Annotated in this window: 53 protein-coding genes (2 of these 53 cut by a window edge); 36 read left to right on the top strand and 17 right to left on the bottom strand. The window is 71.1% G+C overall.

Annotated features, from left to right (window positions below):
* Positions 1–97 carry the end of a calcium:cation antiporter gene (locus ACZ6AA_RS34745; RefSeq protein WP_468483018.1) on the top strand. 1,004 nt of this gene lie to the left of the window's left edge, so 97 of the gene's 1,101 nt are visible here — the last part of the coding sequence; its start codon lies off the left edge, out of view; its stop codon occupies positions 95–97.
* A gap of 112 nt (positions 98–209) precedes the next feature.
* On the opposite strand, the gene ACZ6AA_RS34740 is transcribed toward ACZ6AA_RS34745, so the two are convergent.
* Together ACZ6AA_RS34740 and ACZ6AA_RS34735 are read right to left on the bottom strand one after the other, a co-directional pair.
* On the bottom strand, positions 210–1,478 hold the full coding sequence (locus ACZ6AA_RS34740; RefSeq protein ID WP_468450100.1) for an MFS transporter: 1,269 nt from the start codon (positions 1,476–1,478) through the stop codon (positions 210–212).
* Between the two features lie 195 nt (positions 1,479–1,673).
* Positions 1,674–2,744 carry a S66 family peptidase gene (locus tag ACZ6AA_RS34735; protein WP_471462415.1) on the bottom strand — a complete coding sequence of 357 codons (1,071 nt, stop codon included), beginning with the start codon at positions 2,742–2,744 and terminating at the stop codon, positions 1,674–1,676.
* A gap of 83 nt (positions 2,745–2,827) precedes the next feature.
* Between ACZ6AA_RS34735 and aroQ the strand changes: the two genes are divergently transcribed.
* Positions 2,828–3,289, top strand: a complete 462-nt coding sequence (gene aroQ / locus ACZ6AA_RS34730) for a type II 3-dehydroquinate dehydratase (RefSeq protein WP_468448760.1) — start codon at positions 2,828–2,830, stop codon at positions 3,287–3,289.
* 16 nt (positions 3,290–3,305) lie between these two features.
* On the opposite strand, the gene ACZ6AA_RS34725 is transcribed toward aroQ, so the two are convergent.
* On the bottom strand, positions 3,306–3,962 hold the full coding sequence (locus tag ACZ6AA_RS34725; protein ID WP_468448758.1) for an MBL fold metallo-hydrolase: 657 nt from the start codon (positions 3,960–3,962) through the stop codon (positions 3,306–3,308).
* A 10-nt stretch (positions 3,963–3,972) separates the two neighbouring features.
* Positions 3,973–4,698, bottom strand: a complete 726-nt coding sequence (locus tag ACZ6AA_RS34720) for a maleylpyruvate isomerase family mycothiol-dependent enzyme (RefSeq protein WP_468448756.1) — start codon at positions 4,696–4,698, stop codon at positions 3,973–3,975.
* Positions 4,699–4,935: 237 nt separating this feature from the next.
* Between ACZ6AA_RS34720 and uvrA the strand changes: the two genes are divergently transcribed.
* Entirely contained in the window at positions 4,936–8,019 is a 3,084-nt protein-coding gene (gene uvrA, locus ACZ6AA_RS34715; protein ID WP_471462413.1) for an excinuclease ABC subunit UvrA, read from the top strand.
* Positions 8,020–8,169: 150 nt separating this feature from the next.
* Positions 8,170–8,961: a crotonase/enoyl-CoA hydratase family protein gene (locus ACZ6AA_RS34710; RefSeq protein ID WP_471462412.1), complete on the top strand. Its 792-nt coding sequence runs from the start codon at positions 8,170–8,172 to the stop codon at positions 8,959–8,961.
* 19 nt (positions 8,962–8,980) lie between these two features.
* On the opposite strand, the gene ACZ6AA_RS34705 is transcribed toward ACZ6AA_RS34710, so the two are convergent.
* Positions 8,981–9,550, bottom strand: coding sequence for a YceI family protein (locus ACZ6AA_RS34705; RefSeq protein ID WP_468448750.1), 570 nt, complete (start codon positions 9,548–9,550; stop codon positions 8,981–8,983).
* Between the two features lie 128 nt (positions 9,551–9,678).
* Between ACZ6AA_RS34705 and ACZ6AA_RS34700 the strand changes: the two genes are divergently transcribed.
* Positions 9,679–10,539, top strand: coding sequence for a helix-turn-helix transcriptional regulator (locus ACZ6AA_RS34700; RefSeq protein ID WP_468448748.1), 861 nt, complete (start codon positions 9,679–9,681; stop codon positions 10,537–10,539).
* Between the two features lie 62 nt (positions 10,540–10,601).
* On the opposite strand, the gene ACZ6AA_RS34695 is transcribed toward ACZ6AA_RS34700, so the two are convergent.
* Positions 10,602–11,654 (bottom strand): carbohydrate kinase family protein, encoded by a 1,053-nt coding sequence (locus ACZ6AA_RS34695; RefSeq protein ID WP_468483023.1) that lies wholly within the window; start codon positions 11,652–11,654, stop codon positions 10,602–10,604.
* Positions 11,655–11,878: 224 nt separating this feature from the next.
* Between ACZ6AA_RS34695 and ACZ6AA_RS34690 the strand changes: the two genes are divergently transcribed.
* Positions 11,879–12,298 carry a Rieske (2Fe-2S) protein gene (locus tag ACZ6AA_RS34690; protein ID WP_468483024.1) on the top strand — a complete coding sequence of 140 codons (420 nt, stop codon included), beginning with the start codon at positions 11,879–11,881 and terminating at the stop codon, positions 12,296–12,298.
* A 4-nt stretch (positions 12,299–12,302) separates the two neighbouring features.
* Here the strand turns inward: ACZ6AA_RS34690 and ACZ6AA_RS34685 are convergent, their stop codons facing one another.
* A complete protein-coding gene (locus ACZ6AA_RS34685; RefSeq protein WP_468448743.1) occupies positions 12,303–13,274 on the bottom strand; it encodes a hypothetical protein in 972 nt (323 codons plus the stop codon).
* A gap of 231 nt (positions 13,275–13,505) precedes the next feature.
* On the opposite strand from ACZ6AA_RS34685, the gene ACZ6AA_RS34680 reads away from it, so the two are divergent.
* From ACZ6AA_RS34680 to ACZ6AA_RS34610, 15 genes are all read left to right on the top strand, one after another.
* Positions 13,506–14,153 carry a papain-like cysteine protease family protein gene (locus ACZ6AA_RS34680; RefSeq protein WP_471462409.1) on the top strand — a complete coding sequence of 216 codons (648 nt, stop codon included), beginning with the start codon at positions 13,506–13,508 and terminating at the stop codon, positions 14,151–14,153.
* A 5-nt stretch (positions 14,154–14,158) separates the two neighbouring features.
* Entirely contained in the window at positions 14,159–15,103 is a 945-nt protein-coding gene (locus tag ACZ6AA_RS34675; RefSeq protein WP_471462407.1) for a hypothetical protein, read from the top strand.
* Between the two features lie 128 nt (positions 15,104–15,231).
* Positions 15,232–17,349: an excinuclease ABC subunit UvrC gene (uvrC, locus tag ACZ6AA_RS34670; RefSeq protein ID WP_471462405.1), complete on the top strand. Its 2,118-nt coding sequence runs from the start codon at positions 15,232–15,234 to the stop codon at positions 17,347–17,349.
* Positions 17,346–18,281, top strand: a complete 936-nt coding sequence (gene rapZ, locus ACZ6AA_RS34665) for an RNase adapter RapZ (protein ID WP_190116670.1) — start codon at positions 17,346–17,348, stop codon at positions 18,279–18,281. The genes uvrC and rapZ overlap by 4 nt, the downstream gene beginning before the upstream one ends.
* On the top strand, positions 18,278–19,294 hold the full coding sequence (locus ACZ6AA_RS34660; RefSeq protein ID WP_380851383.1) for a gluconeogenesis factor YvcK family protein: 1,017 nt from the start codon (positions 18,278–18,280) through the stop codon (positions 19,292–19,294). The genes rapZ and ACZ6AA_RS34660 overlap by 4 nt, the downstream gene beginning before the upstream one ends.
* Positions 19,285–20,274: a DNA-binding protein WhiA gene (whiA, locus tag ACZ6AA_RS34655; RefSeq protein WP_468448733.1), complete on the top strand. Its 990-nt coding sequence runs from the start codon at positions 19,285–19,287 to the stop codon at positions 20,272–20,274. The genes ACZ6AA_RS34660 and whiA overlap by 10 nt, the downstream gene beginning before the upstream one ends.
* Positions 20,275–20,530: 256 nt before the next feature.
* On the top strand, positions 20,531–23,500 hold the full coding sequence (locus tag ACZ6AA_RS34650) for a M14 family metallopeptidase (RefSeq protein ID WP_471462403.1): 2,970 nt from the start codon (positions 20,531–20,533) through the stop codon (positions 23,498–23,500).
* Positions 23,501–23,688: 188 nt separating this feature from the next.
* A complete protein-coding gene (gene gap, locus ACZ6AA_RS34645; protein WP_468448729.1) occupies positions 23,689–24,699 on the top strand; it encodes a type I glyceraldehyde-3-phosphate dehydrogenase in 1,011 nt (336 codons plus the stop codon).
* A gap of 126 nt (positions 24,700–24,825) precedes the next feature.
* A complete protein-coding gene (locus tag ACZ6AA_RS34640; protein ID WP_468448727.1) occupies positions 24,826–26,037 on the top strand; it encodes a phosphoglycerate kinase in 1,212 nt (403 codons plus the stop codon).
* Positions 26,038–26,045: 8 nt separating this feature from the next.
* A complete protein-coding gene (gene tpiA / locus ACZ6AA_RS34635) occupies positions 26,046–26,831 on the top strand; it encodes a triose-phosphate isomerase (protein WP_468448725.1) in 786 nt (261 codons plus the stop codon).
* 141 nt (positions 26,832–26,972) lie between these two features.
* Positions 26,973–27,203 carry a preprotein translocase subunit SecG gene (gene secG, locus ACZ6AA_RS34630; protein ID WP_030358806.1) on the top strand — a complete coding sequence of 77 codons (231 nt, stop codon included), beginning with the start codon at positions 26,973–26,975 and terminating at the stop codon, positions 27,201–27,203.
* A 250-nt stretch (positions 27,204–27,453) separates the two neighbouring features.
* The gene (locus tag ACZ6AA_RS34625) at positions 27,454–27,789 is read left to right on the top strand and encodes an RNA polymerase-binding protein RbpA (RefSeq protein WP_003957010.1); all 336 of its coding nucleotides are present in this window, start codon (positions 27,454–27,456) and stop codon (positions 27,787–27,789) included.
* 245 nt (positions 27,790–28,034) lie between these two features.
* Entirely contained in the window at positions 28,035–29,291 is a 1,257-nt protein-coding gene (locus tag ACZ6AA_RS34620; RefSeq protein ID WP_468448723.1) for an MFS transporter, read from the top strand.
* 72 nt (positions 29,292–29,363) lie between these two features.
* The gene (pgi, locus tag ACZ6AA_RS34615) at positions 29,364–31,016 is read left to right on the top strand and encodes a glucose-6-phosphate isomerase (protein ID WP_468448721.1); all 1,653 of its coding nucleotides are present in this window, start codon (positions 29,364–29,366) and stop codon (positions 31,014–31,016) included.
* A gap of 116 nt (positions 31,017–31,132) precedes the next feature.
* Positions 31,133–31,579 carry an MmpS family transport accessory protein gene (locus ACZ6AA_RS34610; RefSeq protein WP_468448719.1) on the top strand — a complete coding sequence of 149 codons (447 nt, stop codon included), beginning with the start codon at positions 31,133–31,135 and terminating at the stop codon, positions 31,577–31,579.
* Between the two features lie 64 nt (positions 31,580–31,643).
* Here ACZ6AA_RS34610 and pgl read toward each other — a convergent pair whose 3' ends face one another.
* From pgl to tkt, 5 genes are read right to left on the bottom strand one after another with little or no spacing between them, the layout of a single operon-like run.
* Positions 31,644–32,444, bottom strand: coding sequence for a 6-phosphogluconolactonase (gene pgl, locus ACZ6AA_RS34605; RefSeq protein WP_468448717.1), 801 nt, complete (start codon positions 32,442–32,444; stop codon positions 31,644–31,646).
* Complete coding sequence (gene opcA, locus ACZ6AA_RS34600) at positions 32,441–33,517, bottom strand: glucose-6-phosphate dehydrogenase assembly protein OpcA (protein WP_468483030.1); 1,077 nt, start codon at positions 33,515–33,517, stop codon at positions 32,441–32,443. The genes pgl and opcA overlap by 4 nt, the downstream gene beginning before the upstream one ends.
* Positions 33,514–35,037, bottom strand: a complete 1,524-nt coding sequence (zwf, locus tag ACZ6AA_RS34595; RefSeq protein WP_380851358.1) for a glucose-6-phosphate dehydrogenase — start codon at positions 35,035–35,037, stop codon at positions 33,514–33,516. Before zwf ends, opcA begins: the two co-directional genes overlap by 4 nt.
* 4 nt (positions 35,038–35,041) lie before the next feature.
* Complete coding sequence (gene tal, locus ACZ6AA_RS34590) at positions 35,042–36,160, bottom strand: transaldolase (RefSeq protein ID WP_468448713.1); 1,119 nt, start codon at positions 36,158–36,160, stop codon at positions 35,042–35,044.
* 34 nt (positions 36,161–36,194) lie between these two features.
* The gene (gene tkt, locus ACZ6AA_RS34585; RefSeq protein WP_471462399.1) at positions 36,195–38,303 is read right to left on the bottom strand and encodes a transketolase; all 2,109 of its coding nucleotides are present in this window, start codon (positions 38,301–38,303) and stop codon (positions 36,195–36,197) included.
* Positions 38,304–38,694: 391 nt separating this feature from the next.
* Between tkt and ACZ6AA_RS34580 the strand changes: the two genes are divergently transcribed.
* Positions 38,695–39,648 (top strand): heme o synthase, encoded by a 954-nt coding sequence (locus ACZ6AA_RS34580; RefSeq protein WP_468448709.1) that lies wholly within the window; start codon positions 38,695–38,697, stop codon positions 39,646–39,648.
* Positions 39,649–39,754: 106 nt separating this feature from the next.
* Here the strand turns inward: ACZ6AA_RS34580 and ACZ6AA_RS34575 are convergent, their stop codons facing one another.
* Entirely contained in the window at positions 39,755–41,029 is a 1,275-nt protein-coding gene (locus ACZ6AA_RS34575) for an AMP-binding protein (RefSeq protein ID WP_471462397.1), read from the bottom strand.
* A 126-nt stretch (positions 41,030–41,155) separates the two neighbouring features.
* Here ACZ6AA_RS34575 and ACZ6AA_RS34570 point away from each other — a divergent pair, with 126 nt between their 5' ends.
* A complete protein-coding gene (locus ACZ6AA_RS34570) occupies positions 41,156–41,557 on the top strand; it encodes a hypothetical protein (RefSeq protein WP_471462395.1) in 402 nt (133 codons plus the stop codon).
* 101 nt (positions 41,558–41,658) lie between these two features.
* Positions 41,659–42,747 carry an amidohydrolase family protein gene (locus ACZ6AA_RS34565; protein WP_468448703.1) on the top strand — a complete coding sequence of 363 codons (1,089 nt, stop codon included), beginning with the start codon at positions 41,659–41,661 and terminating at the stop codon, positions 42,745–42,747.
* Positions 42,748–42,787: 40 nt separating this feature from the next.
* Here ACZ6AA_RS34565 and ACZ6AA_RS34560 read toward each other — a convergent pair whose 3' ends face one another.
* From ACZ6AA_RS34560 to ACZ6AA_RS34550, 3 genes are all read right to left on the bottom strand, one after another.
* On the bottom strand, positions 42,788–43,810 hold the full coding sequence (locus tag ACZ6AA_RS34560; RefSeq protein ID WP_468448701.1) for a COX15/CtaA family protein: 1,023 nt from the start codon (positions 43,808–43,810) through the stop codon (positions 42,788–42,790).
* Between the two features lie 89 nt (positions 43,811–43,899).
* Positions 43,900–44,616, bottom strand: coding sequence for an ABC transporter permease (locus ACZ6AA_RS34555; protein WP_471462426.1), 717 nt, complete (start codon positions 44,614–44,616; stop codon positions 43,900–43,902).
* 163 nt (positions 44,617–44,779) lie between these two features.
* A complete protein-coding gene (locus ACZ6AA_RS34550; RefSeq protein WP_468448699.1) occupies positions 44,780–45,706 on the bottom strand; it encodes an ABC transporter ATP-binding protein in 927 nt (308 codons plus the stop codon).
* A 424-nt stretch (positions 45,707–46,130) separates the two neighbouring features.
* Here ACZ6AA_RS34550 and ACZ6AA_RS34545 point away from each other — a divergent pair, with 424 nt between their 5' ends.
* From ACZ6AA_RS34545 to ACZ6AA_RS34500, 10 genes are all read left to right on the top strand, one after another.
* On the top strand, positions 46,131–46,883 hold the full coding sequence (locus ACZ6AA_RS34545) for a helix-turn-helix transcriptional regulator (protein WP_468448697.1): 753 nt from the start codon (positions 46,131–46,133) through the stop codon (positions 46,881–46,883).
* Positions 46,880–48,301: a Fe-S cluster assembly protein SufB gene (gene sufB, locus ACZ6AA_RS34540; protein WP_289952409.1), complete on the top strand. Its 1,422-nt coding sequence runs from the start codon at positions 46,880–46,882 to the stop codon at positions 48,299–48,301. Before ACZ6AA_RS34545 ends, sufB begins: the two co-directional genes overlap by 4 nt.
* A gap of 65 nt (positions 48,302–48,366) precedes the next feature.
* Entirely contained in the window at positions 48,367–49,548 is a 1,182-nt protein-coding gene (gene sufD / locus ACZ6AA_RS34535; RefSeq protein ID WP_468448695.1) for a Fe-S cluster assembly protein SufD, read from the top strand.
* Positions 49,548–49,865 (top strand): non-heme iron oxygenase ferredoxin subunit, encoded by a 318-nt coding sequence (locus ACZ6AA_RS34530; protein WP_468448693.1) that lies wholly within the window; start codon positions 49,548–49,550, stop codon positions 49,863–49,865. Before sufD ends, ACZ6AA_RS34530 begins: the two co-directional genes overlap by 1 nt.
* A gap of 6 nt (positions 49,866–49,871) precedes the next feature.
* Complete coding sequence (gene sufC / locus ACZ6AA_RS34525) at positions 49,872–50,636, top strand: Fe-S cluster assembly ATPase SufC (protein WP_468448691.1); 765 nt, start codon at positions 49,872–49,874, stop codon at positions 50,634–50,636.
* Positions 50,633–51,901, top strand: coding sequence for a cysteine desulfurase (locus tag ACZ6AA_RS34520; protein WP_468448689.1), 1,269 nt, complete (start codon positions 50,633–50,635; stop codon positions 51,899–51,901). The genes sufC and ACZ6AA_RS34520 overlap by 4 nt, the downstream gene beginning before the upstream one ends.
* 15 nt (positions 51,902–51,916) lie before the next feature.
* Entirely contained in the window at positions 51,917–52,381 is a 465-nt protein-coding gene (gene sufU / locus ACZ6AA_RS34515) for a Fe-S cluster assembly sulfur transfer protein SufU (protein ID WP_087883608.1), read from the top strand.
* On the top strand, positions 52,378–52,725 hold the full coding sequence (locus ACZ6AA_RS34510) for a metal-sulfur cluster assembly factor (protein WP_468448687.1): 348 nt from the start codon (positions 52,378–52,380) through the stop codon (positions 52,723–52,725). Before sufU ends, ACZ6AA_RS34510 begins: the two co-directional genes overlap by 4 nt.
* A 170-nt stretch (positions 52,726–52,895) precedes the next feature.
* Positions 52,896–53,216, top strand: coding sequence for a DMT family transporter (locus tag ACZ6AA_RS34505; protein WP_030358831.1), 321 nt, complete (start codon positions 52,896–52,898; stop codon positions 53,214–53,216).
* Positions 53,216–53,773, top strand: coding sequence for a TetR/AcrR family transcriptional regulator (locus ACZ6AA_RS34500; RefSeq protein ID WP_468448685.1), 558 nt, complete (start codon positions 53,216–53,218; stop codon positions 53,771–53,773). The genes ACZ6AA_RS34505 and ACZ6AA_RS34500 overlap by 1 nt, the downstream gene beginning before the upstream one ends.
* Here ACZ6AA_RS34500 and ACZ6AA_RS34495 read toward each other — a convergent pair.
* On the bottom strand, positions 53,745–54,635 hold the full coding sequence (locus tag ACZ6AA_RS34495) for a winged helix-turn-helix transcriptional regulator (RefSeq protein WP_471462388.1): 891 nt from the start codon (positions 54,633–54,635) through the stop codon (positions 53,745–53,747). The two genes, ACZ6AA_RS34500 and ACZ6AA_RS34495, sit on opposite strands and share 29 nt — an antisense overlap.
* A 102-nt stretch (positions 54,636–54,737) precedes the next feature.
* On the opposite strand from ACZ6AA_RS34495, the gene ACZ6AA_RS34490 reads away from it, so the two are divergent.
* Both ACZ6AA_RS34490 and dapD read left to right on the top strand, forming a co-directional pair.
* Complete coding sequence (locus tag ACZ6AA_RS34490; protein ID WP_471462386.1) at positions 54,738–55,985, top strand: MFS transporter; 1,248 nt, start codon at positions 54,738–54,740, stop codon at positions 55,983–55,985.
* A gap of 33 nt (positions 55,986–56,018) precedes the next feature.
* Positions 56,019–56,105, top strand: the 5' end (the start) of a protein-coding gene (gene dapD, locus ACZ6AA_RS34485; RefSeq protein ID WP_468448679.1) for a 2,3,4,5-tetrahydropyridine-2,6-dicarboxylate N-succinyltransferase. It continues 912 nt past the right edge of the window; the window shows 87 of its 999 coding nt (coding positions 1–87); its start codon is at positions 56,019–56,021; the stop codon falls past the right edge of the window.

The raw sequence follows: 56,105 nt of genomic DNA, 5'->3' as shown, positions 1-56,105 counted from the left end.
CACCCTCACGGTCGTGCCCGGTCGTGCCACGCCCCTCCAGGGCGGCGTGCACCTGGTGCTGTTCGCGGCGTACCTGGAACTCGCGGTCAATCCGTGAGACGTCGTGTCCGGCCGGGCCGCACCGCGATCCGGCCGGACACGATGCCCCGGCGGCCGTACGCGCTGCCGCACCGGCCGTCGTACGAGGCCCCCCGGGCCCGCCGCCCGCCTCACCCCGTGACCGGCACCACCGCCTTCTCCCGCACGGGCCGCGTCTCCGGAAGCAGCGCGAAGCACCCGAGGCTCAGCACCGCCATGGCCGTCAGATACGCGGCCACACCCCATGGCGTGCCCTCACCCCGCGCCGCCGCGGTCGCCACCATCGGCGTGAGCGCCCCGCCGAGGACCCCCGCCAGGTTGTAGCCCACCGCCGCCCCCGTGCAGCGCACCCGCGGCTCGTACAGCTCCGGCAGATACGCGCCGACCACGGAGAACATCGCGACGAACGCGAGCAGCGCCACCAGGAAGCCCAGGAAGATTAGGAACGGCTCACCCGTGGCCAGGAGGGCGACCATCGGGAACATCCACAGGGCGACCCCCGCACACCCCACCAGGCACATCGGCCGACGCCCGTACCGGTCGCCCAGGAAGGCCGCCACGGGCGTCAGCGCGCCCTTGACGACGACGGCGGCCATGATGCACGCCAGCATGACGGTCCGGCTCACCCCGAGGCGCTCCACGCCGTACGAGAGCGACCACGTCGTGACGGCGTAGAACACCGCGTACCCGACGGCGAGCGCGCCCGCCGTGAGCAGCACGAGCCGCCAGTGCCCGCGCGCCACCTCGACGAGCGGTACGCGCGCGTGCTCGCGCACCTGGAGGAAGTCCGGGCTCTCCGTGAGCGAGGCGCGCAGCGCGATCCCGGCAAGCGCGAGCACCCCCGCTCCCCAGAACGGGATCCGCCACCCCCAGGAGGCGAACTGCGCCTCCGTGAGGGTCGCGGACAGCGCCAGCGTCACGCCGTTGGCCAGCAGGAACCCGATCGCGGGCCCGACCTGCGGGAAGCTCGCCCACAGCGCGCGCCGCTCGGGCGGCGCGTGCTCGGCCGTCAGCAGCACCGCCCCGCCCCACTCGCCGCCGAGCCCCACGCCCTGCACGAAACGAAGCACGAGCAGCAGCACCGGCGCGGCCACACCGATCGTCTCGTACGTCGGTACGCAGCCCACGGCGACGGTGGCAAGGCCCGTCAGGAGCAACGAGATCACCAGAACGGGCCGTCGGCCGCGCCGGTCACCGAGGTGTCCGAAGAGCACGGAACCGAGCGGCCGGGCCACGAAGCCCACTCCGAATGTCGCGAACGCCGCGAGAGTTCCCGCCAACGGGGAGAACGTCGGAAAGAACAGCGGCCCGAGGACCAGGGCCGCCGCGGTGCCGTAGATGAAGAAGTCGTAGAACTCGATGGCCGTACCGGCGAGCGACGCGGCGGCGAGCCGGGGCAGCGAAGGGGCCGCGGGCTGAGCTGTGGACTTAGGTGCGAGCTGGGCTGTGGGCCGGGATCCTGACGGAGAGTCACTGTTGTGCACGGTGCGTCAACTACCCGGTGTGACAGGCGGTTACGGGGGCGCGCAGGGGGCCGAGGGCGCGCCGGAACGGCCAGGGGCGCGCCCCACCCGCGGGTGCCGTACGCACGCGTGTCAGTACGTGACCGTGATCCTCCGCTCGTCCCCGTCCACCCGTACGGTGCCGCCGTAGGGGATCACATACTGCGGATCCGTGTGCCCGAGGTCCACGTCGAAGACGGCCATGGTGGCGGGGGCGTACGCGGAGAGTGCCGCGAGCACGGCTTCGCGCTGCTCGCGGGCGTAACGGGCGCGCTCATCGGGGCTGTTGCGCCGGTCGAGGCTCCAGCGCTTGGCGCGGCCCATGAGCAGCGCGGCGAAGCGCGCGAGCAGTCCGCGCTCGCCCAGGGCGCGCAGGATCCGGAAGACCTCGGTGGGGGAGGGGAGTTCCTCCGTCGTCTCCAGGAACAGCACGTGCCCGTCGTAGTCGGCGGGGTCGGCGACCTCGCGGTCGGCCATCAGGAGCCCGGCCAGGACTTCCAGGCAGCCGCCCCAGGAGCGCCCCTCCACGACCCGCTCGGCGCCCTCCGGCAGATGCCAGCTCCAGCCCTCGCCCGGCTCCGTCGGCGGCTCGGCGTCGAGGGACGCCGGGTCGTCCCAGGGGACGTCGATGTCACGGAAGCGCTCGGCGGGGCGCAGTTCGTAGCGGCCGGAGGTGAACAGGGCGGCGCGCAGCGAGTCGGCGGTCGGGGCGGCCATGGCCCCCGGTCGCCCCAGCTCGCACATCACCGACGCCCCGTGGAAGCTGACGATGCCGGTCCCCCACAGGAAGGCGTGCAGGTTGGTGTTGTCGCTGAACCCGAAGAACGGCTTGGGGTGCGCCCGGATCAACTCCCGGTCCAGGAAAGGCAGCACGGTGATCTGGTCGTCGCCGCCGATGCTCGCCATGATCGCTTTGATCTGCGGATCGGCGAACGCGGTGTGCAGGTCGTCGGCCCGCTCCCGCGCCGATGCGCCCATCCTGCGCGTCGTCGGATACTCCACCGGCTCCAGGAGGAAGTCCGTCCGCAGCCGCCGCAGGCCCAGTTCGTAGGGGAGGGGGAAGAGCTCCGGCAGTCCGGCCGCGGGCGACACGACGGCGATGCGGTCGCCGGGGGCGGGCTTCGGCGGATACAGCGGCGGGTGCGGGCGACCGGGTGGTGTCATGCCCGGCAGCGTACGGCCCGGCTCGTGGCGCCCGCACCGTGATAAACCGGCAGTGAGCAGCAGTCCGACGCACGGAGGTCCCTGTGCCCCACACCCTCGCCACTGCCCCGGTCCTGATCCTGAACGGGCCCAACCTGAACCTCCTGGGCCGTCGTCAGCCGGAGATCTACGGCACCGACACGCTCGCCGACGTCGAGGCGATGTGCGCCGAGGCGGCCGCGGCGCACGGCGGGACGGTCGACCTGCGGCAGTCCAACCACGAGGGCGAGCTGGTCGACTGGATCCACGAGGCGCGCGAGCACCACGCGGGCATCGTCATCAACCCGGCCGCGTACTCGCACACGTCGATCGCCCTCCTGGACGCGCTCAACACGTGCGACGGCATGCCGGTGGTGGAGGTCCACATCTCCAACATCCACCAGCGTGAGTCGTTCCGGCACCACTCGTACGTCTCCCAGCGCGCCGACGGCGTCATCGCGGGCTGCGGCGTGCAGGGGTACGTGTTCGGGGTGGAGCGGGTGGCGGCGCTGCTGGGGCGGGGCTAGGCCCGCCCCAGCGCGGTCACCAGCCGCGGGCGCGCCACTCCGCGAGGTGCGGGCGCTCCGCGCCCAGCGTGGTGTCCTTGCCGTGGCCCGGGTAGACCCACGTCTCGTCGGGAAGCGTGCCGAAGATCTTCGTCTCGACGTCCTGGATGAGGCTCGCGAACCGCTCCGGGTCCTTCCAGGTGTTGCCGACGCCCCCGGGGAAGAGGCAGTCCCCGGTGAAGACGTGCGGGTGGCCGTGCGGGTCGTCGTAGACGAGCGCGATCGAGCCCGGGGTGTGGCCCACCAGGTGCCGGGCGGTGAGCGAGATCCGGCCGAAGGTGATGGTGTCGCCGTCGTCCACGAGGACGTCCGTCGGCGTCGGGATGCCCTCGGCGTCCTCGCGGCCCGCGTACGTGCGTGCGCCGGTCGCCGCGACGACCTCCGCGAGGGCCTGCCAGTGGTCGCCGTGCTGGTGGGTGGTGACGACGGCCTTGATGCCGTCGTCACCGATGAGCCGCAGCACCGTCTGCGGCTCGTTGGCCGCGTCGATCAGCAGCTGCTCGTCGGTGGCCCGGCAGCGCAGCAGGTAGGCGTTGTTGTCCATCGGGCCGACCGCGACCTTCGAGATCATCAGGTCCTGCAGCTCGTGCACGTCCGCGGCCCCGCCGACCTTCACCACTCCGCTGTACGTCATGCGACTCAGCCTATAGCGGGGGGAGGGCGGGCAGGGGGCCGCCGTCGACGGTCAGCGCGGCCCCGTCGCGGCGCCCGGCGAGCCAGCCGAGGAGGTCTGCCTGGCGGCCGCTGACCGTGACGTCGGCCGTGCGCTCGTGGCCCTGCTCGACCTGCTCCGCGGTGACGGCCTCGACGGCGCCCGTGGCGAGCACGCGGCCGTCGTCCTGCCGGATGTCCACGGCGGGCAGGCCCGGGTGGTTCCGGAAGCGCCCGACGAGGAAGTTGATCTCCCGCTGGGTGAACTCCTCGGAGAGGTCCTCCAGCTCGTAGCCGACGCCGAGGTCCACGTGGTGCAGCTCCACCTCGATCCAGCGCCGGAAGGGCACGTTGGCGGCCGCGTCCTTGACGCCGTTGCGCAGCTCCACGGTGCGGGACCAGTCCGCGGGGGCGGCGCCCTCGTCCTGGAAGCGGGCCGCGGACTCCCGCAGGTCGGTGAGCTGAACGTCCAGCGGTCGCGGAGCGTCCCGCTCGATGTCGGCGTCCCGCGCCTCCCCGCTCACGTACATGGGTCGCCCGGCCAGCACATTCACCAGGGCGTCGGCGTTCCGCGCGACGTGCGCGAGGACGTGTCCGCGCGTCCAGCCGGGAAGCCGTGACGGCTCGGCCGTCGAAACGTTGTCCAATGCGGTGGCTGCGGCGAGCAGCCGTTCGGTCGCGTCACGTACAGACGCCAGGTCGCGCACATGATCAATCATGGGCCCGACGATAGCTCCGCCACACGTTCGGGTGAAGGCGGTGGACCAGCCCCGCAAATCGAATGTCCGTGCTATAAGGTCGGTTGCGGCATCGGGCATTCTTGGTAGTCCGGGTTCATCGACCTCCGGATCCCGCGAACCAGGGAATCCGACCCGGCGTTGTCAGTGGGTCGCCCTAGTCTGTGAACGACGGGGGCCCCGCCCCTGTCACTTCTCTCAAGAAAGGTGCGGACCGGCGTGGCCGACCGTCTCATCGTCCGTGGCGCGCGCGAGCACAATCTCAAGAACGTCTCGCTCGACCTCCCGCGTGACTCCCTCATCGTCTTCACCGGTCTGTCCGGGTCCGGCAAGTCCTCGCTCGCGTTCGACACGATCTTCGCCGAGGGCCAGCGGCGCTACGTCGAGTCCCTGTCGTCGTACGCCCGCCAGTTCCTCGGCCAGATGGACAAGCCGGACGTCGACTTCATCGAGGGACTGTCGCCCGCGGTCTCCATCGACCAGAAGTCGACCTCGCGCAACCCGCGCTCCACGGTCGGCACCATCACCGAGGTCTACGACTACCTGCGCCTGCTGTTCGCGCGCATCGGCAAGCCGCACTGCCCCGAGTGCCGCCGCCCGATCTCCCGCCAGTCCCCGCAGGCCATCGTCGACAAGGTCCTCGAACTGCCCGAGGGCAGCCGCTTCCAGGTCCTCTCGCCGCTGGTGCGCGAGCGCAAGGGCGAGTTCGTCGACCTCTTCGCCGACCTCCAGACCAAGGGGTACAGCCGCGCCCGGGTGGACGGCGCGACCATCCAGCTCTCCGAGCCGCCCACGCTGAAGAAGCAGGAGAAGCACACCATCGAGGTGGTCGTCGACCGCCTCACGGTGAAGGACTCCGCCAAGCGCCGCCTGACCGACTCGGTGGAGACCGCCCTCGGCCTCTCCGGCGGCATGGTCGTCCTGGACTTCGTCGACCTCCCCGAGGACGACCCCGAGCGCGAGCGGATGTACTCGGAGCACCTCTACTGCCCGTACGACGACCTGTCCTTCGAGGAGCTCGAGCCCCGCTCCTTCTCCTTCAACTCGCCCTTCGGCGCCTGCCCCGACTGCACCGGCATCGGCACGCGCATGGAGGTCGACCCCGAGCTGATCGTCCCGGACGAGGACAAGTCGCTCGACGAGGGCGCCATCCACCCCTGGTCCCACGGCCACACCAAGGACTACTTCGGCCGCCTGGTCGGCGCCCTCGCCGACGCGCTCGGCTTCTCCACCGACATGCCCTGGGCGGGCCTGCCGCAGCGCGCCAAGAAGGCCCTGCTGCACGGCCACAAGACCCAGATCGAAGTGCGCTACCGCAACAGGTACGGCAGGGAGCGGGTCTACACCACCGCCTTCGAAGGCGCCGTCCCCTTCGTCAAGCGGCGGCACAGCGAGGCCGAGAGCGACGCCAGCCGCGAGCGCTTCGAGGGCTATATGCGCGAGGTGCCCTGCCCCACCTGTGAGGGCACCCGCCTCAAGCCGATCGTCCTCGCCGTCACGGTCATGGGCAGGTCCATCGCCGAGGTCTCCGCGATGTCGATCAGCGACTGCGCGGACTTCCTCGCCGAGCTGCGGCTCGACGCCCGTGACAAGAAGATCGCCGAGCGGGTCCTGAAGGAGGTCAACGAACGACTGCGCTTCCTGGTCGACGTCGGCCTCGACTACCTCTCGCTGAACCGCGCCGCGGGCACGCTCTCCGGCGGCGAGGCCCAGCGCATCCGCCTGGCCACCCAGATCGGCTCCGGCCTGGTCGGCGTGTTGTACGTCCTGGACGAGCCGTCCATCGGCCTGCACCAGCGCGACAACCACCGCCTCATCGAGACGCTGGTCCGGCTGCGCGACATGGGCAACACCCTGATCGTCGTCGAGCACGACGAGGACACCATCAAGGTCGCCGACTGGGTCGTGGACATCGGCCCCGGCGCGGGTGAGCACGGCGGCAAGGTCGTGCACAGCGGCTCCCTGAAGGAGCTGCTCGGCAACGACAAGTCGGTCACCGGTCAGTATCTGTCGGGCAAGAAGGCCATCCCCGTCCCCGACGTCCGCCGCCCCGCCGACCCCACCCGCCGCCTCACGGTGCACGGCGCCCGCGAGAACAACCTCCAGGACATCGACGTCTCCTTCCCGCTGGGCGTCCTCACGGCCGTCACCGGCGTGTCCGGGTCCGGCAAGTCCACGCTGGTCAACGACATCCTCTACACCCACCTGGCCCGCGAGCTGAACGGCGCCAGGTCCGTCCCCGGGCGGCACACGCGGGTGGAGGGCGACGACCTCGTCGACAAGGTCGTGCACGTCGACCAGTCGCCCATCGGCCGCACCCCCCGGTCGAACCCGGCGACGTACACCGGAGTCTTCGACCACGTCCGCAAGCTCTTCGCGGAGACCACGGAGGCGAAGGTCAGGGGCTATCTCCCCGGGCGCTTCTCCTTCAACGTCAAGGGCGGCCGCTGCGAGAACTGCTCCGGCGACGGCACCATCAAGATCGAGATGAACTTCCTCCCGGATGTGTACGTCCCCTGCGAGGTCTGCCACGGCGCGCGGTACAACCGCGAGACCCTGGACGTGCACTACAAGGGCAAGTCCATCGCCGAGGTCCTCGACATGCCCATCGAGGAGGCGCTCGACTTCTTCGAAGCGGTGCCCGGCATCGCCCGGCATCTGAGGACCCTCCACGACGTGGGCCTCGGCTATGTCCGGCTCGGCCAGTCCGCGCCCACGCTCTCCGGCGGCGAGGCCCAGCGCGTGAAGCTGGCCAGCGAGCTCCAGAAGCGCTCCACGGGCCGCACGGTCTACGTCCTCGACGAGCCGACCACCGGTCTGCACTTCGAAGACATCAGCAAGCTGATCACGGTCCTGTCCGGCCTGGTCGACAAGGGCAACACGGTCATCGTCATCGAGCACAACCTCGACGTGATCAAGACCGCGGACTGGGTCGTCGACATGGGTCCGGAGGGCGGCAGCGGCGGCGGCCTCGTCATCGCCGAGGGCACTCCCGAGCAGGTCGCCGGGGTGCCGACCAGCCACACCGGCAAGTTCCTGCGCGACATCATCGCCGCGGACCGCATCAGCGACGCGGCGGTGCCCCCGGCCCGCCGCAGCACGAAGAAGACCGCCGCCAAGAAGACGGTGGCCTCGAAGTCGGCCCCCACGAAGACAGCCGTCACCAAGTCGACGGCCACCAAGTCGGAGCCCAAGAAGCCGTCGGCCACGAAGTCGTCGGCCACGAAGAAGACGGCGACCAAGAAGGCGACAGCCAAGAAGGCCCCCGCGAAGAAGACGGCGACGCGGGCGCGCAAGGCCTGAGGTCAAGCGCCCCTCCGGTCGTCGCCCCAGTCACACAGCGCGCCGCCCCGCACAGGGGTGGCGCGCTGACGTCTCTTCCGCCGCCCAACTGGCGTACCGTCCCCCGCATCCACCGCCCGACGCACCACCGCGACCCAGGAGGCGTACGAGATGTCAGCCGCAGCCGTCCCGTCTGTGCGGAGCGAACGGAAGGGGGCCGTCACCACTGTCGTTCTGGCGCGGCCCGAGGTGCGCAACGCCGTCGACGGGCCCACCGCGCGAGCCCTCGCTGAGGCCTTCCGGACCTTCGAGGCCGACCCGGAGGCGTCGGTCGCCGTGCTGTGGGGCGAAGGAGGCACCTTCTGCGCGGGCGCAGACCTGAAGGCGCTCGGCACCCCGGACGGCAACGAAGTCGCCGAGGTGAACGGGGAGAACGACGGGCCGATGGGGCCCACGCGCCTGAACCTGTCCAAGCCCGTCGTCGCCGCGATCTCCGGGCACGCCGTCGCGGGCGGGCTGGAACTCGCCCTCTGGTGCGACCTCAGGGTCGCCGAGGACGACGCCGTGCTCGGGGTGTTCTGCCGCCGCTGGGGCGTGCCGCTCATCGACGGCGGGACGGTGCGGCTTCCCCGGATCGTCGGGGAGGGGCGCGCCATGGACCTCATCCTGACCGGCCGCCCGGTCGACGCGGCGGAGGCGCTGGGCATGGGCCTGGTCAACCGGGTCGTGGCGAAGGGCTCCGCCCGCGCGGCGGCCGAGCAACTCGCCGCCGAGATCGCCGCGTTCCCCCAGACCTGCCTGCGGCACGACCGGCTCTCCGCCCGCGAACAGCACGGGCTGCCCGAACAACAGGCGCTCGCGGGCGAGTTGGCCCACGGCATGCACGCCCTCGGCGAAGCAGCCGAAGGCGCCGCGCGGTTCGCCGCCGGAGCGGGACGGCACGGCGCCTTCGGGACGAGCTGAAGCTCCCGGGCCCGGGGCCCTACGCCTCGCCCTTGCCCGGCTCCAGGAACTGCATGTCCAGCTGGATCTTCACGGCCTCGCCGAGCATGCCGGGGGCGAACGTCAGGCCGTACTCGCTGCGGCGGATCTCACCCGTCGCCTCGAAACCGGCGTGGCGGGTGTCGCCGAACTCGCCGAGGCCGCCGAACTCCACGGCCAGCGTCACCGGGCGGGTGACATCGCCGATGGTCAGCTCGCCCGCCATCGTCCAGTCCTCGCCGGCACCGGAGATCCCGGCGGAGCGGAACACCATCGTCGGGCGCTTCTCCACGTCGAGCAGGTCGGAGGCGCGGACGTGCGCGTCCCGGTCCGGGTTTCCGGTGTCGATCGACGCGAGGGCGATGGTGGCGTTCACCGCCGTGTCGTCGAGGGTCTCGCCCACCACCAGCTCCGCGTCGAACTCGGTGAAACGGCCGCGCACCTTGGAGATGCCCAGGTGGCGGATGGTGAAGTTCACGGCGGAGTGCAGCGGGTCCAGCGCCCAACGGCCCGCCGGGAGCGGCAGGGCGGTGGTGGCGGCAGCGTCAGTGGTGTTGGTCTCGGTGGTCATGCCGTCCACTCTGGGGCGGCCGCCGGACCCGAGGAAGGCCGGGCGGAGACTGGTAGTGGCAGGGCCACGATCGACAGGGCCACGATCGGAGGCAGCGGCCCCAGGAGCCGCCCTGGTACGTTCGAACGGTGAGCGAGAACGAGCTGGGAGCCTTCCTCCGTGCCCGCCGCGAGGCCATCACCCCCACCGAAGTGGGCCTGCCCGGCGGCCCGCGCCGCCGCACCCCGGGACTGCGCCGCTCCGAAGTCGCCACCCTCGCCGGCATCAGCGTCGAGTACCTCACCCGCCTGGAACAGGGCCGCGACCGCAACCCCTCGCCGTCCGTGCTCGGTTCGCTCGCCGACACCCTGCGCCTGACCGTGGAGGAGCGCGTTCACCTGCGCCGCCTGGAGAAGGCGAGCAACGGCGCCGACAACCCCTGCTGCTCCGCCGCCCCGCCCCCGGCGCTGTCCGTGCGGCCCACCGTGCGTGCCTTGGTCGACCGCCTCGAACCCACCCCGGCTGTGCTGCTCAACCGGCTCAGCGACGTCCTCACGTACACGACGGGATACGAACGGCTCGCCCGCCCCCTCGGCCTGCTCGACGGCGACCGGCCCAACCTGCTGCGATTCGTCTTCACCGACGAGCGGGCCCGTACCGTCTTTCCCGAGTGGGAGCGTGTCGCCGACGAGCAGATCGCGCACCTCAGGAATGAATCACCGATGATCGACCCCCATGCGATGCAGTTCGTCGACGAGTTGACGGTGCTCGCCGGGGCGCCGTTCGCCGAACGCATCGAGGCCGTGCCCGGCCTGCCGCGCCGCAGCGGCGTGGAGCGCCTCGCGCACCCGCAGGTGGGGGCGCTGCGTCTGTCGTACGAGACGCTGGCTCTGCCCGACGTCGATGGCCAGCGCCTTCTCGTCCACCTCCCGGCCGACGACGCCACCTCGGCGGCGCTCGACCAGCTCAACGGCCGCCAGCCGGGCGGTCTGCGCGCGGTCAGCGGCTAGGGCCCGCCCAAGAAGCCCCGAGGTTTGTCAGGGGCGGCCCGGTGCCCCTGAGAGGTCTGCCCCTAGTGGCCCGTTCCCTCGCCCCCGGCCAACTCCCGTGCGTACGGCGGCTCCGCCCCCGCCCGCGAGCAGGTGATCGCCGCCGCGCGAGCCGCGAACCGCAGCACCTCGGCCCAGGCGTCCCCGCCGAGCCCCGCCGCCCGCGCGGACAGGGCGTCCCGTGCGGCCAGGGAGTGCAGCAGCGCCGCGTTCACCGTGTCGCCCGCGCCGATCGTGTCCACGACGTCGACCGGAACGCCGGGCACCGAGACCTCTCCGCCCTCGCGCGTGAAGACGGACAGGCCGTCGCCGCCCCGCGTCACGACCACGGCCGCCGGGCCCGACGCCAGCCACTCCTCGGGCGTGCCGCCCAGCCAGCGGGCGTCCTCCTCGGACAGCTTCAGGAGCGCCACCGACGGCAGCCAGCTCTTGAACCGGGCGCGGTAGGCGTCCGCGTCGGCGATGAGGCCGGGGCGGATGTTGGGGTCGAGCGCCGTGAAGACGCCGCGGGCCGCCTCGCGCCGCATCAGCTCCTCGTACGCGCTCGCACCCGGCTCCAGGACGAGCGAGCAGGTCCCGAAGGACATCGCCCGCACGCCGTCCGGGACCCGGCGCGGCACGGCGAAGAGACGGTCGGCGGTGCCGTCCACGTAGAAGGAGTACTCGGCCGAGCCGTCGGCGTCGATCGAGGTGACGGCCAGGGTCGTCGGCTCGGCGCCGCGCTGGACGTACGACACGTCGACGTCCGCCGCCCGCAGGCCCGCGAGCAGCGCCTCGCCGAACACGTCGAGCGAGACCCGGGAGCAGAAGGCGGTGGGGGAGCCGAGGCGGCCGAGCGCGACCGCCGTGTTGTACGGCCCGCCGCCGAGGCGCGGCGCGAGGGCGGGGAGCGCGGGGGCAGGGGCGGCGGGGGAGATCTCGGAGGCGCTGCTCACGGCGGTCCCGCCGCCGTGCGGCGCGTCCCGGTGCGTGCGCTCCCGCGCGTCCCGCGTGCCTTCCCGCGAGTCCTCCCGCGCGTCCCGCAGCGCCTCCTGCGGCACCAGGTCGATGAGGGCCTCACCTGCGACGACTATCACTGACGGTTCCTTCCGGCGTACGGCTCCGGCGGTCGGGCGGCTGGGCGTTCCGGTGTCCCGACGCCCTGGAGCCCCGGCCTCCGCCTGCGGACAGGCTAAAGCCAGAACCGGCGGACGCGACCGATGCGGGCGGCACTCGGGCACCCCGGTGCCCCACCCGGTCACGCGACCTCCCACCGGTAAGGTCGATCCGTCGCCGAACCAGCCTGACCTGTGGAGACTTCATGCCCGGCACGTCCCCCGCCCGCCGCACGGTGCTGCGCGCGGCCGCCCTCGCCCCGGCCGTCGGGCTCGGGCTCACCGCCTGCTCCTCCGGCGGCAACGGCAACCGCTCCGCGCCGACCGAGCCGGTGGACCTGGGCGCGGCCGACGAGGTGCCGGTGGGCGGATCGAAGCTCTACACGGACAAGAACGTGGTGGTCAGCCGGATAGCCGACGACGAGTACAAGGCGTTCAGCAGTATCTGCACGCACGCCCGGTGCCCGATCAAGAACCTTCAGGGTGCCGAGCTGACCTGCCAGTGCCACGGCAGCCAGTTCGACGCGAGGAACGGCAAGGTGCTGCGCGAGCCCGCCGTGGCACCCCTGGAGGAACTGCCGGTGAAGGTCGCGAGCGGCAAGATCGTGGCGGGCCCGGGGGCCTGAGAGGTCACTCCCAGTCCCACCCGATCCCGATGATCCCGGCCCGCACCTGCGGCTCCACGAGGTGCACCGACCGATGGCTGCCGCTCAGCGTCAGCTCCCGCAGGCCGAGGCGCGGCGCGGCCGCCGACCGCTGCGTGAAACGGTGGCAGCGCACGGGCAGGGTGCCCTCGGCGAAGCGGACCTGGAGGGCGTACTGGCCGCCGGTGAAGCTGAAGCCGCGTACGTACTCGGCACTCGCCCCGGCCGTGCCGTCCTCGAAGCCGTAACAGAACAGATGGGTGTCGCCCGCGCGCAGCCGGGCGTCGAACAGCAGCTCCGCGACCAGGACACCGGTGTCGTGGTGCCAGCGCACCCGCCCGGTGCGGCAGTTCTCCAGGGCCCGCACCTCCATCCGCTCCGGGGCGCAGCCGGGGTCCCCGTGGTGGATGGCCAGATAGCGGTCGATCCCGTCCGTGTGGGCGCGTACGACATGCTGGGAATCGCGGCCAAGGAGCTCACGGTCCGCGCCGATGCGTATGCGCTCATGGTGGCCGACGGTGTGCAGACCGCCGTCGAGCGGGGACTCCAGGTCGGCGAGGAGCGACTGCAGGACGTCGGACGCCTCCACCAGGGAACGGTAGGAACGCGCGGCGGGGCGTTCGGCGTTGATACGCTCCTCGGCCTGGGCGAGCAGCCGGATGAGTGATTCCTCCGGCAGCCGCAGGATCTCCTCCAGGGCGCGCACGGCCCGTAGCGACTCGGCGCGCTGGGGGCGGCGCGCACCCTGCTGCCAGTAGCTCAGACTGGTCACGCCGACGTGGACGCCCGCGCGTGCGAGATGGTGGCGCACCCGTTGCAGGGGCAGGCGCCGGGCGGCGATGGCGGCGCGCAGGGCGACGTGGAACGGGCCGGTGCGCAGGGCGGTGGCGAGGTCCACCGGGGTGTCGTCCGCGAGGGGCGTCGCGTGGGGCGGTGTGTGGGGGGTGACGTTCCGCACCGCAGGTCCTTTCTGTGAACGTTCACTCCGGCCGCGCGGGTGTACGCCCCGGTCGAAGCGGGTGGCCAGGTGAGCGTGCGACCGGCGTTCACAGATGTACGCCGTTGTTCACGCTTCAAACCATGCCGCATTGAAGCGTGTTGACCTGCACCGGACAACACCTGATGCTCAATCGCAGCGTCCGGACGCGCTCCTCCACATCCCACCCCCACTCCGCTCGGGAGGAACGCGATGCACCACTCCACCCGCGGGCTGAGCCGTCGCAGACGGCTGTCCGCACTGGCCGTCGCCGCGGCGGCCTTCCTCGCCGTACCGGCGGCCACCGCCGCCGCGGCACCGCACGACACGTCGTCGACCGTCGCTCCGGCCGCCTCGGGAGCGGCCGACCCGTCGGTCCTCGCCACCAAGCGCCTGAACATCACCATGCAGGCGCAGCAGAAGACCAACTGGTGCTGGGCCGCGGCGGGCAACACCATCGCCACGTACCTCGGCAAGAACTACAGCCAGAACCAGTTCTGCAACGCCGCCTTCGGCCGCAACCAGAACACCGAGTGCCCCAACAACCAGGCCACCCTGGGCAACGTCCAGACCGGCCTCAGGTGGGCGGGCATCAACTCCGGCTCGTACGTCACCGGCTGGCTGCGCTACCCCACCGTGCAGTCGGAGATCAACGCGAACCGGCCGATCGAGACCCGCATCCAGTGGTCCAACGGCGGCGGCCACATGCACGTCATCTACGGCTACGACACCGCCAACAGCTGGGTGTACTGGGGCGACCCATGGCCCTCCAGCGACCGCTACAACTGGGCGTCCCACGACTGGTACGTCAACAACAACACCTTCTCCTGGACCCACTCGCTGTACCGGATAGGGGCGTGAGAGCGATGACCCGTCACGTTTCCTCCGAATCCGCCGCATCCGGTACGTCCGCATCCGGTACGTCCGGCTCCTTCGGTACGTCCGGTCGCGCGCTGAAAGCCGTGCTCGCGGGCTCGGCCGCCGCGCTGCTCCTTGGCCTCGCGGCCCCGCACGCCTCCGCCGACTCCGGTCCGGCCGCGCGACCCGCGCCGCCCGCGCCGTCGGCACCCTCGGACGCCTCTCGCGGTGCCGCCCACGACGCGGCCGAGGCCCCGAAGACCCTCGACACGCTCTCCCGCTTCTTCGCCCGCGAGGGAGCCGTCACCAAGGCGGCGGCCGAGCCGCGCGTGGCGGGCGACAAGGCCGTACCCGTCTACTACTTGTCGCCCGACTTCGTCGCCGGCAAGAAGGACGCGCCCGTCGCCCGCATGGAGTTCCTGGCCAGCAAGGCGGTCTCCTCCGACGGCCAGGAGGCATCGCTCTGGTCCGTCCGGCAGGAGGGCTCCTGGAGGATCGTGAACATCGCCACCGGGGACGACGAGACCCACTACGCGCGCGTGGGTGCCGACAAGCTCCCCGGAGGCACCGTTTTCCACGAGCCGCAGATCAACGGCTGGTACGTCACCAAGGGCGCGCGCGTGCTGCCCCTCGACAAGGACGCGGTGCGCGCGGTCGGCGCGGAGGGGACCTCGACCGACGCCTACCGCAAGCGCGTCCAGAAGGCGTACGGGGACAAGCTGCCGGGGTCGGCGTACGCCAAGTCCGGCAAGGCGGGCGGGTACGCCGAGGAGCCCTCGCAGGGGGCGCCCGGGGCCATGTCGGCCAAGGCGGACGGGACCGCCGAGTCCGCGTCGTCCTCCTCCGACGGGCCGGTGACCGTCGCCTCCACCGTGGCCGGAGCCGGGGCGCTGGTCGCCCTCGGCCTGTCCGGCGCGGCCCTGCTCCGGCGCCGCTCCCGCCGCCTGAGCTGACCTGGCCCCGGCCTCCGGCCGGGACACTCCCCACCCGCCCGCCCTGCACAGGGCGGGCGGGTCCGACCGCGTCGACGCCGCCCGGCCGCCGCGACTGACTGTCACTGCTCGCCAGTAGGCTGTCCGACATGGCCGACCCTTCCAGCTACCGCCCCAAGCCGGGACAGATCCCCGACTCGCCGGGGGTCTACAAATTCCGCGACGAGCACCGCCGGGTGATCTACGTCGGGAAGGCCAAGAGCCTGCGCCAGCGCCTGGCGAGCTACTTCCAGGACCTGGCGAACCTGCACCCGCGCACGGCCACGATGGTGACGACGGCGGCGTCCGTGGAGTGGACCGTCGTCGCCACGGAGACCGCGGCGCTCCAGCTGGAGTACACCTGGATCAAGGAGTTCGACCCGCGCTTCAACGTCAAGTACCGCGACGACAAGAGCTACCCGTACCTCGCGGTGACGATGAACGAGCAGTTCCCGCGCGTGCAGGTGATGCGCGGTCAGAAGAAGAAGGGCGTGCGCTACTTCGGTCCGTACGGCCACGCGTGGGCGATCCGCGACACCGTGGACCTGCTCCTGCGCGTGTTCCCCGTCCGCACCTGCTCCGCCGGGGTCTTCAAGAACGCCGCCCGCACCGGCCGCCCCTGCCTGCTCGGCTACATCGGCAAGTGCTCGGCGCCCTGCGTGGACCGCGTCTCCGCCGAGGAGCACCGTGAACTGGCCGAGGACTTCTGCGAGTTCATGACCGGCCGCACGGGGACGTACATCCGGCGCCTGGAGCGGCAGATGACGGACGCCGCCGAGGACATGGAGTACGAGCGTGCGGCCCGGCTGCGCGACGACATAGACGCCCTCAGGAAGGCGATGGAGAAGAGCGCCGTCGTCCTCGCCGACGCCACCGACGCCGACCTGATCGCCGTCGCCGAGGACGAGCTGGAGGCCGCCGTCCAGATCTTCCACGTGCGCGGCGGACGCGTGCGCGGCCAGCGCGGCTGGGTCACCGACAAGGTCGAGGCGGTCACCACGGCCGACCTCGTGGAACACGCCCTCCAGCAGCTCTACGGAGAGGAGACGGGCGACGCCGTCCCCAAGGAGGTGCTCGTCCCCGCCCTGCCCGACCCCACCGAGCCGGTCCAGGAGTGGCTCACCCAGCGCCGCGGGTCGAACGTGTCGCTGCGCATCCCCCAGCGCGGCGACAAGAAGGCCCTCATGGAGACCGTCGCCCGCAACGCCCAGCAGTCCCTCATGCTGCACAAGACCAAGCGCGCCTCCGACCTCACGACCCGCTCCCGCGCCCTGGAGGAGATCGCCACCGCCCTGGAGCTGGACAGCGCGCCCCTGCGCATCGAGTGCTACGACATCTCGCACCTCCAGGGCGACGACGTCGTCGCCTCCATGGTCGTCTTCGAGGACGGCCTCGCCCGCAAGAGCGAGTACCGCCGCTTCCAGATCAAGGGCTTCGAGGGCCAGGACGACGTCCGCTCCATGCACGAAGTGCTCACCCGGCGCTTCCGGCGGTATCTGGCCGAGAAGGAAAGGACGGGGGAGTGGTCCCCCGAGGAGGCTCAGGAGAGCCTCGTGGAGGAGGACGGGCGGCCCAAGAAGTTCGCGTACCCGCCGCAGCTCGTCGTCGTCGACGGCGGCCAGCCGCAGGTCGCCGCCGCCCAGCGGGCCCTGGACGACCTCGGCATCGACGACATCGCCGTCTGCGGCCTCGCCAAGCGCCTCGAAGAGGTCTGGGTGCCCGGCGAGGACGACCCGGTGATCCTGCCGCGCACCAGCGAGGGGTTGTACCTGCTCCAGCGCGTGCGCGACGAGGCGCACCGGTTCGCGATCACCTACCAGCGGTCGAAGCGGACCAAGCGCTTCAAGGCGAGCCCGTTGGACGCCGTGCCCGGCCTGGGCGAGGCTCGCAAGCAGACATTGATCAAACACTTCGGTTCGGTGAAGAAACTCCGGTCCGCGACCATCGACCAGATCTGCGAGGTCCCCGGGATAGGCCGCAAGACCGCGGAGGCCGTCCTCGCGGCGTTCGCGCAGGCCGCCCCGGCGGCGCCCGCGGTGAACACCGCGACTGGAGAGATCATGGAGGAGGAGGAACCCGCGACGGCGGGTGACTCCGGCCACGGCGAGCAGCCCGCGCACGCGGGAGACTCGCACGGCGACGGGCCCGACACGACCGGGGCCCCGAGCGACAGCGAGGCGCCCACGCGCGTGGGCGCCGCACGGACACGACGGGGGATGGAGACATGAGCGAGCACGACGAAGGCGGAGAACAAGTGAGTACGGGCACGACCATCGAACCGGGCGAAGCCGCGGAGGCGGCCATCCCCGAGCTGGTGATCATCTCCGGGATGTCCGGCGCGGGACGCTCCACGGCCGCGAAGTGCCTGGAGGACCTCGGCTGGTTCGTCGTCGACAACCTGCCGCCCGCGCTGATCCCCACCATGGTGGAGCTCGGCGCCCGCTCCCAGGGCAACGTCGCGCGCATCGCGGTCGTCGTCGACGTCCGCGGCCGCCGCTTCTTCGACAACCTGCGCCAGTCCCTCGCGGACCTGGAGTCCAAGCACGTCACCCGGCGCATCGTCTTCCTGGAGTCCTCCGACGACGCCCTGGTGCGCCGCTTCGAGTCGGTGCGCCGCCCGCACCCGCTGCAGGGCGACGGCCGCATCGTCGACGGCATCGCGGCCGAGCGCGAGCTCCTGCGCGAGCTGCGCGGCGACGCCGACCTGGTCATCGACACCTCCAGCCTGAACGTGCACGAGCTGCGCGCCAAGATGGACGCCCAGTTCGCGGGCGACGAGGAGCCCGAGCTGCGGGCCACGGTGATGTCCTTCGGGTTCAAGTACGGCCTGCCGGTCGACGCCGACCTCGTCGTCGACATGCGCTTCCTGCCCAACCCGCACTGGGTCCCGGAGCTGCGCCCCTACACCGGGCTCAACGAGGAGGTGTCGGCGTACGTCTTCAACCAGCCCGGCGCCAAGGAGTTCCTCGACCGCTACACCGAGCTGCTCCAGCTCATCGCCGCGGGCTACCGCCGCGAGGGCAAGCGGTACGTGACCATCGCCGTCGGCTGCACCGGCGGCAAGCACCGCTCCGTCGCCACCTCGGAGAAGCTGGCCGCCCGTCTCACCGCCGCCGGGATCGAGACCGTCCTCGTCCACCGGGACATGGGGCGCGAATGAAGCCCAACCGCCGGGTGCTCCGCCTGAACCGCCTGGGCCGCAAGCGGGGCACCCAGCCCAAGGTCGTCGCCCTCGGCGGCGGCATGGGCCTGTCCGCGTCGCTCGCCGCGCTGCGCCGCATCACCGGCGACCTCACCGCCGTGGTGACGGTCGCCGACGACGGCGGCTCCAGCGGGCGCCTGCGCGCCGAGCTGGGCGTGCTGCCGCCCGGCGACCTGCGCAAGGCCCTCGCCGCGCTGTGCGGCGACGACGACTGGGGCCAGACCTGGTCCCGCGTGATCCAGCACCGCTTCCAGTCCCGCGGCGACCTGCACGAGCACGCGGTGGGCAATCTGCTGATCGTCGCCCTGTGGGAACAGCTCGGCGACCACGTCCAGGCCCTGGACCTGGTCGGCAGGCTGCTCGGCGCGCACGGCCGCGTGCTGCCCATGTCCGCCGTGCCGCTGGAGCTCCAGGCCCTGGTCAAGGGCCACGACCCGGACCGCCCCGACGACGTGGACACCGTCCGCGGCCAGGCCACCGTCGCGCTCACCCCGGGCGAGGTGCAGTCCGTGCACGTCGTCCCGCAGGACCCGCCGGCCGTGCCGGAGGCCGTCGCCGCCGTCCTTGACGCCGACTGGGTGGTTCTCGGCCCCGGATCCTGGTTCTCCTCGGTGATCCCGCACCTGCTGGTGCCCGAGCTGCTCGACGCGCTCACCGAGACCAAGGCCCGCCGGGTCCTTTCGCTCAACCTCGCGCCGCAACCCGGAGAAACCGAAGGGTTCTCTCCGCAGCGTCATTTGGAGGTTTTGGCCCGACACGCCCCTAAACTCGCCCTGGACGTGGTGCTGGCCGACGAGGCCGCCGTGCCCGACCGTGGATCCCTGACCGATGCCGCCAAGCGGTTCGGCGCCACGGTGGAGCTGGCGCCGGTGGCCCGCCAGGACGGCAGCCCCAAGCACGACCCGGAGCTGCTGGCCGCCGCGTACGACCGTATTTTTCGGATGCATGGAAGGATCGGCCCATGGCGATGACGGCAGCGGTGAAGGACGAGATCTCCCGGCTCCCCGTCACCCGGACCTGCTGCAGAAAAGCAGAGGTCTCGTCGATCCTGCGGTTCGCGGGCGGTCTGCACCTGGTGAGCGGCCGCATCGTGATCGAGGCGGAGCTGGACACCGCGATGGCGGCGCGCCGCCTCAAGCGGGACATCCTGGAGATCTTCGGGCACAGCTCGGAGCTGATCGTGATGGCCCCCGGCGGCCTGCGGCGCGGCTCGCGCTACGTCGTTCGGGTGGTCGCGGGCGGCGATCAGCTGGCTCGCCAGACCGGCCTGGTGGACGGCCGCGGGCGGCCCATCCGCGGCCTGCCCCCGCAGGTGGTCTCGGGGGCCACCTGCGACGCCGAGGCGGCCTGGCGCGGCGCCTTCCTCGCGCACGGCTCGCTGACCGAGCCCGGCCGCTCCTCCTCCCTGGAGGTGACCTGCCCGGGCCCGGAGGCGGCGCTCGCGCTGGTCGGCGCGGCCCGGCGGCTGCAGATCGCCGCGAAGGCCCGGGAGGTGCGCGGTGTGGACCGCGTCGTCGTCCGGGACGGGGACGCGATCGGCGCCCTGCTGACCCGGCTCGGCGCCCATGAGTCGGTGCTCGCCTGGGAGGAGCGGCGGATGCGCCGCGAGGTCCGCGCCACCGCCAACCGCCTGGCCAACTTCGACGACGCCAACCTGCGCCGCTCGGCCCGTGCCGCCGTCGCCGCGGGTGCCCGGGTGCAGCGCGCCCTGGAGATCCTCGGCGAGGAGGTGCCCGAGCACCTCGCGGCCGCGGGCCGGCTGCGGATGGAGCACAAGCAGGCCTCCCTGGAGGAGCTGGGCGCGCTCGCCGACCCGCCGCTGACCAAGGACGCCGTCGCGGGCCGCATCCGCCGCCTGCTCGCCATGGCCGACAAGCGGGCGCAGGACCTCGGCATCCCCGGCACGGAGTCCAACCTGAGCGAGGAGCTCGCCGACAACATGGTCGGCTGAGGCGTGGTGCTCTGACACCGCAGCACACCCACGCACACCCCGGAAGCCGTCGGTGCCCGCAAGGGCCCCGGCGGCTTCTTCGTGCGCCCGTGCGCCGCGCACCCCGGGAGCCCGGGCCGTCCGCGCGAGCCCCGGCCGCCTCCGGAAGCCCGGCGGTCCGCCCCAGGACCGCTCACCCGTCGTATTGACATGATCATGAAGCGTGACGAGCCTGGCGTTCGCGCACAAACGTGCCGGACAACTGCAAGGGGGGCTCATGAGACGAAGAGCGAGCGCGAGATCGATTCTCGCCGCGAGCGCACTGCTCGTCGGCGGACTCGTCGCCGCACCGCACGCCCAGGCGAGCGGACCGGCCAAGTCTCCGGCCGACGACGACCCGGCGGCCGTCAAGGTCTACCAGGCCGACGTCACCAAGAAGCAGATACCGATCCTGGTCGAGGCGGGGCAGGACGCCCATGAACTCGCCGGACAGGCGCCCGAGCGCGGCACCGGCCGCGTCGAGCTGTACCTGACCGAGGGCCAGGCCAAGGCGATCGAGCGCAAGGGCATCGACCTCACCGAGCACCGAGTGTCCGCGGCGACCGCGAAGAAGCTGAAGGCCGCGGGGGACGGCGTCTTCAGGCCGTACAGCGGAAAGGGCGGCCTCCAGGAGGAGATCGTCAAGACCGGGCAGGCCCACCCCGGCCTCACCAAGGTCGTCTCCATCGGCAAGACGGTCCAGGGCAAGGACATCCTCGCGCTCAAGCTCTCCAAGAACGCCAAGAAGTCCAAGGACGGCTCCAAGCCCGCCACGCTGTACATGTCCAACCAGCACGCGCGCGAGTGGATCACCCCCGAGATGACCCGCCGCCTGATGCACCACTACCTCGACAACTACGGCAAGGACAAGCGGATCACCAAGCTCGTGAACTCCACCGAGCTGTGGTTCGTGCTCTCCGCCAACCCCGACGGCTACGACTTCACCCACGCCGCCGGCGGCGACCGCCAGTGGCGCAAGAACCTTCGCGACGTCGACGGCGACGGGAGGATCGCACCGGGCGACGGCGTCGACCTCAACCGCAACTTCGCCTACAAGTGGGGCTACGACAACGAGGGTTCCTCGCCCGAGGCGTCCTCGGAGACCTACCGCGGCACCGGACCGATGTCCGAGCCCGAGACCAAGGTGATCGACCGCTTCCAGAAGCGCATCGGCTTCCAGTACGGCATCAACTACCACTCCGCCGCCGAACTGATCCTCTACGGAGTGGGCTGGCAGGTCGCCACCCCCACCCCGGACGACGTGCTCTACAAGGCGCTCGCCGGCACCCCCGAGAAGCCCGCCGTCCCCGGCTACCACCCGCAGGTGTCCTCCGAGCTGTACACCACCAACGGCGAGGCCGACGGCCACGCGGGCAACGTCAACGGCATCCCCATGTTCACGCCGGAGATGTCCACCTGCCAGACCGCGTCGAACGTGGACCCCAATGACGCCTGGCGGCCCCAGGACTGCGCGTCCATCTTCACCTTCCCCGACGACGAGAAGCTGATCCAGCAGGAGTTCGCGAAGAACGTCCCGTTCGCGCTCGCCGTCGCCGAGACCGCGCTCCACCCCGACCAGCCGGTGTCCGTCACCGGCATCAAGGCCCCCGACTTCACGCCGGACGCCTTCAACACGTCGTACGCGCGCGGAGCGGACCAGGAAGTCGCCGTCACCGCCCGCAAGTCCGTGCGGGACAAGGAACTCAACTACCGGATCAACGGCGGCCGTACCCAGGACGAGAAGCTCAGGGCCTGGAAGGGCGGCGAGACCTACGGCGGCGAGGACAACCTGCACTTCGACCAGTACCGCGCCGACGTCGAGGGCGCCCGCGCGGGTGACAAGGTCGAGGTGTGGTTCACCGGGCACAACAAGAAGGGGAAGAAGGGCCGCACGCAGAGCGAGCACTTCACGTACACCGTCGCCGAACGCCCCAGGGCGAGCACCCTCGTCGTCGCCGAGGAAGGCGCCCCCGCCACCCAGACCCAGAAGTACGTCGACGCCCTGAAGGCGGGCGGCCGCTCGGCCGCCGTGTGGGACGTCGCCAAGCAGGGCGCCCCGCACCCGCTCGGCGTCCTCTCGCACTTCTCCGCCGTCGTCCACCACACCGGCGACCCCGTGCCCGGCGCCCCCACCCAGCTCGCCCTGCGCGCCTACCTCAACGAGGGCGGCAAGCTGATCGAGTCCGGCGAGCGGACCGGCAGCGACGTCGACCTCGGCGAGGCCCTCACCGACGACTTCGCGCAGTACTACCTGGGCGCCTACGAACGCCTCTCCGCGCCCGACGCCAAGAGCTTCAGCGGCACCGGCGCACTCGCCGGCGCGGACGGCGCACTCGGCGCGGCCGACACCAACCCGCTCGACAAGGCGGGCCGCTTCACCGTCACCTCCGACACCCTGCCCGCCAAGGAGTTCCCGCAGTTCAAGAGCGCGGCGGGAGGCTCCTACCCCGGTCTCAGCAACCCCTACGCGCCCTTCGAGGGCCAGGGCATGGCCTCGGCGGCGCACGCCGACCGGGACTACAAGCGGCTCACCCGCACCTTCGACCTGACCGGCGTCGCGGCCGCCGACAAGCCGGAGCTGCGGCTCGCCCTGAACTGGAACCTGGAGCCCGGCTTCGACCACGGCCTGCTCGAAGCGCACACCACGGGCGCCGACGACTGGACCACGCTGCCCGACACCAACGGCGCCTCCTCGGCCACCGTGCCCGCCCAGTGCGCGGCCGGGTTCTTCATCAACGGCCACCCCTTCCTGAAGCACTATCTGACGCAGGGCGCGACCGGCTGCGCGGCGAGCGGCAGCAGCGGCTCCTGGAACAGCTTCACCGGCTCCTCCGGCGGCTGGAAGCAGGTCGCGTTCGACCTCAGTGCCTACGCGGGCAAGAAGGTGGAGGTGTCGCTCAGCGCCGTCACCGACCCCGGCAGCGGCGGCCGCGGTCTGTTCGCCGACAACGCGCGTCTCGTCGTCGGCGGCAGCACCACCGAGACCGAGGGATTCGAGACCTCGCTCGGCTCCTGGGCCGTCGCCCCGGCCCCGGCCGGAAGCCCCAATATCACGGGCGACTGGGCGCGCACCGGCGAGCTCTACAAGTCCCACGCGGCGGTCACAGCGCGTGACAGCGTGCTGCTCGGCTTCGGCCTCGAACACCTCCCCGCGGCGGCCGACCGGGCCCGGCTGCTGGGCAAGGCACTGGACCACCTGCGCCGCTGACGCTGCGTAGTCAGGACCAAGGTCCCGGTGGCCCGTGTCCCTACTGGGGGGTACGGGCCACCGGGCCGCGCAGGGCCCCTGTCGATGTCACCCCGGAGCCGCCGGAGAGGTAGGGTCGGAGGCGGTCGGGGACATCCCATACAACTCGCCGGCGTCTCAGACCGGCGTACCAACGAGGAGATCGGTTCGTGACGATCCGCGTAGGCATCAACGGCTTTGGCCGCATCGGGCGCAACTACTTCCGCGCGCTCCTCGAGCAGGGTGCGGACATCGAGATCGTGGCTGTCAACGACCTGGGTGACACCGCCACGACGGCTCACCTGCTCAAGTACGACACCATCCTGGGCCGCCTCAAGGCCGAGGTGTCGCACACCGAGGACACCATCACTGTCGACGGCCACACCATCAAGGTGCTGTCCGAGCGCAACCCCGCCGACATCCCGTGGGGCCAGCTCGGTGTCGACATCGTGATCGAGTCCACCGGCATCTTCACCAAGAAGGCGGACGCCGAGAAGCACATCGCCGGTGGCGCGAAGAAGGTCCTCATCTCGGCTCCGGCCAAGGACGAGGACATCACCATCGTGATGGGCGTCAACCAGGACAAGTACGACCCGGCGAACCACCACGTCATCTCCAACGCCTCCTGCACCACGAACTGTGTGGCGCCGATGGCCAAGGTTCTCGACGAGAACTTCGGCATCGTCAAGGGCCTGATGACGACGGTGCACGCCTACACCAACGACCAGCGCATCCTGGACTTCCCGCACTCGGACCTGCGCCGCGCCCGCGCCGCCGCCGAGAACATCATCCCGACCACGACCGGTGCCGCGAAGGCCACCGCTCTGGTCCTGCCGCAGCTCAAGGGCAAGCTCGACGGCATCGCCATGCGCGTGCCGGTCCCGACGGGCTCCGCCACCGACCTGGTCGTCGAGCTGCAGCGCGAGGTCACCAAGGACGAGGTCAACGCCGCGTTCAAGAAGGCCGCCGACGACGGCGACCTCAAGGGCATCCTCTACTACACCGAGGACCCGATCGTGTCGTCCGACATCGTCAGCGACCCGGCCTCCTGCACCTTCGACTCCTCCCTGACGATGGTCCAGGAGGGCAAGTCGGTGAAGATCCTCGGCTGGTACGACAACGAGTGGGGCTACTCCAACCGCCTCGTCGACCTCACGGTCTTCGTCGGCGGCCAGCTCTAAGCGGTCCACGTCTCAGAGCCAGGCATCTCGATGTGAGCACAGGGTCCGGACAGCGCAGCGCCGCGCCGTTCGGACCCTTTGCGCGTGAGCACCCCTCAAGAAGTCCCAGTCACGGAGTCCTATTACATGAAGACGATCGACGAACTTCTCGCCGACGGTGTCGCAGGCAAGCGGGTCTTCGTCCGCGCCGACCTCAACGTGCCGCTCGACGGCACGACCATCACCGACGACGGCCGCATCCGCGCGGTCCTGCCCACCGTGAAGGCGCTCGCCGAGGCCGGTGCCCGCGTGGTCGTCGCCTCGCACCTGGGCCGCCCCAAGGGCGCCCCGGACCCGGCGTTCTCGCTGGCCCCTGCCGCCGCGCGGATCGGTGAACTCCTGGGCGCCGACGTCCGGTTCGCCACCGACACCGTCGGTGACTCGGCCAAGGCCACCGTCGCCGAACTCGCCGACGGCCAGGTCGCCGTCATCGAGAACCTGCGCTTCAACGCCGGCGAGACCTCCAAGGACGACGCCGAGCGCGGGGCCTTCGCCGACCAGCTCGCGGCCCTGGCCGATGTCTACGTAGGCGACGGTTTCGGCGCCGTGCACCGCAAGCACGCCTCCGTGTTCGACCTGCCGGGCCGCCTGCCGCACTACGCCGGTTACCTCATCGCCACCGAGGTCGGCGTCCTGAAGAAGCTCACCGACGACGTCAAGCGGCCCTACGCCGTCGTCCTCGGCGGCGCCAAGGTCTCCGACAAGCTCGGTGTGATCGACCACCTCCTGGAGAAGGCCGACCGCATCCTCATCGGCGGCGGCATGGCGTACACCTTCCTCAAGGCGCAGGGCCACGAGGTCGGCATCTCCCTCCTGCAGGAGGACCAGATCCCGGCGGTGCTCGGCTACCTCAAGCGCGCCGAGGAGAAGGGCGTCGAGTTCGTGCTCCCCGTCGACGTGCTGGTCTCGACGGACTTCCCGGACCTGAAGACCAAGGCTCCGGCCCACCCCACCACGGTCGCCGCGAACGCCATCCCGGCCGACCAGGAGGGCCTCGACATCGGCCCCGAGACCCGCAAGCTGTACGCCGCGAAGCTCGCCGACGCCGCCACCGTCTTCTGGAACGGCCCCATGGGCGTCTTCGAGCACCCCGACTACGCCGAGGGCACCAAGGCGGTCGCCCAGGCCCTTCTCGACTCGTCGGCCTTCACGGTCGTCGGCGGCGGCGACTCCGCCGCGGCCGTGCGCATCCTGGGCTTCGACGAGAACGCATTCGGTCACATCTCGACCGGCGGCGGCGCCTCCCTCGAATACCTCGAGGGCAAGACGCTCCCCGGTCTCGCCGCACTGGAGAACTGACACCCCTCATGACGAATCAGACCACCCGCACGCCGATCATGGCGGGCAACTGGAAGATGAACCTCAACCACCTCGAGGCCATCGCGCACACCCAGAAGCTCGCGTTCGCGCTGGCCGACAAGGACTACGAGGCCGTCGAGGTCGCCGTCCTGCCGCCCTTCACCGATCTGCGCTCCGTGCAGACGCTCGTCGACGGCGACAAGCTCAAGATCAAGTACGGCGCCCAGGACATCTCGGCGCACGACTCCGGTGCCTACACCGGCGAGATCTCAGGGCCGATGCTCGCCAAGCTGAAGTGCACGTACGTGGCCGTGGGCCACTCCGAGCGCCGTCAGTACCACAACGAGACCGACGACCTCTGCAACGCCAAGGTCAAGGCCGCCTTCAAGCACGGCATCACGCCGATCCTGTGCATCGGCGAGGGCCTGGACATCCGCAAGGCGGGACAGCAGGTCCAGTACACGCTGAACCAGCTCGACGGCGGCCTCAAGGACGTCCCGGCCGAGCAGGCCGAGTCCATCGTGATCGCCTACGAGCCGGTGTGGGCCATCGGCACCGGCGAGGTCGCCACCCCCGAGGACGCCCAGGAGGTGTGCGGCGCGATCCGCGGCCGCCTCGCCGAGCTGTACTCGCAGGAGCTCGCCGACAAGGTCCGCATCCAGTACGGCGGCTCCGTGAAGGCGAAGAACGTCGCCGACATCATGGCGCAGCCCGATGTCGACGGTGCCCTGGTGGGCGGCGCGGCGCTCGACGCCGACGAGTTCGTCAAGATCGTTCGCTTCGGCGACCAGTGACGAGACCAGTGAGTATGCGCTAGCGGCGATACGTCGTACCCTTGCGGGGTCCGAGGCTTGTTCTCTGAGCCACTGTGCTCACCGAAGAGCTTCGGGCCCCGTCGTCGATTCAGATCCGAGGAAGTTGGTCCAGCCGTGGTTATGGGGTTCTCGATCGCCCTGATCGTCTTCAGCCTGCTGCTGATGCTGCTGGTGCTGATGCACAAGGGCAAGGGCGGCGGCCTTTCCGACATGTTCGGTGGCGGAATGCAGTCGTCCGTCGGCGGCTCCTCGGTCGCCGAGCGCAACCTCGACCGCATCACGGTCGTGGTCGGTCTGCTGTGGTTCGCGAGCATTGTCGTGCTCGGCATCCTGATGAAGGTCAACAACTGACAGCAGCCGGGTGCCGCCCGCCCTTTCGGCGCGGTCCTGTTCGCTGTCCCGCTCATAGCCCCATGTTCAGTACGCGCCCCCGTGCGCGGCTTATCATGGGGCTTGCGTGTCGGGGTGGGGTGTAACTCCCAACACTGGACGCGCGTTGGGCCTTACGTAGACTGAGGCACCCGCAGCGGAGCCGGCAGTCGACCCCGCGGCGCAGCCGCCGTTCGACACAGGCAGCACCATCACGCAGGGAGTTACGACCGTGGCAAGTGGCAACGCGATCCGGGGAAGCCGGGTCGGGGCGGGGCCGATGGGCGAGGCCGAGCGCGGCGAGTCCGCGCCGCGGCTGCGCATCTCCTTCTGGTGCTCCAACGGGCACGAGACGCAGCCGAGCTTCGCCAGCGACGCGCAGGTCCCCGACACCTGGGACTGCCCCCGCTGCGGCTTTCCGGCGGGCCAGGACCGGGACAACCCCCCGGACCCGCCGCGCACCGAGCCGTACAAAACACACCTCGCGTACGTCCGCGAGCGGCGCAGCGACGCGGACGGCGAGGCCATCCTCGCGGAAGCGCTCGCCAAACTGCGGGGCGAGATCTAGGACTTGAGAACCGGCCGGACACCCACGGGTGCCCGGCCGGAGCTGTCTGCCCTCCTGCGCCGAAGCGACGGGACAGCCATGTGCGCCGAAGCCGCCGGTCGGCCTGCGCCGAAGTCGCTGGTCAGCGATGCGCCCGACCCGATGTCAGTGGTGGCGTCTACGGTTTGATCGTGGCTCGGTGAACCCTGGGAGACCTCGGGAATCCGCCGTGCCGCGGGGGAACCACGGGGTGGGGAGGGGGAGTTGTGACGGCTGCGGTCCAAGTGAGCGGGACGGGCGAGCGAAGTGTCGCCTGGCGCGGTGGGTTCGGGCGGCTGTGGGGTGCCGCCGTGCTCTCCAGCTTCGGGGACTCGCTGCGCAAGGCCGCGCTGCCGCTGCTCGCCGCGTCACTCACCGACGACCCGCTGCTCATAGCGTCGGTGACCGCCTGCGGCTATCTGCCGTGGCTGGTGTTCGGCCTGGTCGGCGGGGCCGTCGCCGACCGCGTGGACCAGCGGCGCGCCATGTGGACGGTGGATGTGGCGCGCGGCCTGCTGGTCGCGGCCTTCGCCCTCGCCGTGGCGCTCGGCCACGCCTCGATCGGCCTGCTCATCGCGCTCGCCGTGGTGCTCACGACGCTCCAGACGCTGTTCGACAACGCCGCCACGGCCCTGCTCCCCGCCCTCGTGGACCACGCGACGCTGGGCAGTGCGAACGCGCGGCTGCTCACCGGTCAGCAGTTCGCGGGCGGCCTCCTCGCCGCGCCCGTGGTGCCCTTCCTGATAGCCGCGGGCACGGGCGTTCCGTACGCGGTGGACGCGGCGACCTACCTCCTTGCGGCCGCCCTCGTGGCATCCCTGCGGGTGCCCGCACCCGCGCACCCGCCCAGACCCGCCGGGGCCACCCTGCGGTCCGACATCGCGCACGGACTGCGCACGCTGTGGCGGGACCGGGTGCTGCGGCGCCTGTGCGCGGCGACCGCGCTGGGCAACGTCGGCATAGGCGCGCTCCTCGCCACCCTCGTCGTCCTCGTCACCCGCTGGCTGGACGCGGGCAGCGGGGGGTACGCGGCGGCGATAACGGCGTACGCGGCCGGGAGTCTCGTGGGCGGGGCGCTCGCCGGGCGGCTCGCGCGCACGCTCGGCCGCGTGCGCAGCGTGCTCGCCGCCGGAACGGCCCAGATCGCCGCGCTGGTGGCGATGGGCACGATCCGTGACCTCGCGGCGCTGGTCGTGAGCATGGCGGTCTTCGGGGCCATGGGGATGGTGTGGAACGTCAGCACCCACACACTCATGCAGCAGCGCCCGCCCGCCGCCGCGCTGGGGCGCGTCAGCTCGGCGTTCCGGACCCTTGCGGTCGCCGGGGCGCCGCTCGGGGCGGTCCTCGGCGGGGCCGTGGCCGCCCTGTGGGGTCCCAACACCCCGATGCTGCTCGCCGCCGCCCTGTTCACGCTCTCGGTCACCGCGCTCACACCCGCGCTTAAGTCGGCCGACAGCGGACAGACAACTCAAACCGCTCGCTGATCAATTAGGTTGGGAGGGCAGCGGGGCGCACGCACGGTATTCAGGTTGTACGAGAGAGAGCTGAAGTCCGAGATGAACGCAGAAGTCCGCACCAAGCTGAATCAGATGCCGGAATGGGCGGCGCTGGCCAAGCACAAGGAGCAGCTGGGGGAGGTGCGGCTGCGGGAGCTGTTCGACGCTGATCCGGCGCGCGGCACCGGCTACACCCTCCGGGTGGGCGACCTGCACATCGACTACTCCAAGCACCTGGTGACCGACGAGACCCTGGCGCTGCTGCGGGACCTCGCGGCGGCGACGGACGTCTTCGGGCTGCGCGACGCCATGTTCCGCGGCGAGAGGATCAACACCACCGAGGACCGCGCGGTCCTGCACACCGCGCTGCGCGCCGACCGGGACGCCGTCGTCGAGGTCGACGGCGAGAACGTGGTGCCGGGCGTGCACGCCGTGCTCGACAAGATGTCCGCGTTCGCCGACCGGATCCGCTCCGGCGAGTGGACCGGCCACACCGGCAAGCGCATCAAGAACGTCGTCAACGTCGGCATCGGCGGCTCCGACCTCGGCCCCGCCATGGCGTACGAGGCGCTGCGGTCCTTCACCGACCGCGACCTGACCGTCCGCTTCGTGTCGAACGTGGACGGCGCCGACCTGCACGAGGCGATCCGGGACCTGGACGCCGCCGAGACGCTGTTCGTCATCGCCTCCAAGACGTTCACCACGATCGAGACGATCACGAACGCGACCTCCGCGCGGAACTGGCTGCTCACCCAGCTCCAGGCCGACGAGAGCGCCGTCGCCAAGCACTTCGTGGCCCTGTCGACGAACACAGAGAAGGTCGCCGACTTCGGCATCGACACGGCCAACATGTTCGAGTTCTGGGACTGGGTCGGCGGTCGGTACTCGTACGACTCGGCGATCGGCCTCGCCCTGATGATCGCCATCGGCCCGGACCGCTTCCGCGAGATGCTCGACGGATTCCGGCTCGTCGACGAGCACTTCCGCACGGCGCCCGCCGAGGAGAACGCGCCGCTGCTGCTCGGCCTGCTCGGCATCTGGTACGGCAACTTCCACGACGCGCAGTCGCACGCCGTCCTGCCGTACTCCCACTATCTGTCCAAGTTCACGGCGTACCTCCAGCAGCTCGACATGGAGTCCAACGGCAAGTCCGTGGACCGCGACGGCGAGCGTGTGCAGTGGCAGACCGGTCCGGTGGTGTGGGGCACGCCGGGCACGAACGGGCAGCACGCCTACTACCAGCTCATCCACCAGGGCACGAAGCTCATCCCGGCCGACTTCATCGGCTTCGCCAAGCCGGTCGACGACCTGCGTCCCGGCCTGGTCGCCCAGCACGACCTGCTGATGGCCAACTTCTTCGCCCAGACGCAGGCGCTGGCCTTCGGCAAGACGCCCGCCGAGGTCCGCGCGGAGGGCGTGCCGGACGAACTCGTGCCCCACAAGACGTTCCAGGGCAACCACCCGACGACGACGATCCTCGCGACCGAGCTGACCCCGTCGGTCCTCGGCCAGCTCATCGCCCTGTACGAACACAAGGTCTTCGTCCAGGGCGCCGTCTGGAACATCGACTCCTTCGACCAGTGGGGCGTCGAACTGGGCAAGGTCCTCGCCAAGCGCGTGGAACCCGCCCTGACGGAGGGCGCGGACGTCCCGGGCCTGGACGCGTCGACCAAGGCCCTGGTCGCCAAGTACCGGGAGCTGCGCGGGCGTTGATCCCACGCCCCCCAAGCGGCTCGTCCGGGTGAGCGCGGACCCCGCGTTCACCCGGACGGCCGGACGGACGGCGCACCAGGTGGTGGGGTCCGGCGCGGTCCTGAAGCATGGCAGGCATGTCGCAACCTCCGTACCAAGGGTGGTCCGCGCCCGTCCCGCCCCCGCCGCCCAAGAAGCGCAGGGTCTGGCCCTGGGTGCTCCTGGGCGTGGTGCTGCTGCTCGCGGGCGGCTGTGCGGCGCTCATCGTGGGTGTCGTGAACGAGGTCGACAAGGAGACCAAGCGGGAGGTCACGGTCACGTATGAGGTGACCGGTGACGCCAAGGGCGTTACGGTCACCTACTCGACCTACAGCGACGGGCATCTTTCGCAGAACCAGGTGACCGACGTGGATCCGCCGTGGCGCGAGGAAGAGAAGACGACGGGGTTCGTCAAGGGCGGGTCGCTCATCGTCAGCACGGGAGCCTCCGGCGGCACGGTGCACTGCAAGGTCACCGTCGACGGGACCACCCGCACCGCCACGGCCAGCGGTACCGTCGCCACCGCTACCTGCGACGGCTTCTGACGGCAGGACGCCGACGGGCCCCGGTCCACAGAGGACCGGGGCCCGTCGGCGTGCGTGGCCGGGGTCAGGGTGACGCCGGTGGGTACAGGTCCCGCGGCAGTTGTGAGGCCGCCGCCGCGTCCAGGAGCCACAGCGTGCGTGCGCGGCCGTGGGCGCCCGCTGCCGGGGCCTGGACCTCGCCCGCCCCGGACAGGGCGATCGCCGCGGCCTTCGCCTTGTCCTCGCCCGCCGCGAGCAGCCAGACCTCGCGGGCCGAGCGGATCGCCGGGAGGGTCAGCGAGACGCGGGTGGGCGGCGGCTTGGGTGCGCCGTGCACGCCGACCACCATGCGCTCCGTCTCCCGTACCGCGGGCGACTCCGGGAAGAGCGACGCCACATGCGTGTCCGGGCCCACGCCCAGCATCAGGACGTCGAACGCCGGGACCGGGCCGTGGTCTTCGGGGGAGGCGGCCGCCGCGAGCTCCGCCGCGTACGCCTCCGCCGCCGCGTCCGCGCCGTCCCCGTCGGCCCCCTTCGCGTAGGGGCCGTCCGACGCGGGCATCGGGTGCACCCGCGCCGGGTCGAGCGGCACCGAGTCCAGCAGGGCCTCGCGGGCCTGCGTGTAGTTGCGCTCGGGGTCGCCGTCCGGCAGGAACCGCTCGTCGCCCCACCACAGGTCGAGGCGGGACCAGTCCACGGCGTCGCGGGCGGGCGCCGAACTGAGCGCCGCCAGCAGGCCGTTGCCGTTGCGGCCGCCCGTGAGGACCACGGACGCGGAGCCGCGGGCCGCCTGGGCGTCGACGATCTTCGTGATCAGCCGGGCCGCGGCGGCCTGTGCCATCAGCTCCTTGTCGCGGTGCACGACGAGCTGCGGAGCCACCGTCACTTCGAAGCCGCCTTCTTGGCCGGAGCCTTCGCCGAGGCCTTCTTCGCAGCCCCGGCCCCGGAACCGGCACCGGCCCCGGACTCCGCCTTGGCACCGGCGCCGTCCTTGGCACCGTCCCCGGCCGACTCCCCGGCCGCAGCAGCAGCCGCCTCGCCGAGCCGGTCCACGCCGAAGCGCAGCGCCGCCGCGTAGGTGTCGTCCGGGTCCAGGCGCCGCAGCTCCTCCGCGATCAGCTCGGACGTCTCACGGCGCTTGAGCGCGACCGCGCGGTCCGGCTGGCCCTGGATGGAGAGCGTGGCGAGGGAGCCGTCGGCCCGGTCGAGCACGATCGGGCCGCAGTTGGTCTCCATGCGCACGCCGGTCAGGCCGGGGCCCGGCGACACCGTGCGCTTGACCGGCACGGAGAGCCGCTCCGCCAGCCACATCGCGAGGAGTTCGACGCTCGGGTTGAACTCCTCGCCCTCCACCGCGGCCGCGGTGACCTCGCACGAGACCTGGTCCAGGGCCGCGGCCAGCATCGAGCGCCACGGCGTGATGCGGGTCCAGGACAGGTCCGTGTCGCCGGGGTGGTAGGCGTCGGCACGGGCCGTCAGCTCGTGGATGGGCTGCTCGGCGGCGTACGTGTCCGTGACGCGGCGCTGGGCGAGCGCGCCGAGGGGGTCCTGCGCCGGGTCCAGCGGCGCGTTCACCGGCCACCAGGCGACGACAGGGGCGTCGGGGAGCAGCAGCGGCAGGACCACCGACTGGGCGTGGTTGAGCACCTCGCCGTAGAGACGCAGAATGACCGTTTCTCCGGTGCCCGCGTCCGCGCCGACCCGGACCTCGGCGTCCAGGCGCGAGGTCGTACGGTCGCGTGGCGAGCGCGAGACCCGCTTGATGACGACCAGCGTGCGCGAGGGGTGCTCGCGCGAGGCCTCGCTCGCGGCCTTCAGCGCGTCGTAGGCGTTCTCCTCGTCGGTGACGATGACGAGGGTGAGCACCATGCCGACGGCCGGCGTGCCGATCGCGCGGCGGCCCTGCACAAGGGCCTTGTTGATCTTGCTGGCCGTGGTGTCCGTCAGGTCGATCTTCATGGCCGACGCCAGCTCCGTCCGTCTTGTGCGAGCATTTCGTCCGCCTCGACCGGGCCCCAGGTACCGGCCGGGTACTGCGCGGGCTTGCCGTGCCGGTCCCAGTACTCCTCGATCGGGTCGAGGATGTTCCAGGACAGCTCGACCTCCTCCGTGCGCGGGAAGAGGTTGGCGTCGCCCAGCAGCACGTCCAGGATGAGGCGCTCGTACGCCTCCGGGCTGGACTCGGTGAAGGACTCGCCGTAGGCGAAGTCCATCGACACGTCCCGGATCTCCATGGACGTGCCCGGCACCTTCGAGCCGAAGCGGACCGTGATGCCCTCGTCCGGCTGGACGCGGATGACGATCGCGTTCTGCCCGAGCTCCTCGGTCGCCGTGTGGTCGAAGGGGGAGTGCGGCGCGCGCTGGAAGACGACCGCGATCTCCGTGACGCGACGTCCGAGGCGCTTGCCGGTGCGCAGGTAGAACGGGACGCCCGCCCAACGGCGGTTGTCCACCTGGAGCTTGATGGCGGCGTAGGTGTCGGTCTTCGACTTGGGGTCGATGCCGTCTTCCTGGAGATAGCCGACGGCCTTCTCGCCGCCCTGCCAGCCCGCGGAGTACTGCCCGCGCACGGTGTCCTTGCCGAGGTCCTTGGGCAGCTTCACCGCGCCGAGGACCTTCGCCTTCTCCGCGACCAGGGCGTCCGCGTCGAAGGAGGCGGGCTCCTCCATCGCGGTCAGCGCCATCAGCTGGAGCAGGTGGTTCTGGATGACGTCACGGGCGGCGCCGATGCCGTCGTAGTACCCGGCGCGGCCGCCGATGCCGATGTCCTCGGCCATCGTGATCTGGACGTGGTCGACGTACGACCGGTTCCAGATCGGCTCGAACATCTGGTTGGCGAAGCGCAGCGCCAGGATGTTCTGGACGGTCTCCTTGCCGAGGTAGTGGTCGATCCGGAACACCTGGTCCGGGGCGAACACCTCGTGCACGATCGCGTTCAGTTCCTTGGCGGACTTCAGGTCGTGCCCGAAGGGCTTCTCGATGACCGCGCGCCGCCAGGACCCCTCCGGGGCGTCCGCCAGCTCGTGCTTCTTGAGCTGCTGGACGACCTGGGGGAAGAACTTCGGGGGCACGGAGAGGTAGAAGGCGAAGTTGCCGCCCGTGCCCTGCTTCTTGTCCAGGTCCTCGATGGTCGCCTTGAGCTGCTCGAAGGCGTCGTCGTCGTCGAAGTTGCCCTGGACGAAGCGCATGCCCTGGATGAGCTGCTGCCAGACCTCCTCGCGGAAGGGCGTGCGCGCGTGCTGCTTGACCGCGTCGTGCACCTCCTGCGCGAAGTCCTCGTCCTGCCACTCGCGACGGGCGAAACCGATGAGCGAGAAGCCCGGCGGCAGCAGCCCGCGGTTGGCCAGGTCGTACACGGCGGGCATCAGCTTTTTACGGGACAAATCGCCCGTGACGCCAAAAATGACCAGGCCCGACGGCCCCGCGATACGCGGGAGCCGTCGGTCCGCGGCGTCACGCAGCGGATTGCTGCTTGACAAGGTCTTAGCCCTCCGAAGGTGCGAGGCGCTTGAGCTCCGCCTCGGTCGACTTGAGCAGGTCGTTCCAGGACGCCTCGAACTTCTCGACGCCCTCGTCCTCAAGGAGCTGGACGACCTCGTCGTAGGAGATCCCGAGCTTCTCGACGGCCTCGATCTCGGCGCGCGACTGGTCGTACGTCCCGGCGATGGTGTTGCCGGTGATCTGGCCGTGGTCGGCGGTGGCCTGGAGGGTGGCCTCCGGCATGGTGTTCACCGTGCCCGGGGCGACCAGCTCGTCGACGTACAGGGTGTCCTTGTACGCCTTGTCCTTCACGCCCGTCGACGCCCACAGCGGGCGCTGCTTGTTGGCGTGCGCCTTGTCGAGCGCGGCCCAGCGGTCGGACGAGAAGACCTCTTCGTACGCCTCGTACGCCAGGCGGGCGTTGGCCAGACCGGCCTTGCCGCGCGCGGACTTGGCCTCGTCGGTGCCCAGGGCGTCGATGCGCTTGTCGATCTCGGTGTCCACGCGGGACACGAAGAACGACGCCACCGAGTGGATCTTCGCCAGGTCCAGGCCCGCGGCCTTCGCCTTCTCCAGGCCCGCGAGGTAGGCGTCCATGACCTCGCGGTAGCGCTCCAGCGAGAAGATCAGCGTCACGTTCACGCTGATGCCCTTGCCGATGACCTCGGTGATCGCGGGCAGGCCCGCCTTCGTCGCCGGGATCTTGATGAGCGTGTTCGGCCGGTCCACCAGCCACGCCAGCTGCTTGGCCTCGGCGACCGTGGCCTGCGTGTTGTGCGCGAGCCGCGGGTCGACCTCGATCGACACCCGGCCGTCCTGGCCCTCGGTCGCGTCGAACACCGGCCGCAGGATGTCGGCGGCGTCGCGGACGTCCGCCGTCGTGATCATGCGGATCGCCTCGTCGACGGTGACCTTGCGGGCGGCGAGGTCGGCGAGCTGCTGCTCGTAACCGTCGCCCGACGAGATCGCCTTCTGGAAGATCGACGGGTTCGTCGTGACGCCCACGACGTGCTGCTCGTCGAGGAGTTCGGCGAGGTTGCCGGACGTGATCCGCTTGCGCGACAGGTCGTCCAGCCAGATCGCGACGCCTTCGTCGGAGAGGCGCTTGAGTGCGTCTGTCATGGAATTACATCTCCTACTTGGTCGTATATGGGCGTCAGCGCTGAGCGGCCGCGATCGATTCCCGCGCCGCGGCGGCCACGGCTTCGGCAGTGAACCCGAACTCGCGGAAGAGGACCTTGCCGTCCGCCGAAGCCCCGAAGTGCTCCAGCGAAACGATGCGCCCCGCGTCTCCGACGAACCGGTGCCAGGTCAGACCGATGCCCGCCTCGACCGCGACGCGCGCCTTGACCGACGGCGGAAGCACCGAGTCCCGGTACCCCTGGTCCTGCTCCTCGAACCACTCGACCGACGGCATCGAGACCACCCGCGTCGGCACGCCGGTCGCCTGCAGCTGCTCGCGCGCCTCGACGGCCAGGTGCACCTCGGAGCCGGTGCCGATGAGGACGACCTCGGGCTCCGCCTTCTGCCCGTCGGCGCCCTCGGCGTCGAACAGGACGTAACCGCCCTTGACCGCGCCCTCGGTGACCTCGCGGTCGTACGTCGGCACGCCCTGACGGGTCAGCGCCAGACCGTGCGGGGCGCCCTTGCCGAACACCTTGGTGTAGCGCTTGAGGATCTCGCGCCAGGCGACGGCCGTCTCGTTCGCGTCGGCCGGACGGACGACGTTCAGACCCGGGATGGCGCGCAGCGTGGCCAGGTGCTCCACCGGCTGGTGCGTCGGGCCGTCCTCGCCGAGACCGATGGAGTCGTGCGTCCACACGTACGTCACCGGCAGGTGCATCAGCGCGGACAGGCGCACGGCGTTGCGCATGTAGTCGGAGAACACCAGGAAGGTGCCGCCGAAGATACGGGTGTTGCCGTGCAGCGCGATGCCGTTCATCTCCGCGGCCATGGAGTGCTCACGGATGCCGAAGTGGATCGTGCGGCCGTACGGGTTCGCCTCCGGCAGCGGGTTGCCCGCCGGGAGGAACGACGACGTCTTGTCGATCGTGGTGTTGTTCGAGCCCGCGAGGTCGGCGGAGCCGCCCCACAGCTCGGGGATCACTCCGCCGAGCGCCTGCAGGACCTTGCCGGAGGCGGCACGCGTCGCGACGCCCTTGCCCGCCTCGAAGACCGGGAGCTTCTCCTCCCAGCCCGCGGGCAGCTCGCCCGCGGCGATCCGGTCGAACTCCGCGGCGCGCTCGGGCTGCTGCGTGCGCCAGGCCGCGAAGCCCTTCTCCCACGTCGCCTTGGCCTCCTGGCCGCGGTCGAGCGCCTGGCGGGTGTGCGCCAGGACCTCGTCGGCGACCTCGAAGGACTGCTCCGGGTCGAAGCCGAGGACGCGCTTGGTGGCCGCGACCTCCTCGTCGCCGAGCGCCGAGCCGTGCGCGGCCTCGGTGTTCTGCGCGTTCGGGGCGGGCCAGGCGATGATCGAGCGCATCGCGATGAACGACGGCTTGTCGGTGACCGCCTTGGCCTCCTGGATCGCCGCGTACAGCGCGGCCGGGTCCAGGTCGCCGTTCTCCTTCGGCTCCACGCGCTGCACGTGCCAGCCGTAGGCCTCGTACCGCTTCTCGGTGTCCTCGGAGATCGCGGTCTCGGTGTCGCCCTCGATCGAGATGTGGTTGTCGTCCCACAGCAGGATCAGATTGCCGAGCTTCTGGTGCCCGGCCATCGAGGACGCCTCGCCGGAGATGCCCTCCTGGAGGCAGCCGTCACCGGCGATCGCGTAGATGAAGTGGTCGAAGGGAGACTCGCCCGTCGCGGTGTCCGGGTCGAAGAGTCCACGCTCGTACCGCGCGGCCATCGCCATGCCCACGGCGTTGGCGACGCCCTGGCCGAGCGGGCCCGTCGTCGTCTCCACGCCCACCGTGTGGCCGTACTCCGGGTGGCCCGGGGTCTTCGAGCCCCAGGTGCGGAAGGCCTTCAGGTCATCGAGCTCCAGGCCGAAACCGGCCAGGTACAGCTGGATGTAGAGCGTGAGGGACGAGTGGCCCGCGGACAGCACGAAACGGTCGCGCCCGGTCCAGTCGGCGTCCGCCGGATCGTGCCGCATCACCTTCTGGAAAAGGGTGTACGCGGCGGGCGCGAGGCTCATGGCCGTACCCGGATGGCCGTTGCCGACCTTCTGTACGGAATCCATGGCCAGGACGCGGACGGTGTCGACAGCCCGCTGGTCCAGTTCGGTCCACTCGAGGTCTGTGGTGGTCGGCTTGGTGCTCACCCTGAGTCAGGGCTCCTCTCCACATGTCGAATGCCGGCGGCGTATGAATCGCACCGGCCGCTGTCGAGCCTACCGCTGCGAGAACGTGCATTTTTTCGAGTCATTCCAGACTGCCGGGACACGTCCGGATCCGCCTCCCGAAAGGGCTCCGCCGCATTCACCATGTGAATGCGGGACTGCTCATCTGGTCGACTCATCCGCTTGCCGCACCGGCGTCCACACCGGGGCGAACCCGCCCACGAACTCCGCTCGTCTGGCCCCTCAACACGAACCCACCCCCGCGAAGGGCGAGGTATGGGCAACGTCTACAGTGGCGTGGTACGCGCGAGCCTTTACCGGATCTTCATGTCCGAACGTCCGACGCAGGGCTTGCTGGGAGTCTCTGTCAGGGGTGTGCGTGACGGCCGTTGAATCCCGTCCAGCGGGGGTACTCGGGACGAGCCAGAACCCGAGCAACCGGCCGTTCGGGGCCCGAGTCAAGGCATTCGTGGCGCTGACCAAGCCGCGGATCATCGAGCTGCTGCTGATCACCACCGTTCCGGTGATGTTCCTCGCGGAGCAGGGGGTGCCCGACCTGACGCTGGTGTTCGTCACCTGCCTCGGCGGCTACCTGTCCGCGGGCGGCGCCAACGCGTTGAACATGTGGTACGACCGCGACATCGACGCGCTGATGGAGCGCACGTCGCAGCGGCCGCTCGTCACCGGCATGGTCAGTCCCCGCGAGTGCCTGGCCTTCGGCATCACACTCGCCGTCGTCTCGACACTGCTCTTCGGGCTCGCCGTCAACTGGCTGTCCGCCTGGCTGTCGCTCGGGGCGCTGCTCTTCTACGTGGTCGTCTACACGATGATCCTCAAGCGCCGCACCTCCCAGAACATCGTCTGGGGCGGCATCGCGGGCTGCCTGCCCGTCCTCATCGGCTGGTCGTCCGTCACCAACTCGATGTCGTGGGCGCCGATCGTCCTCTTCCTCGTCATGTTCTTCTGGACGCCGCCGCACTACTGGCCGCTGTCCATGCGGGTCAAGGAGGACTACGCGCGCGTGGGCGTCCCCATGCTCCCGGTGATCGCCTCCAACAAGGTCGTCGCGCGCCAGATCGTCGTCTACAGCTGGGTCATGGTCGCCGTCTCCCTGCTGCTCCAGCCGCTCGGCTACACCGGCTGGTTCTACACCGCGGTCGCCCTCGCCACCGGCGGCTGGTGGCTGTGGGAGGCCCACGGGCTGCAGAACCGCGCGAAGGCCGAGGCCACCGGCGGCAAGCTCAAGGAGATGCGTCTCTTCCACTGGTCCATCACCTACGTCTCGCTGCTGTTCGTGGCGGTCGCGGTGGACCCCTTCCTGCGGTAGTCCGCGGCGGTTTCTCCGGTACGAGGGTGTGGCCCCCGTCGTCCTCAGGGCGGCGGGGGCCACACCTTTGTCGGCCCTCCTGGAGATATCAGCCCTCCCGGAGATGTCAGCCCTCCCGGAGATACAGGTAGCCGTCCCCGTCCAGCGCGGCCGCCCGGCCGGTGCGGAACCAGCCGTCCCGCAGCACCGCGTCCGTCGCCCGCTTGTCGCCGAAGTAGCCGCCGAACAGCAGCGGCCCCCGTACGTACAGCTCGCCGCCCGCCACCCGCACCTCGCTGCCGGGAGCGGGCAGCCCGCAGCTCCCGGGCCTGCCCCGGCCGTCGGCGTGCTCCAGGACGGCGAGGTCACCCGTCTCGGGGGAACCGAGGACGGCGCGGGCGCGGGCCACCGGGGTCGCGGTGCGCACGGCCTCCAGGAGGCACGGCTCCACGGCGGCCGGCCGCTCCGACTCCACATCGGCGTACCGCAGGCGGGCCAGGTGGTGGGGCGCCGTGTCCAGGACGCCCTCCCACGTGGAGGGCGCGCAGACCAGGCCTTCGGCGCGGTGCGCCCGGACGGCCGCGCAGATCGCCGCCGGTTCCGGGACGCCGTCGCCCGCGGGCAGGACGACGGTGCCGCGCGCCTGCCACTGCCGCAGCACGGCGGCCCAGGCGGCCCAGCGGTCCAGGGGGAAGCCGCAGACCAGGGCGCCGCGCGGTGGCGGACGACAGCCGGGGTGGGAGCGCAGCGTGCTCACACGGTGCGAGAGGACGACGCCGTGGGGGTGGTCGGGACCAGGGGGCATGGTGGATCCGGGGGCCCCGGGGGAATCGGGGGGCCCGGTGCCGGGTGACCCGGCGGTTCCGGTGGACGCGGTGGACGCGGTGGACCCTGTGGTCCCGATGGGCTCGGTGAAGAGGATCACCTGCGCGTCGGACTCCTCCGGCCCCGCCCCGAGCGGCCCCTCGGCCCCGTCCTCCGGTGCCCCGCCCTCCCGTACGTCCGCGAGTACGACATGACGCACCCCCGACCCCGCGGCCAGCCGTGCCCCCGACCCCGCCCGCGCCGCGTCCGTCACGAGCAGGCGCGGCCGGGCCGCCCGCACGATCCGCGCGACCCGCACGGCCCAGGTGTCACCGGCGCCCGCGGCGACCGGCACGAACACCGCCCCGGCCCGCGCGGCCCCGGCGAAGGCGGCGAGGGTCTCCGGCGAGGCCCCGGCCGGGCAGACCACGCGGTCGCCGCGCCGTACGCCGTGCGCGGCCAGGTACCGGGCGGTCCGGTCGGCCGCCGCGTCCAGCTCCGCGAAGGTGAGCGCGCGGTCGCCGGTCAGCGCGGCCACGCGGTGCGGGACGGAGCGGGCGGCGGACCGGAAGACCTCACCGATCAGCAGTCCGGTCATGGCCCCTGGTCCTACCACGGGGCGGCACCGGGCGGAACGGGCGCGCACGCCCCCGGCGCGAGGGTGGCCGAGACCACGCCACCCAGGCGTCGCCGAATGATCTACCCGTCGGTAGCATCCTGTGCCATGGCAGACACGGAGCAGGAGACGGAGCAGGGCACCCCGGACCCGGGCAGCGGCGACGGCGCCGGCGTGGCGGCGAAGGCCGCCAAGGAGGCCGCCCGTGCCGAGCGCAGGGCCGCCAAGCTGGCCAAGGAGATCGGCGCGTTCGCGCGGGCGCACGGGGGCGCGGAGGGTCAGGTCGCGTACATCGGCGAGCGGGGCGCGCGCATCGTCCTCGTCGGCGCGGACGGCGGCTGGGGCGACCTCGTCGCGCCGAGCCACGCCATCGCGACGAGAGCCGTGGAGAAGGCCGGGATCACCGTCCACGAGGACTTCGACGGCGACTTCGCGGCCAAGGTGACGACCGGGCCGTACGAGTGGAAGCGCATGGCGGGCATCCAGATCGGCGGCCCGACGGGCGGCTGACGACACGCGCGGGGCGGGCACGGAGTGACACGGTGAGCAACACCTGACACCGGGGTCACCCGTTAGGACCGTAGGAACACGGTCCACGTCTGGGAGCCAGGATGATCGAAACCCCGTCCCTGGTGGACCAGCACTGCCACGGCGTCCTGCGCACGGAGCTGGGGCTCGGCACCTTCGAGGCCCACCTCGGCCGGGGCGAGGGCCCGCCCGCCCCCGGCACCACCTTCTTCGACACCCAGACCGGCTTCGCCGTGCGCCGCTGGTGTCCGCCGCTGCTCGGCCTCGAACCGCACTGCCCGCCCGCCCGCTATCTGGCGCGCCGCCGTGAACTCGGCGTCCTGGAGGCCGGGCGGCGGCTGCTGCGCGGCAGCGGGATCACCACGTACCTCGTCGACACCGGCCTGCCCGGCGACCTGACCGGGCCGGGCGAACTCGCGTCGACCGGCGCCGCCGAGGCCCACGAGATCGTCCGCCTGGAATTACTGGCCGAGCAGGTCGCCGACACCTCGGGGACCGTCGACTCCTTCCTCGCCAACCTCGCCGAGTCCGTGCACGGCGCCGCGCACGGAGCCGTCGCGTTCACCTCCGTCGCCGGGGTGCGCGCGGGCGAGGCCCTCGCCTGCGCGCCGCCGGGTCCCGGCGAGGTGCGCGGCGCTGCCGGACGCTGGCTGGCCGGGCGGCAGGTGGGCGGCGAACTCGCCGACCCGGTGCTCCTTCGGCACCTGCTGTGGATCGCGGTCGCCTCCGGCCTGCCCCTGCAACTGCACACCGGCGCCGCCGACCCGCAGTGCTCCTTCGGCGACTTCGCCCGCGCCACCGCGGGGCTCGGCACCGACCTGGTGCTCCTGCACGGCTATCCGCACCACCGCGCGGCGGCCCACCTCGCGGGTGTCTTCCCGCATGTGTACGCCGACCTGGGCTCCGCGCTCGTCCGGACCGGGGCGCGCGCGACCGCCGTACTCGCCGAGATCCTGGAGCTCGCGCCCTTCGGCAAGCTGCTGTTCTCCAGCGGCGCGCAGGGGTTGCCCGAGCTGCACGTGGTGGGGGCCCAGCTGTTCCGTGAGGCGCTGGGGCGGGTGCTCGGGACGTGGGTCGCGGAGGGCGCGTGGTCGCTGACGGACGCGCAGCGGGTGGCGGGACTGATCGCGGCGGGGAACGCGCGGCGGGTCTACGGGCTGGTGGACGGCTGACGCCCCACGGCAGCCCTGGTCGACCCGGCGAAAGCCGCGATCAGACCGACGACAGCTGGGAGTCGTCCACCTGCGTCGGTACGTCCGCCTTGGGCCACGGCCGCTCCCGCAGGGACAGCAGCACCCGCAGCGTCGCGATCCACACCAGGCACGAGCCGAGCATGTGCGCGGCCACCAGGGCCTCGGGCAGGTCGGTGAAGTACTGGACGTACCCGATCGCACCCTGGGCCAGCAGGATCAGGAACAGGTCCCGGGTGCGCGCCAGCGGTCCCGGCGGGGCGTCCACCGCCTTCAGGACGAACCACAGCGCGAACGTCAGCGTCACCACGATCCACGCCAGGACGGCGTGCAGCTTCGTGACGCCCTCCCAGTCCAGGCCCACGGCGCCGACGTTCATGCGGGGCACGTCGCTGGAGTCGCCCGCGTGCGGACCCGCGCCGGTCACGACCGTGCCGACGGCGATGAGCAGCACGGTGACGCCGGTGAGGACCCACACCAACTGGGCGACGGCCCTGCCGACGAGCGGACGCGGCTCGCAGTCGCCCTCGCGGGTGCGCTGCCAGGTCGACGTGGCGACCGCGATCAGGGCGGTGGAGAGCAGGAAGTGCGCCGCGACGGTGTACGGGTTGAGGCCGACGAGCACGACGATGCCGCCGAGCACCGCGTTGCCCATGACGAGCCAGAACTGGGCCCAGCCGTACCGGGTCAGGCTCCGTCGCCACGGCTTCTGCGCGCGCATGGTGATGATGGCCCAGCCGACGGCGGCACAGAGCACGTACGTCAGCATGCGGTTGCCGAACTCGACGACCCCGTGGAAGCCCATCTCGCTGGTCGCGGTGAGGGACTCGTCGGTGCACTTGGGCCAGGTCGGGCAGCCGAGGCCGGAGCCCGTCAGGCGGACGGCGCCGCCGGTGACCACGATGACGCACGTCATCACGAGCGAGATCAGCGCCGCCTGCTGCACGGTCCGCTGCGTCGGGGTCCAGCGCTCGGCGATGAAGGCGAGCGGATTGCGCACGAATTGAGCGGCGTCGGCTCGGGTCACGTTTGGCACGGGCCCCATCGTAGAAGGCCGCTTGTGCACGCCTTCACGAGGGGGACGTATCCGCTCCATTTGTGGCGTGGGTTACGCCAGAGGCTGACGCCGGCTGCCTACTCCCAGCGGAAGAACCGTGCCGCCGCGCCGAGTCCGAGCACCGACCACACCGCCAGGATCCCGAGGTCCGCCCACGGCATCGCCGCCCCGTCCTGGAGCACGTCCCGAAGACCGTCCGAGAGCGCCGAGATCGGCAGCAGGCCGAGCGCCGACTCGACGGCGCCGGGGAACTTGTCGAGCGGCACGATGACGCCGCCGCCGACGAGCAGGAGCAGGAAGACCAGGTTGGCGGCGGCGAGCGTCGCCTCCGCCTTGAGCGTTCCGGCCATGAGCAGGCCGAGCCCGGAGAAGGCGGCCGTGCCGAGGACCAGGAGCAGCAGCACCGCGAACGGGTTGCCGTGCGGCGACCAGCCGAGCGCGAAGGCGATCGCCGTGAGCAGCGCGATCTGGAGGACCTCGGTGACCAGGACCGACAGGGTCTTGGCCGTCATCAGGCCCCAGCGCGGCAGCGGCGAGGCGGCCAGGCGCTTGAGCACGCCGTAGCGCCGCTCGAAGCCCGTGGCGATGGCCTGCCCGGTGAAGGCCGTCGACATCACCGCGAGGGCGAGGACGCCGGGGGTCAGGAAGTCGACCGCCTTGCCCTCGCCGGTGTCGACGATGTCGACCGCGCTGAACAGGACGAGCAGGAGCGTCGGGATGACGATGGTGAGCAGCAGCTGTTCGCCGTTGCGCAGCAGCATCTTCGTCTCGAGCGCGGCCTGCGCGGCGATCATGCGGGGGAGCGGGGCGGCGCCCGGCTTCGGCGCGTACGTACCGGGCGTGCCCGTGGTGCCGGTGGTGCTGGTCACGACCGCAACTCCTTGCCGGTGAGCTCCAGGCTGTGCCTTCCCGGGGGACGCCCCCCGGACCCCCGGCCGAAAGACGAGTGGGCCTGCGTCATGAGCGCAACTCCTTGCCGGTGAGCTCCAAGAACACGTCTTCGAGGGTGTGGCGTTCGACCGAGATCCGGTCCGGCATGACGCCGTGCTGGGCGCACCAGGAGGTGACGGTGGCGAGCAGCTGGGGGTCGACCGTGCCGCTGACGCGGTAGGCGCCGGGGGTGAGTTCGGCGGCGGCGGAGTCCGGGGGCAGTGCCTTGAGGAGGGAGCCGACGTCGAGTCCGGGGCGGCCGGTGAAGCGCAGGGTGTTCTCGGCGCCGCCCCGGCACAGCTCGTCGGGGCTGCCCTGGGCGATGACCTTGCCCGCGTCGATGATGGCGACGTCGTCGGCGAGTTCCTCGGCCTCGTCCATGTGGTGGGTGGTGAGGATCACCGACACGCCGTCGGAGCGCAGGTCGCGCACCAGGCTCCAGGTGGCCCGGCGCGCCTGGGGGTCGAGGCCCGCGGTCGGCTCGTCGAGGAAGACGAGCTCGGGCCGTCCGACCACGGCCATGGCGAGCGCGAGGCGCTGCTGCTGGCCGCCGGAGAGACGGCGGTAGGTGGTGCGGCCGCAGGAGTCGAGGCCGAGGCGTTCGATGAGGGCGGCCACGTCGAGGGGGTGCGCGTGCAGTTTCGCGACGTGGTGCAGCATCTCGTCGGCGCGGGCGCCGGAGTAGACGCCGCCGGACTGGAGCATCACGCCGATGCGGGGCCGCAGCGCGGCGGCCTCGCGGACCGGGTCGAGCCCGAGGACGCGGACCTCGCCGGCGTCCGGCCTGCGGTAGCCCTCGCAGGTCTCGATGGTGGTGGTCTTGCCGGCCCCGTTCGGGCCGAGGACGGCGGTGACGGCGCCCGCGCGGACGTCGAGGTCGAGGCCGTCCACCGCGGTCTTCTTTCCGTACCGCTTGACCAGACCCACGGCCTGGACGACGGACTCAGTTCCCATGCCGGGAAGTCTAGAGAGGGCCACGGCGTGCGCGGCCAGGGGGGCCGCGGGGGGTCAGAACAGGCCAAGAGGGGACTTCGCCCTGGTCGGACCGGGCCCTGGGGCTGTCGGAAGGGGACTTGTTCGGTCGGATCCGGGCGCGGCCGAGGCGGGGCCGGGCCTCGTCGGTTCTCGTGCTCGTCGTGGCTCACTCCGGGTGTGCGCGGTTCGGTCCGGGATCGCGTCGCGGGTGGACAAAGGGCCGGTGGGAGGGGGTGCGGGTGGGTCCGGGGGGCTTCCCGGAGGGTTGGGAACGGGCCGTCGATTTGATCGATCAATGATCGTTTCCGCAGGTCAGCTTAGGTATACCTAAGTGACGTAGCGCACCGAACAGTGATCCGGGCGCGGGTTGTCAGGCTCTGAGGAATTACGCAACAATGGCGTTGTGAAAAACGTTGGCGAGGCTCGGGAGACCCCCACGGGGGCCCCTCAGGAAGAGCTCGCGACCGGGGAGCGGTCGACCCGCAACCGAGTCGCGCGCTCCATCCTGGACCACGGCCCGTCCACCGTGGCCGACCTCGCGGGCCGCCTCGGCCTGACCCAGGCCGCCGTCCGCCGCCACCTCGACTCCCTCGTCCAGGAGAACGTGGTCGAGGGCCGCGAGAAGCGGGTCTACGGCGCCCGGACCCGAGGCCGCCCGGCCAAGGTCTTCGCCCTGACCGACTGCGGCCGCGACGCCTTCGACCAGTCCTACGACAAGCTGGCCGCCGACGCCCTGCGCTGGATCTCCGAGACGCACGGCGAGACGGCCGTCGTGGAATTCGCCCGCGCCCGCATCGCCGAGCAGGCCAAGGTCTACCGCGCGGCGATGGACGCGGCACCCCCCGACCGCAGGACCGACGCGCTGGCGAAGGCATTGACCGCCGACGGGTACGCTGCTACGGCGCGCAGCGCGCCGGTGGGGGAGCAGCTCTGCCAGCACCACTGCCCGGTCGCCCATGTCGCCGAGCAGTACCCGCAGCTGTGCGAGGCGGAGACGGAGATCTTCTCCGCGCTGCTCGGGACCCACGTCCAGCGCCTGGCCACCATCGCCCATGGGGACGGCGTCTGCACGACGTACATCCCGGGCGCGGCCCCGCACAGCACACAAGCCACCGAAGAAGCATCCACAAGCACGGCCGGGAGGAACCCCGCATGACTCTCCCCACGGAGACCGCCCACCCTGAGCTGGAGGGCCTGGGCAATTACGAGTACGGCTGGGCCGACTCCGACGCGGCCGGTGCCGCCGCCAAGCGCGGCCTGAGCGAGGACGTCGTCCGGGACATCTCGGCGAAGAAGTCCGAGCCGGAGTGGATGACCAAGCTGCGCCTGAAGGGCCTTCGGCTCTTCGACAAGAAGCCCATGCCGAACTGGGGCTCGGACCTCTCCGGCATCGACTTCGACAACATCAAGTACTTCGTGCGCTCCACGGAGAAGCAGGCGGAGTCCTGGGAGGACCTGCCCGAGGACATCAAGAACACGTACGACAAGCTCGGCATCCCCGAGGCGGAGAAGCAGCGCCTCGTCGCCGGTGTCGCCGCGCAGTACGAGTCCGAGGTCGTCTACCACCAGATCCGTGAGGACCTGGAGGAGCAGGGCGTCATCTTCCTGGACACCGACACGGCCCTGAAGGAGCACCCGGAGCTCTTCAAGGAGTACTTCGGCACGGTCATCCCCGTCGGTGACAACAAGTTCGCGTCCCTGAACACCGCCGTCTGGTCCGGCGGATCGTTCATCTACGTCCCCAAGGGCGTGCACGTCGAGATCCCGCTCCAGGCCTACTTCCGCATCAACACGGAGAACATGGGCCAGTTCGAGCGGACGCTGATCATCGTCGACGAGGACGCCTACGTCCACTACGTCGAGGGCTGCACGGCGCCGATCTACAAGTCGGACTCCCTGCACTCCGCGGTCGTGGAGATCATCGTCAAGAAGGGCGCCCGCTGCCGTTACACGACCATCCAGAACTGGTCGAACAACGTCTACAACCTGGTCACCAAGCGCGCCGTGGCGTACGAGGGCGCGACCATGGAGTGGATCGACGGCAACATCGGCTCCAAGGTGACGATGAAGTACCCCGCCGTCTACCTGATGGGCGAGCACGCCAAGGGCGAGACCCTGTCCATCGCCTTCGCGGGCGAGGGCCAGCACCAGGACGCCGGCTCCAAGATGGTCCACATGGCGCCCAACACGTCCTCCAACATCGTGTCGAAGTCCGTGGCGCGCGGCGGTGGCCGCACGTCCTACCGCGGCCTGGTCGAGATCGGCGAGGGCGCGGCCGGATCGAAGTCCAACGTGCTGTGCGACGCGCTGCTCGTGGACACCATCTCCCGCTCCGACACGTATCCCTACGTGGACGTCCGTGAGGACGACGTGTCCATGGGCCACGAGGCGACCGTCTCCAAGGTCTCCGAGGACCAGCTCTTCTACCTGATGAGCCGCGGCCTCACCGAGTTCGAGGCGATGGCGATGATCGTGCGCGGCTTCGTCGAGCCCATCGCGAAGGAGCTGCCCATGGAGTACGCCCTTGAGCTGAACCGGCTGATCGAGCTGCAGATGGAAGGCGCGGTCGGTTAAGACCCGCCCCCTTGAGCAGTCGCCAGATTTCTTGACGTACGTAGGAAGAGAGCAGACCGACAGCCATGGCTGAGGCTCAGAACATCCCGGTGGGCTCGACCACCGCAGGCCAGATCGCGGTGGCCGCCGAGTCGACCGTCGCCACGCGCATGAGCGCGCCGCCGTCCTTCGACGTGGCGGACTTCCCGGTCCCGCACGGTCGTGAGGAGGAGTGGCGGTTCACGCCGCTGGAGCGCCTTCGCGGGCTGCACGACGGCACCGCGGCCGCCACCGGCGACGGCGTGCGGATCGACGTCGAGGCCCCCGAGGGCGTCGTCGTCGAGACCGTCGGCCGTGACGACGCGCGGCTCGGCAAGGCGGGCGTCCCTGTGGACCGCGTGGCCGCCCAGGCCTACTCCGCCTTCGAGAAGGCCGGTGTCGTCACCGTCCCCAAGGAGACGGTGCTCACCGAACCGATCCGCATCGCCGTGCACGGCGAGGGCGGCGTCGCCTACGGCCACCAGGTCATCGAGCTCGGGGCCTTCGCCGAGGCCGTCGTGGTCATCGACCACACCGGCGACGCGGTCCTCGCGGCCAACGTCGACTACGTGCTGGGCGACGGTGCCAAGCTCACCGTCGTCTCCGTCCAGGACTGGGACGACAAGGCCGTCCACGTCGGCCAGCACAACGCGCTGATCGGCCGCGACGCCACCTTCAAGTCGTTCGTGGTCACCTTCGGCGGCGACGTCGTGCGCCTGCACCCGCGCGTGACCTACGCGGGCACCGGCGGCGAGGCCGAGCTGTTCGGCCTGTACTTCACGGACGCCGGCCAGCACCAGGAGCACCGCCTCCTCGTCGACCACAACGTCCCGCACTGCAAGTCCAACGTCGTCTACAAGGGCGCGCTCCAGGGCGAGCAGGCACACGCCGTCTGGATCGGCGACGTCCTCATCGAGGCCAAGGCCGAGGGCACGGACACCTACGAGATGAACCGCAACCTCGTCCTCACGGACGGCGCCCGCGTGGACTCCGTACCGAACCTGGAGATCGAGACCGGCGAGATCGTCGGCGCCGGTCACGCCTCCGCCACCGGCCGCTTCGACGACGAGCAGCTCTTCTACCTGATGGCCCGCGGCATCCCGGCCGACGAGGCCCGCCGTCTGGTGGTCCGCGGCTTCTTCGCCGAGCTGGTCCAGCAGATCGCCGTCGCCGACATCGAAGAGCGCCTCCTCGTGAAGATCGACGAGGAGCTGGAGGCGTCCGTCTGATGGCATTCGTACGCGCCTGTGGCCTGAGCGAGCTGGAGGAGGACACCCCGAAGCGGGTGGAACTCGACGGCACGCCGGTCTCGGTCGTCCACACCGAGGGTGAGGTGTTCGCGATCCACGACATCTGCTCGCACGCGAACGTCTCCCTCTCCGAGGGCGAGGTGGAGGACTGCCAGATCGAGTGCTGGCTGCACGGCTCCGCCTTCGACCTGCGCACCGGCAAGCCGTCCGGCCTGCCCGCGACGCGCCCCGTCCCCGTATACCCCGTAAAGATCGAAGGGGACGATGTGCTCGTCTCCGTCACCCAGGAGTCCTGAGGCACCATGGCTACGCTTGAAATCCGCGACCTGCACGTCACCGTCGAGGCCGACAACGCCACGAAGGAGATCCTCAAGGGCGTCGACCTCACCGTGAAGCAGGGCGAGACGCACGCCATCATGGGCCCCAACGGCTCCGGCAAGTCGACGCTCGCCTACTCCATCGCGGGCCACCCCAAGTACACGATCACGCAGGGCACCGTCACCCTCGACGGCGAGGACGTCCTCGAGATGGAGGTCGACGAGCGTGCCCGCGCGGGCATGTTCCTCGCCATGCAGTACCCGGTCGAGGTCCCCGGTGTCTCCGTCTCCAACTTCCTGCGCACGTCGGCGACGGCGATCCGCGGCGAGGCCCCCAAGCTGCGCACCTGGGTGAAGGAGGTCAAGGAGTCGATGGCCGCGCTCCAGATGGACCCGTCCTTCGCCGAGCGCAACGTCAACGAGGGCTTCTCCGGCGGTGAGAAGAAGCGCCACGAGATCCTCCAGATGGAGCTCCTCAAGCCGAAGATCGCGATCCTCGACGAGACCGACTCCGGCCTGGACGTCGACGCCCTGCGCGTGGTCTCCGAGGGCGTCAACCGCATCCGTGAGACGGGTGAGGTCGGCACGCTCCTGATCACGCACTACACGCGCATCCTGCGCTACATCAAGCCCGACTTCGTGCACGTCTTCGCGAACGGCAAGATCGCCGAGTCCGGCGGCGCCGAGCTCGCCGACAAGCTGGAGAACGAGGGCTACGAGGCTTACGTGAAGGGTGGCGCATCCGCGTGACTGTGGCCCGCCAGGGGCTCCCCGGCCTCCTCGACACCGAGGCGCTCCGCAAGGACTTCCCGATCCTGGAGCGCACGCTCCACGACGGCAAGAAGCTCGTGTATCTGGACAACGCGGCGACCTCGCAGACGCCGCGCCAGGTCATCGACGTACTCAGCGAGTACTACGAGCAGCACAACGCCAACGTCCACCGCGGCGTGCACGTCCTCGCCGAGGAGGCCACCGCGCTGTACGAGGGCGCGCGCGACAAGGTCGCCGCGTTCATCAACGCGCCCAGCCGCGACGAGGTGATCTTCACCAAGAACGCCTCGGAGTCGCTGAACCTCGTGGCCAACATGCTCGGCTGGGCCGACGAGCCCTACCGCGTGGACCACGAGACCGAGATCGTCATCACGGAGATGGAGCACCACTCCAACATCGTGCCGTGGCAGCTGCTCTCGCAGCGCACGGGCGCGAAGCTGAAGTGGTTCGGCCTCACCGACGACGGCCGGCTCGACCTGTCGAACATCGACGAGATCATCACGGAGAAGACGAAGATCGTCTCCTTCGTGCTCGTGTCCAACATCCTGGGCACGGTCAACCCGGTCGAGGCGATCGTGCGCCGCGCCCAGGAGGTCGGGGCCCTGGTCCTGATCGACGCCTCCCAGGCCGCGCCGCACATGCCGCTCGACGTGCAGGCCCTGCAGGCCGACTTCGTGGCCTTCACCGGCCACAAGATGTGCGGCCCGACGGGCATCGGCGTGCTGTGGGGCCGCCAGGAGCTCCTGGAGGACCTGCCGCCGTTCCTGGGCGGCGGCGAGATGATCGAGACGGTCTCGATGCACTCGTCGACGTACGCGCCCGCGCCGCACAAGTTCGAGGCGGGCACCCCGCCGGTCGCGCAGGCCGTGGGCCTCGGCGCGGCGGTGGACTACCTCACCTCGATCGGCATGGACAAGATCGCTCAGCACGAGCACGCGATCACCGAGTACGCGGTCAAGCGGTTCCTCGAGGTCCCCGACCTCAAGATCATCGGCCCGTCCACGGCCGAGGAGCGCGGCGCCGCGATCTCCTTCACGCTCGGTGACATCCACCCGCACGACGTGGGCCAGGTCCTCGACGAGCAGGGCATCGCGGTCCGGGTCGGCCACCACTGCGCCCGCCCCGTCTGCCTGCGGTACGGAATTCCCGCGACCACGCGAGCGTCGTTCTATCTGTACTCCACGCCCGGCGAGATCGACGCTCTCGTCGAGGGCCTGGAGCACGTACGGAACTTCTTCGGCTGAGGGGCTGGCTGGGACGTGAAGCTGGATTCGATGTACCAGGACGTGATCCTGGACCACTACAAGCATCCGCACGGGCGCGGTCTGCGCCCGGGCGACGCCGAGGTGCACCACGTCAACCCGACGTGCGGCGACGAGATCACGCTGCGCGTGAAGTACGACGGCTCGCGCATCGAGGACGTCAGCTATGAGGGCCAGGGCTGCTCCATCAGCCAGGCCAGCGCGTCCGTCCTGAACGAGCTGCTCGTCGGCAAGGACCTGGCCGAGGCGCAGCAGATCCAGGGCGTGTTCCTGGAGCTGATGCAGTCCAAGGGCAAGCTGGAGCCGGACGACGCGATGGAGGAGGTCCTGGAGGACGCGGTCGCGTTCGCCGGGGTCTCGAAGTACCCCGCGCGCGTGAAGTGTGCTCTGCTGAGTTGGATGGCGTGGAAGGACGCGACCGCCCAGGCCCTGGGCGAGAGCGTGGAGAGGAAGACGGCATGAGCGAGAACGGTACGCCGGACACACTGACCACGAAGCCCGCTTCGGAGGAAGAGGTCCGCGAGGCGCTGTACGACGTCGTCGACCCGGAACTGGGCATCGACGTCGTCAACCTGGGCCTGATCTACGGCGTTCACATCGACGACGCCAACATCGCCACCATCGACATGACGCTCACGTCCGCGGCCTGCCCGCTGACCGACGTCATCGAGGACCAGGCGAAGTCCGCGACGGACGGCATCGTCAACGAGCTGCGGATCAACTGGGTCTGGATGCCGCCGTGGGGACCGGACAAGATCACGGACGATGGGCGCGAGCAGCTCAGGGCACTGGGCTTCAACGTCTGAGTCCCGCCGCTGTACGCCTGAGAGGGCCCGCACCGAACCGGTGCGGGCCCTTTCTCGTGCCGCTCCCCGGCCCGCTCCCCGGCCCGATCCCCGGCTCTGGGGAACGGGCCGGGATTTTTCATGCATCTGCATATGTACAGCCGTACCTATCGTTGTGTACGGTAGTACGCATGGGATACGGACTGCTGGCCGCGGCGATCGCGGCGGAGGTGGCCGGGACTACGGCCATGAAGTACAGCGAGGGGTTCAGCCGGCTGTGGCCGTCGCTGCTCACCGTCGCGGGATATCTGCTGGCCTTCACGCTGCTCGCGCAGACGCTGAAGACCCTGTCGGTGGGGACGGCCTACGCGATCTGGGCGGGGATCGGCACCGCCGCCGTCGCCGGGATCGGGATGCTGTTCCTCGGCGAGTCGGCGAGCCTGCTCAAGATCTCGGGTATCGCGCTCGTGATCGCGGGCGTCGTCGTCCTGAACCTCGGCGGGGCCCACTGATGGGGCGGCGCTACGACCCGGAGCGGCGGCAGCGCATCATCGACGCGGCGCTGCGGGTCGCGGCCGAGAAGGGCATCGCGGGCCTCAGCCACCGCACCGTCGCCGCCGAGGCCGATGTGCCGCTGGGCTCGACGACGTACCACTTCAAGACGCTCGACGATCTGCTGGTGGCCGCGCTGCGCCAGTCCAACGAGGGGTTCGCGCAACTCGTGCGCGACCGTGGGGTGCTGCGGGACCCGGACGCCGACCTCCCCGCCGAGCTGGCGGCGCTGCTCGGCGAGTGGGCCTCCGGGCGGCGCGAGGCGGTCGAGCTGGAGTACGAGCTCTATCTGTCCGCCCTGCGCCGCCCCGCGCTGCGGCCGGTGGCCGCCGAGTGGTGCGAGGGGGTCGCCGAGGTCCTGCGGGAGCGGACCGACCCCGTCACCGCGCGCGGCCTGGTCGCGGTGATGGACGGGGTCTGTCTCCAGGTGCTGCTCACGGGGGGCGAGTACGACGAGGCGTACACCCGGGACCTGCTCGGGCGGGTGCTCAACCCCGCTGTTCCCGCAGGGAGTTGACGGTCGTCAGGGCCGCTTCCACGCTCGCCGTCACATCCGTGACCGGGTACTGGACGTCCCGGACGACCCGGTCCGCGTCCACGACGAGCGTCAGCCGCTTGAGGCGGCTCACGCCCGCCGCGCGGAACGTCGGCAGCCGCAGCGCCGCCGTCAGGGCGAGGTCCGCGTCCGAGAGCAGCGGGAAGCGCAGGCCCTCCTTGGCGGCGAACGCCCGCTGCTCGTCGGTGCGTTGGGTGGAGATGCCGCGCACGGCCGCGCCCGCCGCGGTGAAGTCGGCGAGCCGGTCGCGGTACGTGCACGACTCCAGCGTGCAGCCGGGCGCGCCGGGGATCGCGGACCAGCCGGGCGGATAGGCGTCCTTGCGGGCGTAGGCGCCCGGGAAGCAGTACAGGACCGTGTACGCCGCGTCCGTGACCGGGTCCGCAGGCTCGCCGTCGTCCGCGAGCAGGCGCAGCGCGGGCACCTTCGTGCCGAGCAGTTCGTGCACGCGCCGCGCTTCCTGTGACGTCTGTGTCGGGGCCGTCGCCGTCATCTCTCCCTCTCCGAGTACCCATGTGTCGCCCCAGTCCTGAAGGGCGATCAGGACCGGCACCAGGGCCCGCCCGCGCGGCGTGAGCCGGTACTCGTGGCGCGGCGGGCGGTCCTGGTACGGCACCCGGGTCAGGACGTCCGCGTCGACCAGGAGGCGCAGGCGCTCGGTCAGCACCTTGCGGGACAGGCCCAGTTCGCGCTGGAGCTCCTCGAAGCGGTGCACCCCGCGGGCCGTGTCGCGCACGATCAGCAGGGTCCACCAGTCGCCGACGACGTCCAGGGCCTGCGCGATGGCGCAGGGGGCGTCGCCGAGGCTCGTTCGCCGTGGCATGTCCTTCACGCTCTCCCAGATCGGCGGGACGTTGACCCGGAGCCTCGCATGCTGCCATAGTCCGTTCCCAAAAGGAACTCACTCGATGGCGGGGGTAGGGCGATGGGCGGGGGAGGCCTGCGGCGCGGGCTGCGAGAGGTGCCGAGGACCGTGTGGCTGCTGGCCGCTGGCCAGTTCTTCAACATGATCGTGGCCTTCACGTTCGTGTACTTCTTCGTGTACCTGACCGACGAGCGGGGCCTGTCCGTCGCCCAGGCCGGGGTGATCAGCGGCATCGGCGGTGCGGGGCAGGTCGCGGGGAACTTCACGGGCGGCTGGTTCGGCGACAGATACGGGCACCGGCGGGTGCTGCTCGTCGGGTCGCTGATCAGCGGGGCGGGGGTGCTGGCGCTGCCCACCCTGCCGGTGCCGCTGCTGTACGTCGTGCCGGTGCTCAGCCAGTACGCGGGCGGGTGCGTGCGGGCGGCCAACGGGGCGCTCGTCGCCATCGTCGTGCCCGAGGGGGCGCGGCGGCAGGGGTTCGCGGTGATGCGGTTCGCGGCCAACGCGGGGTTCACGGTGGGGCCGCCGCTCGGGGCCCTGCTCATCGCGCAGGCCGGGTACGGGACGCTGTTCGTCGTCGACGGGCTCGGGACGCTGGTGTTCGCCGCGTATGCCGGGCGGGTGCTGCCCGCCCGCGGAGCGGGTCGATCCGCGGTGCCCGGCGACGGGGCGGCCGGGCCCGGTGTGTTCGCGAGTCTGCGGCAGCGGCCCGTCGTCGTGCTGCTGCTCGCCGCGATCCTCGTCACCGACCTCGTCTATCGGCAGCAGTACTCCACGTTGCCCACCGACCTCGATCACCACGGGATCGGGACCGGTGTGTACGGGTGGCTGCTCGCCATCAACGGGGCGCTCATCCTGCTCCTGGAGCTGCCGGTCACCGTCGCTCTGCGGGGGCGGGCGCCGCTGCGGATCATCGGTGGGGGCGTGCTGCTCGTGGGGGCGGGGTACGGGGTGCTGGCCCTCGGTACGGCGGTGGGGACGGCTGTCGCGATGATGTTGCTGCTCACCGCGGGGGAGGTGCTGTACAAGACGCCTGCCACGGCATTCGTCGCCGATCATGCGCCCGCCCATGCGCAGGGGCGGTTCCAGAGCCTGTACTCGGGAGTGTCCGTGAGCGGGGTCGTGCTGTCGGCGCCGCTCGGCGGGGCGCTGTACTCGGCGGCGCCGGGGGCGCTGTGGCCTGTGTGCGCGGGGTTGGCCGGACTGTCCGGAGTGCTGCTCCTGGTGGCGGGGCGGGCGGGCCGACCAGGGGTGACCCACGCCGAGGAAGTGCGCCCGGCACGTGAGACGGCCACCCGTACCGGTTAGCCTCCGTCGCCCCGGCCCGGTTAGGTTTCACTCATGACCGATACGCCTTCTGTTGACACCTCCCGTACGACCGGCGCCGTCGCCGCCGGGCTCGCCACCCTCGCCGCCGACGGCACCGTC

The organism is Streptomyces sp. NPDC040610 (assembly GCF_055594065.1).
This window is presented reverse-complemented; position numbering and strand designations above follow the sequence as displayed.

What these genes read in the sequence shown, in the direction of transcription:
- ACZ6AA_RS34710 (WP_471462412.1), top strand. Translation starts at nt 8,170, where the DNA reads ATGTCAGCCGCAGCCGTCCCGTCTGTGCGGAGCGAACGGAAGGGGGCC.
- ACZ6AA_RS34610 (WP_468448719.1), top strand. Translation starts at nt 31,133, where the DNA reads ATGTCGCAACCTCCGTACCAAGGGTGGTCCGCGCCCGTCCCGCCCCCG.
- sufC (WP_468448691.1), top strand. Translation starts at nt 49,872, where the DNA reads ATGGCTACGCTTGAAATCCGCGACCTGCACGTCACCGTCGAGGCCGAC.
- ACZ6AA_RS34500 (WP_468448685.1), top strand. Translation starts at nt 53,216, where the DNA reads ATGGGGCGGCGCTACGACCCGGAGCGGCGGCAGCGCATCATCGACGCG.
- secG (WP_030358806.1), top strand. Translation starts at nt 26,973, where the DNA reads ATGGGGTTCTCGATCGCCCTGATCGTCTTCAGCCTGCTGCTGATGCTG.
- pgi (WP_468448721.1), top strand. Translation starts at nt 29,364, where the DNA reads ATGAACGCAGAAGTCCGCACCAAGCTGAATCAGATGCCGGAATGGGCG.
- ACZ6AA_RS34690 (WP_468483024.1), top strand. Translation starts at nt 11,879, where the DNA reads ATGCCCGGCACGTCCCCCGCCCGCCGCACGGTGCTGCGCGCGGCCGCC.
- uvrC (WP_471462405.1), top strand. Translation starts at nt 15,232, where the DNA reads ATGGCCGACCCTTCCAGCTACCGCCCCAAGCCGGGACAGATCCCCGAC.
- ACZ6AA_RS34550 (WP_468448699.1), bottom strand. Translation starts at nt 45,706, where the DNA reads ATGGGAACTGAGTCCGTCGTCCAGGCCGTGGGTCTGGTCAAGCGGTAC.
- tal (WP_468448713.1), bottom strand. Translation starts at nt 36,160, where the DNA reads ATGACAGACGCACTCAAGCGCCTCTCCGACGAAGGCGTCGCGATCTGG.
- sufB (WP_289952409.1), top strand. Translation starts at nt 46,880, where the DNA reads ATGACTCTCCCCACGGAGACCGCCCACCCTGAGCTGGAGGGCCTGGGC.
- ACZ6AA_RS34495 (WP_471462388.1), bottom strand. Translation starts at nt 54,635, where the DNA reads ATGCCACGGCGAACGAGCCTCGGCGACGCCCCCTGCGCCATCGCGCAG.
- sufD (WP_468448695.1), top strand. Translation starts at nt 48,367, where the DNA reads ATGGCTGAGGCTCAGAACATCCCGGTGGGCTCGACCACCGCAGGCCAG.
- whiA (WP_468448733.1), top strand. Translation starts at nt 19,285, where the DNA reads ATGGCGATGACGGCAGCGGTGAAGGACGAGATCTCCCGGCTCCCCGTC.
- tpiA (WP_468448725.1), top strand. Translation starts at nt 26,046, where the DNA reads ATGACGAATCAGACCACCCGCACGCCGATCATGGCGGGCAACTGGAAG.
- ACZ6AA_RS34505 (WP_030358831.1), top strand. Translation starts at nt 52,896, where the DNA reads ATGGGATACGGACTGCTGGCCGCGGCGATCGCGGCGGAGGTGGCCGGG.
- ACZ6AA_RS34675 (WP_471462407.1), top strand. Translation starts at nt 14,159, where the DNA reads ATGACCCGTCACGTTTCCTCCGAATCCGCCGCATCCGGTACGTCCGCA.
- ACZ6AA_RS34720 (WP_468448756.1), bottom strand. Translation starts at nt 4,698, where the DNA reads ATGATTGATCATGTGCGCGACCTGGCGTCTGTACGTGACGCGACCGAA.
- ACZ6AA_RS34705 (WP_468448750.1), bottom strand. Translation starts at nt 9,550, where the DNA reads ATGACCACCGAGACCAACACCACTGACGCTGCCGCCACCACCGCCCTG.
- ACZ6AA_RS34530 (WP_468448693.1), top strand. Translation starts at nt 49,548, where the DNA reads ATGGCATTCGTACGCGCCTGTGGCCTGAGCGAGCTGGAGGAGGACACC.
- ACZ6AA_RS34570 (WP_471462395.1), top strand. Translation starts at nt 41,156, where the DNA reads ATGGCAGACACGGAGCAGGAGACGGAGCAGGGCACCCCGGACCCGGGC.
- opcA (WP_468483030.1), bottom strand. Translation starts at nt 33,517, where the DNA reads ATGAAGATCGACCTGACGGACACCACGGCCAGCAAGATCAACAAGGCC.
- ACZ6AA_RS34650 (WP_471462403.1), top strand. Translation starts at nt 20,531, where the DNA reads ATGAGACGAAGAGCGAGCGCGAGATCGATTCTCGCCGCGAGCGCACTG.
- ACZ6AA_RS34565 (WP_468448703.1), top strand. Translation starts at nt 41,659, where the DNA reads ATGATCGAAACCCCGTCCCTGGTGGACCAGCACTGCCACGGCGTCCTG.
- ACZ6AA_RS34725 (WP_468448758.1), bottom strand. Translation starts at nt 3,962, where the DNA reads ATGACGTACAGCGGAGTGGTGAAGGTCGGCGGGGCCGCGGACGTGCAC.
- ACZ6AA_RS34680 (WP_471462409.1), top strand. Translation starts at nt 13,506, where the DNA reads ATGCACCACTCCACCCGCGGGCTGAGCCGTCGCAGACGGCTGTCCGCA.
- ACZ6AA_RS34490 (WP_471462386.1), top strand. Translation starts at nt 54,738, where the DNA reads ATGGGCGGGGGAGGCCTGCGGCGCGGGCTGCGAGAGGTGCCGAGGACC.
- ACZ6AA_RS34510 (WP_468448687.1), top strand. Translation starts at nt 52,378, where the DNA reads ATGAGCGAGAACGGTACGCCGGACACACTGACCACGAAGCCCGCTTCG.
- ACZ6AA_RS34555 (WP_471462426.1), bottom strand. Translation starts at nt 44,616, where the DNA reads ATGATCGCCGCGCAGGCCGCGCTCGAGACGAAGATGCTGCTGCGCAAC.
- rapZ (WP_190116670.1), top strand. Translation starts at nt 17,346, where the DNA reads ATGAGCGAGCACGACGAAGGCGGAGAACAAGTGAGTACGGGCACGACC.
- ACZ6AA_RS34660 (WP_380851383.1), top strand. Translation starts at nt 18,278, where the DNA reads ATGAAGCCCAACCGCCGGGTGCTCCGCCTGAACCGCCTGGGCCGCAAG.
- ACZ6AA_RS34735 (WP_471462415.1), bottom strand. Translation starts at nt 2,744, where the DNA reads ATGACACCACCCGGTCGCCCGCACCCGCCGCTGTATCCGCCGAAGCCC.
- ACZ6AA_RS34640 (WP_468448727.1), top strand. Translation starts at nt 24,826, where the DNA reads ATGAAGACGATCGACGAACTTCTCGCCGACGGTGTCGCAGGCAAGCGG.
- ACZ6AA_RS34560 (WP_468448701.1), bottom strand. Translation starts at nt 43,810, where the DNA reads ATGGGGCCCGTGCCAAACGTGACCCGAGCCGACGCCGCTCAATTCGTG.
- ACZ6AA_RS34575 (WP_471462397.1), bottom strand. Translation starts at nt 41,029, where the DNA reads ATGACCGGACTGCTGATCGGTGAGGTCTTCCGGTCCGCCGCCCGCTCC.